The organism is Paraburkholderia sp. GAS41, from assembly GCF_050436545.1.
Classification (GTDB): domain Bacteria; phylum Pseudomonadota; class Gammaproteobacteria; order Burkholderiales; family Burkholderiaceae; genus Paraburkholderia.
In genome coordinates, this window is sequence record NZ_JBNDMK010000025.1 from 1 (window position 1) to 57067 (window position 57067).

General features: G+C 61.3%; 59 protein-coding genes (1 of these 59 cut by a window edge). 32 read left to right on the top strand and 27 right to left on the bottom strand.

Features of this window, described 5'->3' with window-relative positions; all coding sequences use genetic code 11:
- The 5 genes from P3T43_RS27620 to P3T43_RS27640 form a co-directional block, all read right to left on the bottom strand.
- The coding region (locus P3T43_RS27620; protein WP_429284182.1) for a helix-turn-helix domain-containing protein at positions 1-450 on the bottom strand (450 nt) is incomplete at its 3' end.
- A gap of 176 nt (positions 451-626) precedes the next feature.
- A complete protein-coding gene (locus P3T43_RS27625) occupies positions 627-1283 on the bottom strand; it encodes a response regulator transcription factor (protein WP_429284183.1) in 657 nt (218 codons plus the stop codon).
- 264 nt (positions 1284-1547) lie between these two features.
- A complete protein-coding gene (locus P3T43_RS27630) occupies positions 1548-3044 on the bottom strand; it encodes a DUF4387 family protein (protein WP_429284184.1) in 1497 nt (498 codons plus the stop codon).
- A gap of 182 nt (positions 3045-3226) precedes the next feature.
- A complete protein-coding gene (locus P3T43_RS27635; protein ID WP_429284185.1) occupies positions 3227-4447 on the bottom strand; it encodes a phthiocerol/phthiodiolone dimycocerosyl transferase family protein in 1221 nt (406 codons plus the stop codon).
- Between the two features lie 211 nt (positions 4448-4658).
- On the bottom strand, positions 4659-5600 hold the full coding sequence (locus P3T43_RS27640) for a LysR family transcriptional regulator (RefSeq protein WP_429284186.1): 942 nt from the start codon (positions 5598-5600) through the stop codon (positions 4659-4661).
- Between the two features lie 219 nt (positions 5601-5819).
- Here P3T43_RS27640 and P3T43_RS27645 point away from each other — a divergent pair, with 219 nt between their 5' ends.
- A complete protein-coding gene (locus P3T43_RS27645; RefSeq protein WP_429284187.1) occupies positions 5820-6029 on the top strand; it encodes a hypothetical protein in 210 nt (69 codons plus the stop codon).
- A gap of 64 nt (positions 6030-6093) precedes the next feature.
- Here P3T43_RS27645 and P3T43_RS27650 read toward each other — a convergent pair whose 3' ends face one another.
- On the bottom strand, positions 6094-6846 hold the full coding sequence (locus P3T43_RS27650) for an SDR family oxidoreductase (RefSeq protein WP_429284188.1): 753 nt from the start codon (positions 6844-6846) through the stop codon (positions 6094-6096).
- A 121-nt stretch (positions 6847-6967) separates the two neighbouring features.
- Here P3T43_RS27650 and P3T43_RS27655 point away from each other — a divergent pair, with 121 nt between their 5' ends.
- From P3T43_RS27655 to P3T43_RS27690, 8 genes are all read left to right on the top strand, one after another.
- Positions 6968-7924: a LysR family transcriptional regulator gene (locus tag P3T43_RS27655; protein ID WP_429284189.1), complete on the top strand. Its 957-nt coding sequence runs from the start codon at positions 6968-6970 to the stop codon at positions 7922-7924.
- A gap of 113 nt (positions 7925-8037) precedes the next feature.
- Positions 8038-8325 (top strand): GCG_CRPN prefix-to-repeats domain-containing protein, encoded by a 288-nt coding sequence (locus P3T43_RS27660; RefSeq protein WP_429284190.1) that lies wholly within the window; start codon positions 8038-8040, stop codon positions 8323-8325.
- Between the two features lie 236 nt (positions 8326-8561).
- Positions 8562-9110: a septal ring lytic transglycosylase RlpA family protein gene (locus tag P3T43_RS27665; protein ID WP_429284191.1), complete on the top strand. Its 549-nt coding sequence runs from the start codon at positions 8562-8564 to the stop codon at positions 9108-9110.
- Between the two features lie 130 nt (positions 9111-9240).
- A complete protein-coding gene (locus tag P3T43_RS27670; RefSeq protein ID WP_429284192.1) occupies positions 9241-10248 on the top strand; it encodes a ferritin-like domain-containing protein in 1008 nt (335 codons plus the stop codon).
- A 205-nt stretch (positions 10249-10453) separates the two neighbouring features.
- Positions 10454-11194: an ATP-binding cassette domain-containing protein gene (locus tag P3T43_RS27675; protein ID WP_429284193.1), complete on the top strand. Its 741-nt coding sequence runs from the start codon at positions 10454-10456 to the stop codon at positions 11192-11194.
- Between the two features lie 24 nt (positions 11195-11218).
- Complete coding sequence (locus tag P3T43_RS27680; RefSeq protein WP_429284194.1) at positions 11219-12244, top strand: ABC transporter permease; 1026 nt, start codon at positions 11219-11221, stop codon at positions 12242-12244.
- Between the two features lie 257 nt (positions 12245-12501).
- Positions 12502-13494 (top strand): sugar-binding protein, encoded by a 993-nt coding sequence (locus P3T43_RS27685; RefSeq protein WP_429284195.1) that lies wholly within the window; start codon positions 12502-12504, stop codon positions 13492-13494.
- Between the two features lie 231 nt (positions 13495-13725).
- Positions 13726-14646 carry a hypothetical protein gene (locus P3T43_RS27690; protein ID WP_429284196.1) on the top strand — a complete coding sequence of 307 codons (921 nt, stop codon included), beginning with the start codon at positions 13726-13728 and terminating at the stop codon, positions 14644-14646.
- Between the two features lie 42 nt (positions 14647-14688).
- Here P3T43_RS27690 and P3T43_RS27695 read toward each other — a convergent pair whose 3' ends face one another.
- From P3T43_RS27695 to P3T43_RS27710, 4 genes are all read right to left on the bottom strand, one after another.
- The gene (locus P3T43_RS27695; RefSeq protein ID WP_429284197.1) at positions 14689-15117 is read right to left on the bottom strand and encodes a TOBE domain-containing protein; all 429 of its coding nucleotides are present in this window, start codon (positions 15115-15117) and stop codon (positions 14689-14691) included.
- Positions 15118-15320: 203 nt separating this feature from the next.
- Positions 15321-16382 carry a glycosyltransferase gene (locus tag P3T43_RS27700; protein WP_429284198.1) on the bottom strand — a complete coding sequence of 354 codons (1062 nt, stop codon included), beginning with the start codon at positions 16380-16382 and terminating at the stop codon, positions 15321-15323.
- Between the two features lie 34 nt (positions 16383-16416).
- Positions 16417-17736, bottom strand: a complete 1320-nt coding sequence (locus P3T43_RS27705; protein ID WP_429284199.1) for a glycosyltransferase family 87 protein — start codon at positions 17734-17736, stop codon at positions 16417-16419.
- On the bottom strand, positions 17733-18974 hold the full coding sequence (locus P3T43_RS27710; RefSeq protein ID WP_429284295.1) for a glycosyltransferase family 87 protein: 1242 nt from the start codon (positions 18972-18974) through the stop codon (positions 17733-17735). Before P3T43_RS27710 ends, P3T43_RS27705 begins: the two co-directional genes overlap by 4 nt.
- Before the next feature lie 619 nt (positions 18975-19593).
- On the opposite strand from P3T43_RS27710, the gene P3T43_RS27715 reads away from it, so the two are divergent.
- The 14 genes from P3T43_RS27715 to P3T43_RS27780 all read left to right on the top strand — a co-directional run bounded on the left by P3T43_RS27715 (position 19594) and on the right by P3T43_RS27780 (position 31197).
- A complete protein-coding gene (locus tag P3T43_RS27715; RefSeq protein WP_429284200.1) occupies positions 19594-19833 on the top strand; it encodes a hypothetical protein in 240 nt (79 codons plus the stop codon).
- Positions 19834-19926: 93 nt separating this feature from the next.
- The gene (locus tag P3T43_RS27720) at positions 19927-20097 is read left to right on the top strand and encodes a Flp family type IVb pilin (RefSeq protein ID WP_429284201.1); all 171 of its coding nucleotides are present in this window, start codon (positions 19927-19929) and stop codon (positions 20095-20097) included.
- Between the two features lie 135 nt (positions 20098-20232).
- Positions 20233-20424: a Flp family type IVb pilin gene (locus P3T43_RS27725; RefSeq protein ID WP_429284296.1), complete on the top strand. Its 192-nt coding sequence runs from the start codon at positions 20233-20235 to the stop codon at positions 20422-20424.
- A gap of 31 nt (positions 20425-20455) precedes the next feature.
- A complete protein-coding gene (locus P3T43_RS27730) occupies positions 20456-20995 on the top strand; it encodes an A24 family peptidase (RefSeq protein WP_429284202.1) in 540 nt (179 codons plus the stop codon).
- Positions 20996-21140: 145 nt separating this feature from the next.
- Positions 21141-21980: a Flp pilus assembly protein CpaB gene (cpaB, locus tag P3T43_RS27735; protein WP_429284203.1), complete on the top strand. Its 840-nt coding sequence runs from the start codon at positions 21141-21143 to the stop codon at positions 21978-21980.
- A 78-nt stretch (positions 21981-22058) separates the two neighbouring features.
- The gene (locus tag P3T43_RS27740; RefSeq protein WP_429284204.1) at positions 22059-23798 is read left to right on the top strand and encodes a type II and III secretion system protein family protein; all 1740 of its coding nucleotides are present in this window, start codon (positions 22059-22061) and stop codon (positions 23796-23798) included.
- A gap of 21 nt (positions 23799-23819) precedes the next feature.
- A complete protein-coding gene (locus P3T43_RS27745; protein WP_429284205.1) occupies positions 23820-24131 on the top strand; it encodes a hypothetical protein in 312 nt (103 codons plus the stop codon).
- Positions 24132-24157: 26 nt separating this feature from the next.
- Positions 24158-25366, top strand: a complete 1209-nt coding sequence (locus tag P3T43_RS27750; RefSeq protein WP_429284206.1) for an AAA family ATPase — start codon at positions 24158-24160, stop codon at positions 25364-25366.
- A gap of 19 nt (positions 25367-25385) precedes the next feature.
- Entirely contained in the window at positions 25386-26753 is a 1368-nt protein-coding gene (locus tag P3T43_RS27755; RefSeq protein WP_429284207.1) for a CpaF family protein, read from the top strand.
- A 49-nt stretch (positions 26754-26802) separates the two neighbouring features.
- A complete protein-coding gene (locus P3T43_RS27760) occupies positions 26803-27780 on the top strand; it encodes a type II secretion system F family protein (RefSeq protein WP_429284208.1) in 978 nt (325 codons plus the stop codon).
- Positions 27781-27828: 48 nt separating this feature from the next.
- Positions 27829-28800, top strand: a complete 972-nt coding sequence (locus P3T43_RS27765; RefSeq protein ID WP_429284209.1) for a type II secretion system F family protein — start codon at positions 27829-27831, stop codon at positions 28798-28800.
- A 56-nt stretch (positions 28801-28856) separates the two neighbouring features.
- Positions 28857-29309 carry a TadE/TadG family type IV pilus assembly protein gene (locus P3T43_RS27770; RefSeq protein ID WP_429284210.1) on the top strand — a complete coding sequence of 151 codons (453 nt, stop codon included), beginning with the start codon at positions 28857-28859 and terminating at the stop codon, positions 29307-29309.
- Positions 29306-29824, top strand: a complete 519-nt coding sequence (locus P3T43_RS27775) for a TadE/TadG family type IV pilus assembly protein (protein ID WP_429284211.1) — start codon at positions 29306-29308, stop codon at positions 29822-29824. Before P3T43_RS27770 ends, P3T43_RS27775 begins: the two co-directional genes overlap by 4 nt.
- A 35-nt stretch (positions 29825-29859) precedes the next feature.
- Entirely contained in the window at positions 29860-31197 is a 1338-nt protein-coding gene (locus tag P3T43_RS27780; RefSeq protein WP_429284212.1) for a pilus assembly protein TadG-related protein, read from the top strand.
- A 127-nt stretch (positions 31198-31324) separates the two neighbouring features.
- Here P3T43_RS27780 and P3T43_RS27785 read toward each other — a convergent pair whose 3' ends face one another.
- The 3 genes from P3T43_RS27785 to P3T43_RS27795 are packed head-to-tail and all read right to left on the bottom strand — an operon-like array spanning position 31325 to position 33761.
- Complete coding sequence (locus P3T43_RS27785) at positions 31325-31660, bottom strand: YbjQ family protein (protein WP_429284213.1); 336 nt, start codon at positions 31658-31660, stop codon at positions 31325-31327.
- 44 nt (positions 31661-31704) lie between these two features.
- Positions 31705-32349: a response regulator gene (locus P3T43_RS27790; protein WP_429284214.1), complete on the bottom strand. Its 645-nt coding sequence runs from the start codon at positions 32347-32349 to the stop codon at positions 31705-31707.
- Between the two features lie 11 nt (positions 32350-32360).
- Positions 32361-33761 (bottom strand): cache domain-containing protein, encoded by a 1401-nt coding sequence (locus P3T43_RS27795; protein WP_429284215.1) that lies wholly within the window; start codon positions 33759-33761, stop codon positions 32361-32363.
- A gap of 312 nt (positions 33762-34073) precedes the next feature.
- Here P3T43_RS27795 and P3T43_RS27800 point away from each other — a divergent pair, with 312 nt between their 5' ends.
- Together P3T43_RS27800 and mctP are read left to right on the top strand one after the other, a co-directional pair.
- The gene (locus P3T43_RS27800; RefSeq protein ID WP_429284216.1) at positions 34074-34271 is read left to right on the top strand and encodes a DUF3311 domain-containing protein; all 198 of its coding nucleotides are present in this window, start codon (positions 34074-34076) and stop codon (positions 34269-34271) included.
- Positions 34268-35749 carry a monocarboxylate uptake permease MctP gene (gene mctP, locus P3T43_RS27805; protein WP_429284217.1) on the top strand — a complete coding sequence of 494 codons (1482 nt, stop codon included), beginning with the start codon at positions 34268-34270 and terminating at the stop codon, positions 35747-35749. Before P3T43_RS27800 ends, mctP begins: the two co-directional genes overlap by 4 nt.
- A 110-nt stretch (positions 35750-35859) precedes the next feature.
- Here mctP and P3T43_RS27810 read toward each other — a convergent pair whose 3' ends face one another.
- Positions 35860-36798 carry a DMT family transporter gene (locus P3T43_RS27810; RefSeq protein WP_429284218.1) on the bottom strand — a complete coding sequence of 313 codons (939 nt, stop codon included), beginning with the start codon at positions 36796-36798 and terminating at the stop codon, positions 35860-35862.
- 101 nt (positions 36799-36899) lie between these two features.
- On the opposite strand from P3T43_RS27810, the gene P3T43_RS27815 reads away from it, so the two are divergent.
- Both P3T43_RS27815 and P3T43_RS27820 read left to right on the top strand, forming a co-directional pair.
- On the top strand, positions 36900-37808 hold the full coding sequence (locus P3T43_RS27815) for a LysR substrate-binding domain-containing protein (protein ID WP_429284219.1): 909 nt from the start codon (positions 36900-36902) through the stop codon (positions 37806-37808).
- A gap of 351 nt (positions 37809-38159) precedes the next feature.
- Complete coding sequence (locus P3T43_RS27820) at positions 38160-38387, top strand: hypothetical protein (RefSeq protein ID WP_429284220.1); 228 nt, start codon at positions 38160-38162, stop codon at positions 38385-38387.
- Between the two features lie 109 nt (positions 38388-38496).
- Here the strand turns inward: P3T43_RS27820 and P3T43_RS27825 are convergent, their stop codons facing one another.
- The 3 genes from P3T43_RS27825 to P3T43_RS27835 form a co-directional block, all read right to left on the bottom strand.
- Positions 38497-40725, bottom strand: coding sequence for an NADP-dependent isocitrate dehydrogenase (locus P3T43_RS27825; RefSeq protein ID WP_429284221.1), 2229 nt, complete (start codon positions 40723-40725; stop codon positions 38497-38499).
- A gap of 284 nt (positions 40726-41009) precedes the next feature.
- On the bottom strand, positions 41010-43073 hold the full coding sequence (locus P3T43_RS27830; protein ID WP_429284222.1) for a M3 family metallopeptidase: 2064 nt from the start codon (positions 43071-43073) through the stop codon (positions 41010-41012).
- A gap of 164 nt (positions 43074-43237) precedes the next feature.
- A complete protein-coding gene (locus P3T43_RS27835; RefSeq protein WP_429284223.1) occupies positions 43238-43708 on the bottom strand; it encodes an N-acetyltransferase family protein in 471 nt (156 codons plus the stop codon).
- A 444-nt stretch (positions 43709-44152) separates the two neighbouring features.
- Here P3T43_RS27835 and P3T43_RS27840 point away from each other — a divergent pair, with 444 nt between their 5' ends.
- The 3 genes from P3T43_RS27840 (at position 44153) to P3T43_RS27850 (ending at position 45451) form a co-directional block, all read left to right on the top strand.
- Positions 44153-44467, top strand: a complete 315-nt coding sequence (locus tag P3T43_RS27840) for a hypothetical protein (protein WP_429284297.1) — start codon at positions 44153-44155, stop codon at positions 44465-44467.
- A 13-nt stretch (positions 44468-44480) separates the two neighbouring features.
- Positions 44481-44828 (top strand): hypothetical protein, encoded by a 348-nt coding sequence (locus P3T43_RS27845; RefSeq protein ID WP_429284224.1) that lies wholly within the window; start codon positions 44481-44483, stop codon positions 44826-44828.
- Between the two features lie 134 nt (positions 44829-44962).
- A complete protein-coding gene (locus P3T43_RS27850) occupies positions 44963-45451 on the top strand; it encodes a lytic transglycosylase domain-containing protein (RefSeq protein ID WP_429284298.1) in 489 nt (162 codons plus the stop codon).
- Positions 45452-45842: 391 nt separating this feature from the next.
- Here the strand turns inward: P3T43_RS27850 and P3T43_RS27855 are convergent, their stop codons facing one another.
- From P3T43_RS27855 to P3T43_RS27895, 9 genes are all read right to left on the bottom strand, one after another.
- Positions 45843-46946, bottom strand: a complete 1104-nt coding sequence (locus P3T43_RS27855) for a hypothetical protein (protein WP_429284225.1) — start codon at positions 46944-46946, stop codon at positions 45843-45845.
- Positions 46947-47674: 728 nt separating this feature from the next.
- Positions 47675-48136, bottom strand: coding sequence for a DUF3331 domain-containing protein (locus P3T43_RS27860; RefSeq protein WP_429284226.1), 462 nt, complete (start codon positions 48134-48136; stop codon positions 47675-47677).
- A 28-nt stretch (positions 48137-48164) separates the two neighbouring features.
- The gene (locus tag P3T43_RS27865; RefSeq protein ID WP_429284227.1) at positions 48165-49496 is read right to left on the bottom strand and encodes a thiamine pyrophosphate-dependent enzyme; all 1332 of its coding nucleotides are present in this window, start codon (positions 49494-49496) and stop codon (positions 48165-48167) included.
- Positions 49451-49873 (bottom strand): thiamine pyrophosphate-binding protein, encoded by a 423-nt coding sequence (locus tag P3T43_RS27870; protein ID WP_429284228.1) that lies wholly within the window; start codon positions 49871-49873, stop codon positions 49451-49453. The genes P3T43_RS27865 and P3T43_RS27870 overlap by 46 nt, the downstream gene beginning before the upstream one ends.
- 526 nt (positions 49874-50399) lie before the next feature.
- Positions 50400-50906, bottom strand: a complete 507-nt coding sequence (locus P3T43_RS27875; protein WP_429284229.1) for a hypothetical protein — start codon at positions 50904-50906, stop codon at positions 50400-50402.
- A 183-nt stretch (positions 50907-51089) separates the two neighbouring features.
- Complete coding sequence (locus tag P3T43_RS27880) at positions 51090-51317, bottom strand: hypothetical protein (protein WP_429284230.1); 228 nt, start codon at positions 51315-51317, stop codon at positions 51090-51092.
- A gap of 35 nt (positions 51318-51352) precedes the next feature.
- Positions 51353-52237, bottom strand: a complete 885-nt coding sequence (locus P3T43_RS27885; RefSeq protein ID WP_429284231.1) for a lipid A biosynthesis lauroyl acyltransferase — start codon at positions 52235-52237, stop codon at positions 51353-51355.
- Between the two features lie 518 nt (positions 52238-52755).
- The gene (locus tag P3T43_RS27890) at positions 52756-53517 is read right to left on the bottom strand and encodes a hypothetical protein (RefSeq protein WP_429284232.1); all 762 of its coding nucleotides are present in this window, start codon (positions 53515-53517) and stop codon (positions 52756-52758) included.
- Positions 53518-53747: 230 nt separating this feature from the next.
- The gene (locus tag P3T43_RS27895) at positions 53748-54536 is read right to left on the bottom strand and encodes a hypothetical protein (protein ID WP_429284233.1); all 789 of its coding nucleotides are present in this window, start codon (positions 54534-54536) and stop codon (positions 53748-53750) included.
- A 136-nt stretch (positions 54537-54672) separates the two neighbouring features.
- Between P3T43_RS27895 and P3T43_RS27900 the strand changes: the two genes are divergently transcribed.
- Entirely contained in the window at positions 54673-55056 is a 384-nt protein-coding gene (locus P3T43_RS27900) for a hypothetical protein (protein WP_429284234.1), read from the top strand.
- Between the two features lie 216 nt (positions 55057-55272).
- On the opposite strand, the gene P3T43_RS27905 is transcribed toward P3T43_RS27900, so the two are convergent.
- Positions 55273-56214, bottom strand: coding sequence for a phosphatase PAP2 family protein (locus tag P3T43_RS27905; protein WP_429284235.1), 942 nt, complete (start codon positions 56212-56214; stop codon positions 55273-55275).
- 410 nt (positions 56215-56624) lie between these two features.
- On the opposite strand from P3T43_RS27905, the gene P3T43_RS27910 reads away from it, so the two are divergent.
- Positions 56625-57067 carry the 5' portion of a methyltransferase family protein gene (locus P3T43_RS27910; protein WP_429284236.1) on the top strand. It continues 271 nt past the right edge of the window, so the window shows 443 of its 714 coding nt (coding positions 1-443); it begins with the start codon at positions 56625-56627; its stop codon lies off the right edge, out of view.

Sequence of the window (57067 nt, forward strand, 5' to 3'; positions counted from 1 at the left end):
CGACAGGTTCGCCGACGCGAGCGCGAGTTCCACATAGCGCGAGCAGATGGCATGAACCCGGTGCCACGACAGATTGACGATGCGTGCTACGGCGGCAAACGGCATCTGCTGCGCCAGCATCAGCACCAGCGCTTCGAACAGCAGCGTGAAGCCGTCGAGTTGGCCGACCCAGTCGGGTTCCACCAGCCGTACCGAGCCGTCCGGCAAGCGCACGCGCGGCACCCGGACCTCCAGATAGCACTCGTGCTGAAAGAAGTTCAGGTGGCGCAGCCGCTTGATTTGCGTGTCATGCACCGGGTGCTCGCCGGCAACCCCGGGGTAGGCGAAGCGGCTGCCAGCGACAAAGTCCACGGCAATCGTGAGCTGCCGTTTGGCCGTGTCGAAGTCGACGCCTTGCACGTACCACGGGGCCTTGATTCCCAAGGCGGCTTCAAAGAGTTGATTCGTCATGTTCGCTTCGTCTCGCATGGCTGGTTGCCGCATTCTGCCGCAACCAGCCATACACAAGCTTATCGATTCAGGGCGCCTCAAGGGTTCGCTGCGCCGGGCTCACGCCCGCCCTTGCCCCGCCAAACCACCCACTCAAAATTCAAAAGAGGCCAAAGAACTGAATGAGCCTAAAGAACTTAATGAGCCACGGTCCAGCCAAGCCCGCGCACGTTGCGGATCAAGGATTGTCCGAACTTCTTGCGCATCGTATGGATGAGCACGTCCACCGCATTGCTTTCCACCTCTTTACCCCATCCATACAGGCGGTCTTCGAGCTGGCCGCGCGAGAGGATCATGCCGGGCCTTTCGAGGAACGCGTGCATCAGTGCGAATTCGCGCGCGGAGAGCGACGACGCGACCCCGTTGCAACACAACATGCGTTTGTCGAGATCGAGATTGAGCGACTCGCCGCCTATGCGTGAGGTCGCATAGCCCGCCTTGCGCCGCAATACTGCGCGGATACGCGCAAGCAGTTCGCGAACTTCGAATGGCTTGCGGACACAATCGTCGGCGCCGTTGTCGAGACTGTCCACACGCGCATCGAGATCGTCCAGTGCGGTGAGAATCAATATGGGAACGTCGTTGCCTGCGGTACGCAAGGCACGTACAAAATCGATGCCGTCTGCGCCCGACGGACCGAGATCAAGCAATACCACCGCGTAATAGGCCGTCTTGATCGCGAGACTACCGGCTTTGCCGTCGCGCACCCAGTCGACACTGCAATCCGCGTCCTTCAATGCGCGAAGCAGGCTTTGGCCAATCTGCAAATCTTCTTCAACCAGTAAAACTCGCATGATGTCCTTCGTTTTGGATAGCGCGCGCTCAACATGAGCCGTGCGCTATTGAAGATGTGAATCCCCCTGTTGATTCGCGTGATGTAGTGCCGTGGGCATGAATAGCCTGCAGTTCAGGCTCGTGAAAAGCGTTGCGCATTTCTGCGCCTGGTTTGCCCTGGATCGAATCGTGACAAGTGGTCGTCTTGATGCTACGGACGCAGTGTGCGCGAATTTCTGGAACGGCGAAAATACTGGCTCGCGATGCCGGTATAAGCTGCGCCTCTAGCTCGCCTGAGCAGCACGGTCGTTCGCATGCAGCGGTACGACGAGGCGCTCGATGGCCGCTTGCTGAAGGGCGCCAAACGCGTCGTGACCGTCGGCCGGGGTGAGATTCCTCGGCCGTTCGATAGCAATCCTGATCGCGCGGCAACTGTCCACAAAGTAACTGCCGACAATCGACCTGCGCTTGAGATCAAGCGCATCCGCCAGGCTGCGCGGGCAAAAGACATTGGAAACAAGCCCCATTTCATAGGCTTCTTCCGATACAAAGAACACGTCAATCGTCAGCCAGCCCATCCCCTTGCTTCGCACCACGCGAGCCATGTCGAGCAGGCAGCGGGTTCCATACGGCTTGCCGCGCGGCGGCGCATCCTCGATGACGCAAAGCGTCCTTGCGTCGAGATCCTCGGTGCCGGGCGGCTCACCAACTTCGAAATAGTCCGCGCGCGCCTGACCCGCGCAAAGCCATTCGCGACCGTCCGCGTGGTAGTAGGAGATCGGGAACAGCCGGTTGCGAATGACGTCCTCGTTCTGCAACAGGTGATGCATCGTCCACTCGTAGACCAGCCCGCGGCGCCGTGCGCCCTCCAGCTTGATACGGGATGGCGCCGTTCGCCTTGAACGGTAGAACCGGCTCGCACGGACACCGGCGGTGTGTGCGTCGACGGCAAAAAATTCGCTCTTGTCGGTGGCCAGCACGCCTTCTGGATAGAACTGCAATTGCGGATGCGCTTCCTTGTGAAGCGAATGGGCTGCAATGGAATACGGCGTGCAGCGACGGGTCTCGTCGGGCGCGATGAACACCGCGCTGCCGTCGTCATAAATTTCCGCGACGAGGCAGTCGCATGACGAGCCGGGCTCGCAAGCCCGTGCGCCGCCTTCGAGCACGAGGCCCGCGTGATAGGCAAGTCCGGGCGAGATACCGTGGCGGATCATGTCGGCGGCAAACAGAGCCGCATCGCACGAACGGCCCGCGAACACGTACTTCGCGCCGCTCGCAAGGGCCGCAAAGAGCGGATGGATGCCCATCTGGGCGACGATCGTGCTTGCGCGCAGCGCGGCTTCGTCGAGTGCCGGCGCGCTACCGAGCGGACGCAACGCGTGGACGCGCAATGCGTCGATCGCAATCGCCGGATCGACTTCGGAGCGGATCACGGCCACCTTTGCGTCACGCACGTGCTGCTCTTCAAATATCTCGCGGGCAATGTCGAGCATCCAGTCGAGATTGCGTTCGCCACCCGCCGTCCCACAGCTACCGAGAATCACGGGGCCGCGAATGCGCTCGCCAGCCTCGACCATCTTGCGAAAATCGTTCTTGACGGCCTCCCGCTCGAAGTGCTGGGTACCGCTGCCAAGGTAATGCGGACCCATGGTCGCTGCGCCGGCATCGGCAACCACCGCATCGATACCGCCGTTCAACGCCTTTTGCAGCGATTCGCGCGGGAACCCGCAGCCCAGAGCCCCGCATGCGGATACGACCCGATACACCAGCTTTACCATGCATCACTCCCGCTTTACACCGGACAGCACCACATCGCCCTCTTGATGCCGAGAGGCGAAGTCTGCGGGTTTTGACGCGCGGGGGGAAATACCCGCTTGCGATGCCGCTATAAGCAGCGCATATGGGTCGGCGTCTACGTGCCCACGCCGCAACGGAGGGCGTAATAGGGGGCGCAATGCTGCTATCCGGCCTGGCAAGCCGAAACCAGTCGTTGCACGACCCGTTCCGAAAGGGTCCGCATGATTGCGGGGTCAATCAGTTCCGCCGTGTACGCAGTGTTCGCGATGAGCCTGCCGTCGAAAACCGCTACCGAAACGTTGGGAAAGTTTTTCAGCCCACACGCATAGTCGAAGCCGGTTACTTTCAGTGCCTGGGTCGGCCAGCTGAATTTGACCGCCTGCATGTCGGAGATATTGAGCGCAACGGGTGGTTGTTCTGTCCCACCAAACAGTTTTGGGTAGTTCAGATAGGTATGAAACAGGGAGCCGTTGCTCACGCCCTCATGGATATCGCGGAACACAAGTTTCGCGATGTCGAAGAGCGGCCGGTCGAGATCGGGGATGGGCGTAATGTGGCCTGTGATGGCCGTAAAGACCAGCTCCCCGGAAACGTGTGGCTCAAGCCTGCGGCGCATATCCACGTTCGAGCGCATCAGGATCTGTCGCGGCTGATCCGCGGCCGCGTCGCCGATGGCGAGCGCAAACGCAGCAACCAGCAGCGAGTGCACCGAGGAACCGTGCGCATGGGCTGCGGCGCTGATCCGATGCAGGTCGGCCGCTTCGATCACCGTCCGCTCGAGGCCATGCCTCAGCGGCCGGCCATCGCGCTGCGCCCGCCGCGGGATTTCCGCGCAGGCTCCGGACCACGCAGCGGCATGACCGACACGGTCGGCTGGAAGCGCAGCCAGGCTCTGACTGACTGCCGCATCGAGTGGGCGCGGAAAGGGCTGCGGCTCCAACGCCGGCGCGACCTCGCGCACCATGCAATCGCACAGGTACGCAAAACAGGAATGCAGTTCGACCAGCGCGGTGGCGTCCGCAATTGCATGGGCGCTAAGCATGAAGACGTCGAGCGTATCGACGCCCGCAATAACGTGGACACGGTAGAGCTGCCGCTGCGTAGCCAGTTCGGCATTGAGCAGTTCTGTATAGAGCGCATCGACGGAACAGGTATCGGGAGACAACCAGGCTTCAACCGACGGCAAGTCATCCGTCCGTGCCACGAATTCGCCATTCTCTATGACTGCACGGAGAATGCCGTAGCGCCCCTCCAGCCATGCGAGCGCTGCGTCGAATTGCGCCCTGCTGACCGTGCCGGCAATGCGGCTGTGGCTCACCACATTCGTATGCGTCTGAATGTAGATCATCTCTGTCGGCGAGGCGGCACGATAGATTCGTCTCATGGCGGGAAGCTGGCCATGTGACCTTGGTTCGCAGCTAAGACTCTGCATTGTCGGCTCCTGAACACCATGGAAATGAGGCAGTGTTGCGGCTGATCGGGCGGTTTCGGCGCGCGCTGACGGCAGCAACGCCGGGCACATCACCGGTATTGCGTCGCATCGTAAAGCCGCAGAATTAGGCCAGTCTTAGCTGAAGAAGATCGCCGCGGGCCGCTCAGGGACCGACGCGAATGCCACCCACGATCTTTTGTTCGTCGAGGTGTCGGCTGATGAGGTTGTTGATGACCGACATGGTTGCGTCGGCAGCCGGCGTCAACGGTTTTTCGGCGGACTTTATCTGGCTGACGGTCATATAGACCGGCGGGTCGAGCGGCACCGCTTTCATTTCCGCCCCACCCTTCACGGGCGATAAATCGCCCATCGCCAGAAGCGCATTGCCAAGACCCGCCTGGACCGCTGAAATCTGCGCCCAGACATCGTTTTCCACCAGGGCTGGCGAGGCGCCCGATCCATCGTCGAACAGCGCATCGACGATTCGCGCAATATCCGCATGCGGATGGGCGGGCAAGATCAGCGGCAAGTTTCGCAGTCCGTCCCAACTCATGGGATTCTGCTCGACTTGTGTCGTGCTCTGCAGGACAAGAAAAACCTGTTGTTTAAATAGCGGTTGGCGCGCAACGCCTGATGCGAAGTCGCCGTCGAAAATCATGGCGATATCGAGGCTGTCTTCGCGCACGCGGCTAGTGACGTGCTCGCTCGTCCCCGTGACGAGATGCAGCGTGACATTGGGCAACGCCACGTTGCAGGCGCCGGTGATGGCTTTGGCCATGGACGCCGCCAACACCTGCGACATGCCAACGCGAACCACGCCTTTTACATCTTCGCCGCAGGCCCGCACGAAATCCGGCAAATGCTCAATGCGATGGATGATCGCCTGGGCCTCGGCATACAGCAGCTTTCCTGCCGCAGTGGGCTGGACGCCGCGCGCGCTGCGGTGCAAGAGCGACACGCCGAGACTCTCTTCCAGTTCGCCGATCTGCTGGCTCAGTGCGGGCTGTGCGACGTGAATCTGGGTCGCCGCACGGGAAAAGCTGCCCGCGTCAACGATCTTGACGAAGTAAAGCAGATGCCGGACTTGTATCCGCGACCGCGCCATGGGCTCTCCACGAATCTCAGCAGGTGTTTAATCGCGACGCAGCTTTCAACACTAGCTTAGCTTGCCGACAATTGCCATACAAAAAGGGCGTAATTCCTTGTTAACTCTCTGCGCCTATTCTTCGATCCTTGAAAGCAGAAACCTGTAGTCAAATTCCGCCAGAAATTCGCATCGGCACGCCGTAGTTTCAACGTGTCGAACGCAAGAGAGGAGAACAGAATGAGTGCGCTGACTGAAGAACGCGTAAGCGTGTTGAGCGAGATCGCGACCGATTGCTTCGACGTCGATACCTTCTTTCTCGACGCCCAGCAACCTGATATGCGCGTCACGGTAAGACCGGTCGATATCGTCCGCGCCCTCGAAAGCGCCTACGACATGGGGCTGATCGCCGGCTATCACCTGACACGCTCTGGCCACAGGCGCGCGTGACGAGGGCGTACCATGCCGACCGCGGGCCCGCTTTCAGCGCGGGCTACCGCGCTCTTGCATCGACTCAGACTTGAGCCATGCCGCCGTCGACGAAGAATTCCGCGCCCGCAATGAAGCTCGCTTCGTCAGAGGCGAGGAAGACGACCGCATTGGCGATTTCTTTAGGATTCCCAACTCGACCGAGCGGCACCTGCGCGGCCAGAACATCGAGCAGACCTTGTTGCTGGGCCGGGTCATCACCCGCGAGTTCGACCAGCCCCGGCGTCTTGACCGGACCCGGGCTGACCACGTTGACGCGGATGCCCCGGTCCTTGAGATCCAGCGTCCAGCTACGCGCCAGATTGCGTACAGCGGCCTTCGAGGCGCTGTAAATGCTGAAGGCTGCGGTGCCGGATGCGCCCGCGGTAGAGCCGGCCAACACGATGGACGCACCGTTGCGAAGCAGCGGCAGCGCCTTTTGCACGGTGAAGATCACGGCCTTTACGTTGCGACCGAAGGTATCTTCGTAGTGCTCTTCGGTGATCGAGCCAAGCGGCAGCATCGACCCTCCGCCCGCGTTAGTGAAAAGTACATCGATGTGCGAATGTTTTTGCTGAACCGCGTCGTACAGGCGATCGATGTCGGCGAGCTTCGACATGTCGGCGCGTACGCCCGTTACCCGGCCCCCCATCTTTTTGACTGCGGCATCCAGTTCCTGCTGGCGTCGACCGGTGATGAAAACCGACGCGCCTTCGGCTGCGAAGCGGCTCGCGGTTGCGAAGCCAATCCCACTGGTACCGCCGGTGACAACGACGACCTTGTTATCGAACTTGCTCATTTCATCTCTCCTTGAGTTTCAGCGAACCGTTTCGCTGCGTTGAAGACATCATGCCGATGGAACAAACATCGCGCTAGACGGCTAAAATGAGCATCATTGTTCCAAAAATGGGTCAATCAACATGCAGGACGTCAACGATTACGTGCTCTTTGCCGAAGTGGTGACAAATGGCGGATTCGCTGCGACGAGCCGTGTGCTGCGCACGCCCAAGTCGACCATCAGCCGGCGCATTGCTGCCCTGGAACAGCGGTTAGGGGTGCGATTGATCGAGCGTTCAACCCGGCGTTTCAGGGTAACGGACGTCGGTCAGGCGTTCTTTGAACGCTGCCGCACCATCATGCTCGACGTGCAGCAGGCCGACGCCGTCGCTTCGGAGGCGTTGGGCGAGCCGCAAGGCGTCGTGCGATGCAGTTGTCCGCCAGGACTCGTGGAAGTACTATCGGGGGAGTTTGGATCGTTTCTGGCGCGCTTCCCCAAGGCCACGCTGCAAGTGGTTGCAGCCGATCGTGCCGTCGATCTGATTGAAGAACGGATCGACGTCGCGATCCGTGTGCGCACGAGGCTCGATTCGGACGCCTCATTGATCATGCGAACGCTGGGCTACTCGTCCCGTATCCTTGTTGCCGCACCCAAACTCGCCTCCCAGTGCGCGATCGGGAACATTGCGATCCTGAGCGAAATGACCACGCTCGCGACAACCGATGAGATGGGCGAAATCCTCTGGACGTTCAGCGGCCCGAACGACGAGGAATATTCAGTCCGCCATCAACCGAGAATGACCTGTGTGGATTTCGCCGCACTTCGCGATGCCGCGGTGGCTGGACTGGGCGTGGCGTTATTGCCTGACCATGCCTGCCATGAAGAACTCGCAGCCGGAAGACTCGTCCACGTGTTCCCGCAGTGGACCACGCCCGCCGGCATCATTCACCTCGTGTTTACGACGCGCCGGGGCTTGCCGCCCGTCGTGCGTGCGTTTATCGATCACCTGGCTGCGGTCTTTAGCGATGCTAACTCTCACGCACAACATGCTAGCGGTGCTGGGCCCCGGCCAGCGAATCCGGCTCACGGCACGCCTTGATTGCGCCGACGATGAGCGGATGCCGAAGGCGCTCATTCGATGCTAATTGTCGCCACGCACAATGGCTCCTGTCAGCAAAAACATCTCTCACACCCATCCGACAGGAGCGAATCATGAGTTGCAAACACGCTGCATTAATCGTACTGGCCACCACAGCGTTCGCATTTTCCACCGGCAACGCACAAGCCGCGCAAGGCTGCGGGCCCGGAGGCTGGCGCAATGCATGGGGCCAATGCCGCTATGCGGGTCCCGTCGTCATTCAAACGGCTCCGGTGGTCTATGCCGCGCCGGCCGCTCCGGTTTCGAACTATGCCTGCCCGCCCGGATACTGGCTGGGTCCGTGGGGACATTGCCGCAACACGCCCTACCATGGTCGCCTGCCGAACGGGATGTATCAGTGAAGGGACTGCGGCGATGGCGAATCGCAACCGCAACCGCAACCGCAACCGCAATCCATAGACGAATCCGTGTAGCCCGGATGTCCCTCAACTTTAGCGGTGGCCTCCTCTTTTGCTTCAGTGGCCGCTTGTGCGCGATCCGATACGCACATCGGCCACGGCTCACCATTCACCTATACTGCAAGATCACCACTCGATCTGGTGCCCACCGCTCAAGGCACGGTGAAGAGGAGTACCAAATGGAAGGTGATCTTCATCTCACGAAGCATCGACGACTGCGACTCTCCAGTCGAAGACGCACGCTCGCGATGTTTCTGTTTATACTGATCTCGTGCGGCCTTAGCACAGCGCATCCAGCGCAAAAACAGGCTTCTGCCGATGCCCCTGCGGCAAGCTCGACCCCGGTACCCCCCCACCATCTCGACCGCTCCGGCAAGATCCGCAAGGGCAAAATCTCGTACTACGGCCGGGAGTTCTACTCAAAAAAGATGGCCGACGGTACGCCCATGGATCCGCAATCCAACTCCGCCGCCAGCAAGACGCTCCCGCTCGGCACCAAGGCCCGCGTCACGAATCTGAAGAACGGCAGCAGCGCGGAAGTTGAAATCCGCGATCGCGGCCCCTACGTCCAGAACCGGATTGTCGATGTGTCGCCCAAGACCGCCGATCAGCTTGGCCTGAAAAAGGACGGCACCGCCCCGGTCGAAGTCAAGCCGTTGGCCGTTCCCCAGGCCGACGGCAGCGTCAAGCCAGGCGCAGGCGCAACGGATACTCACAACGGCCAGTAGCAGGCTGCGTGTGTTGCCACGCCGTCCGCGGCTCGCAGCGTCCCACTCGAAGCCGAAGTACCGCTCCGAGGCAAACCATCGCAAGAAATGTCAGAATCCGTGGTGACGCATTCACCCTGGAGCTTCCAGAATGAGTGACCCGACCTTTGACAGCTTCGCCGTTGAACGGCTGATTCAAGACTTCACCGCGCCGGCGCTACCACAACACCTACCCGACCCGGCGACGCTCGACGTCGCGGACCGCAACGCCAGGTACTGGACGAGCAGCGTCGCGGGCCCGCTCAAGCCGGGCTCCGATGTGCATCGCCGCGAGATGTGCCGGATGTTTCGCGAGACCTTCAATCCCTATCGTCCATCGGTGCTCGAATGGCCCGAACTCGAACCCGATGCACTCGAACGGATCGTTTCCCTGTCGATCTGGGACCTCGCCGTGCAGACCGAAGGCAAGGCACGCTTGCGTATGGCCGCGTATGCCGCAAGCGTCGACGAGCCTGACGTGCGCGAGGCGATCGCCCTCAACGCATGGGAGGAGAACCGCCATAAGGAGGTGCTCTCGCGGATGGTGGCCGCGTACGGCATTCCGCTCCTGAGCGAAGCGCCCTACGTCTTCCCGCGCAACACCGAGTGGGCTTTCATCGTCACAGGTTACAGCGAATGCATCGACAGCTTCTTCGCCTTCGGACTGTTCGAGGTCGCGCATCGCTCGGGACTGTTTCCGCCTGAATTGATCGACACGTTCGAGCCGGTCATGCAGGAAGAATGCCGCCACATCCTGCTGTTCGCCAACTGGGTGGCGTGGCATCGCGCGCAGTTGCCCTGGTGGCAGCGTATTGGCTTCACGCTTAAAGTCGCCGCCGCGTGGGTGTATCTCGCCTGGGAGCGGATGAACCTTGTGCGCACGCTCGACGCTGACGGCAACGAGCACACGCACGCTAACAACTTCACGGTGAACGGCGCGCAAACGGTGTCCGCGGTCGATATCAGCGTGCGCGAACTGATGACGCTGTGCCTCGCGGAGAACGAGCGGCGCTTCTCCGGGTACGACCATCGTCTGCTGCGTCCCGTAATGATGCCGAGACTCGTGCGCTTCGCGCGGTGCTTCATGCGTGCGGGCAAGAACAAGAGCCAGGCAAAGTAGCAGTCTGACGCGCACCGCACCAGGCGTATCACTCATGCCCTCACAACACATACTGAGTACCTTGGGCCGCAGGTAAACCCGGTAACGCGGGAAGCCTGCTTGCCAAAAGGTAAGTATGTGCTATAAAAAATAGCTGGCTATAGTATGACTACCGGTCGCCCGGCCGAAGAAATGGGCGCCTCCATTGGAGCGAGCGCGACAATCCATGAGTCTTCTGGAGCTCAGAGACGTTTCCAAACACTTCGGGGCCATTCGCGCCCTGAACGATGTCAGCTTAAGTCTGGAGCCGGGTCAGGTGGTCGGACTGATGGGCGACAACGGCGCCGGTAAATCCACGCTGGTCAAAGTCATCGCGGGTAATTTCCCACCGTCGCACGGCGAGATCCTCATCGACGGTAAGGCGGTGCATTTCAGCAAACCGGTCGACGCCCGTGCTCGCGGGATCGAAGTCGTCTATCAGGACCTCGCGCTTTGCGACAACCTGACGGCGGCCGCCAACGTGTTCCTCGGCCGTGAACCACGGCTCGGTTTCTGGCCGATCCGCATTCTCGATCACGCGACCATGTACCGGCGCGCCGGCGAGCTCTTCAAGGAACTCAAATCGGAAACGCGCCCGCTCGATCTCGTCAGGCAGATGTCAGGCGGTCAGCGGCAAGCGGTGGCGATCGCGCGCACGCGCCTTTCCGAAGCGCGGCTCGTCATCATGGACGAGCCGACCGCAGCCATCAGCGTGCGCCAGGTGGCCGAGGTGCTCGACCTCATCAAACGCCTCTCGGAACATGGCATCGCGGTCATTCTCATCAGCCACCGCATGCCGGACGTGTTCACCGTCGCCGACCGCGTGGTCGTGATGCGGCGTGGACACAAGGTCGCGGACAAGAAGACCGAAGCGTCGTCTCCGGAAGAAGTCACCGCCCTCATTACCGGAGCCATTGCCACCGCCTGAAACCGACTCGCATGGGAGTCCGAATTGAACGATCCGCAGGAAAGGCCTACGCCGATGTCGGCGTTGCTGGATAATCCGCAAGCCGCGAAGACCCACACGCGCTGGACCGGCCTTCTCGCCAGTCAGGTGTTCTGGGTGGTGGCCGCGACGATCGTCGCCTGCATCGTGCTCTCGTTCGTCACCTCCACCTTCGCGACGCCGCAGAATCTCTTCAACGTCACGCGTAATTTCGCGTTCGTGGCCATCGTCGCGCTCGGCATGATGGCCGTGATCGTCACGGGCGGTATCGACATTTCGGTCGGCTCGACAATCGGCCTGAGCGGGATCGTCCTCTCGGTCGTCATGAATGCCGGCTACCCGCTCTGGGCGGGCATCGGCATGGGACTGCTGACCGCGGGCATCGTCGGCCTCGTGAACGGTCTGCTCATCGCCTATCTCGACATGCAGCCGTTCGTCGTGACGCTCGGCATGCTGAGCGTCGGGCGCAGCCTCGCGCTGGTGTTCTCCGGCAGCCGGACCATTTTCGATTTCGGTCCCGACGGCAGCAAGCTGCTGGCGCTCGGCGGCGGCAAGACCTTCGGCCTCGCCAATCCGGTGTGGTTCCTGATCGTGCTCGCCGTGCTGTTCTGGTTCGCTTTTGCCTGGACGCGCTGGGGCCGCTACGTCTTCGCGGTCGGTGGCAACCGTCATGCGGCGAGACTCACCGGCGTTCCGGTGCGTCGCATCGTCTGCTCCGTCTATGTGCTAGCGGGCCTCATGGCAGGCGTCGCGGCCATCCTCGAAGTGGGCTGGCTCGGTGCGGTGACGACTGGCCTCGGCACCGGCGACGAATTGCGTGTGATCGCCGCGACCGTGATCGGTGGAACCAGCCTCATGGGCGGCATCGGCAGCGCCTTTGGGACCGTCGTCGGCGCCGCGCTCATCGAAGTGATCCGCAACAGCCTGATCCTGCTCGGCGTCGACTCGTTCTGGCAGGGGACGGTCGTGGGTGCTTTCATCATCGTCGCCGTGCTCTTCAACCGGCTCGGCGGGGAACGGCAAGGAGATTGACTGGGCTTCGGAGGCACCGGCTGCACGGCAGCGGGTGCCTTGGAGGACGACCGGACGGAACGCGGAACTGCCGGACGTCGAGGTTCAAACGCAACGCGAGATTCCGCGAGAAGGCCCAAGCCCGGACCCGGCCTTTCTTCGCGAGTGTGACGAAAATGGTGTGAGCAGACATAGGCGCTGCAGAACCGGCGCCGATCACTTTGTATAGACCGGGCGAGGCGCCAGAACGCCCACTCCGGTCGACCCAGGAGACGACAATGAAGAAGCTGTTGATGTGTCTTGCTGCGCTTGGAGGGCTGGCCACGCTGACCTCGCCCGCCTTCGCAGCCGATAAGACCCTGGCGCTGGTGGTGAAGGGGCTCGACAACCCCTACTTCGACCTGATGCATCAGGGATGCGACCGCGCCAACAAGGAGCTCAACAAGCAAGGCTATACCTGCTATTACACCGGCCCCGCCACGGCCGCCGACGAAAGCGCAGAAGTACAGATCATCGACGACCTCTTGACCAAGGGCGTGGCAAGTATGGCGATTTCGCCCGCGAACGCCCCGGCGGTCGCCGAAGAATTGAAGCGCCGCAACGTAACGATTCCGGTCATCACCGCGGATGCCGACCTGCTGCCGAAGGATGCCTCGCTGCGCAAGACCTACGTCGGCACCGACAACTACGAACTGGGCGTGAAGCTCGGCGAACAGTTGAAGTTGCTGATGCCGAAGGGCGGCAATATCTGCCTCGTGATGGGTAATCCCGCGGCCGAGAATATCAACCAGCGCGCGGCAGGAACGCGCGACACGCTCGCCGGCAAGAAGGGCGTGCAGAAGCTCGCGGGAGAAAACGGCTGGAAGGAAATCAGCGCCTGCCCGCTCTATGTGAACGATGACGCCGCCAAGGCCAACCAGATGATGCAGGACACGCTGACCGCCAACGCCACCGGACTCGACGCGTTCGTGCTCGAGGGCGGCTGGCCGCTGTTTGCGCCGCAGGCCTATTCGCAGGTCGTCGCGCCGATCATGGACAAGATCAACAGCGGCAAGTTCGTCATCGTTTCGGCCGATACCTTAGGACCGGAACTGCAGGCGCTTAAAGATCACAAGGTCAATGTTCTCGTCGGTCAGCGGCCGGAAGAGATGGGCTACCGGGCGGCGATGATCATGCGTGACCTCGCGGAAGGCAAGACCGTGCCGCCGGTTATTCATACCGGGCTCGATACCTGCACCTGGAAGAACGCTGACACTTGTCTTAAACATTGAGGTGCGGGAGGTTTTGTTGCAAGAAGGGATGCGGTTTGAGGGAGTGCCGCATCCCGTCCCTTCCCGTCAATCGCACGTTAGAAAACGCGCGGCCCCTTGCAGTGACCGTCTCAAACCGCTTATGTGTATATTAGGCATCCATGACGTCGCGAGGCCCGCTGGCCTTGCGACCGTCCGCAATACGACCCGCTAGTCCCTGTTCATTCAGCCTGAATTCCGTCTGGAGCACACATGCTCGTGTCGCACGTTGTTTTGCGCAGGGCCGCCGCGGCTTTTGCAACCTTGAGCGTGGTTGCAGTGCTGGTTGGCTGCAGCACGCCCGCAGCAACCCTACAACCGCAAAAAGCCGCAGTCGATGCCTTACCGAACGGGATCGCGGTACGACCGTCAGACAACCTAGTCTTCATCACAGATGACCGCACCAGCAGCGTGCTCGCCTCAACCGGCAGCGCCTTTACGCCGTATGCGTCGATTCCAGTCGAAGCGGGGCAAGGCAAGAGCCTCAGCCAGTTGACCTTCGCGCGCTCGGGCGCGCTGCTCGTCGAACGCTTCGGCTTCGGCACGGCCAGCGCGATCTTCGAAATCACCAGCAACGGCACGGCAGTTGCGCTGACCGGTCCCAATCCGGCACGACGCAGGCTCGGACTGGTTGAACTCGCACCTGGCCAGCTTCTGTCCACCTGGTTCATCAAGACCGGCAGCAATCCCCCGCAAGGCGGCCTGAGTCTCGTGACGTACGACGCAGCGACTCACACCGCTACCGAGCGCGATCTGCTGACGGGACTCGGCAAACCGGTTGGCGTTGCGGTATCGGGCGGTAGCGTGTTTGTCTCGGATCAGGCCAACAATAACGTCGTGAAGGCCAGCCTGAACGAGCTTTTGAATTCGGCCGGAGCGGTGACGCCCACGGTGTTTGTGCAAATCGAAAGTCCCGATCTGATGGCCGTGGACGCGCAGGGGCGGCTCTATACGAAGTGCAATAAAACGGGCCTCTGCGAGATCGCGCCGGATGGCACGATCACCGTGCTCGCCAATGACTTCCAGGATGCCCGGGGCGTGGCGATCGACGCCATACACCACGTGCTGTACGCGGTGGACCGCGCGAGCCCGGCAAGCGGGACCAGCTACGTGCGTACCTTTGCCATCAAGTGACGGCAAAGGTGTGTTGCGATCGCGGCCGCTGGAAAAATCCGCTTATTGATCTACGCCCACGATCACGCTCGATGCCTTGAAAATCGCGGTGGCCGCTTTGCCGCTGGCGAGGCCGAGACGGTCTGCGCTTTCATTGGTGATGATCGCCGCGATCTGCGCACCGCTGGCGCCGGCAATCGTGACCTCCGCATTCACCGCGCCTTTGGTCACGGCCGTCACCTTCCCGGCGATGCAGTTGCGCGCCGACACCTGGCTGCTCGCGACGTCCACCATCACGATGACCGAGGACGCCTTGACGAGCGCAAAGGCTGACTTCCCGGCGGCCAGCCCAAGCGATGTCGCACTGCCATGCGTGACGATCGCGACGATGTCGAGACCGTCTTGGGTTCGCAACGTGATCTCGTCGTTCACCGCCCCGTGTTTGACTTCGACGACTTCACCTTCAAAGTGATTCCTGGCACTGGTTCGCATGTTGATCTCCCGATATCGACCGCTCACGTGATGAATGGCGCGCGCTGTGTTTAAGGTCAGCGAATTAGTGTATCGAGAAGTGTGATGCGAAGCGAGAGATAAGGACACTTAATGGTCAATTAGATTGCGTTGGATGCGGCGCTATATAGCCGAACTCATACCGCTTAAGACGATGGTGTATAGCGCGCATCGCACCCTCCCTGTTACCGCCCAGCCACACGCATCCGCGGAGCAAACCGCTTGCGCGGGTGCTCAAAGCGCAGCGATGTCACTGCATCCACCGCGCCTTGACGAACCGGCAGCGCGCTCACCTTGCTGCGCGTCTGATAACGACGTCGCACCAGATATACCGGCCGCTCTTTCGACTCGTAATAGATGCGCCCAATGTATTCGCCGATAACGCCAATCCCGATCAACTCGATACCACCCATGAAGAGCAGCACACACAACAGCGACGCATAACCGGGTACCGGATTGCCGAACAGCAAGGTGCGGCCAATCATGAAGCCACCATAGACGAACGACAGCGCGGCGATCGCGAGGCCGATATATGTCCAGCACCGCAACGGCACCGTGCTGAAACTCGTGATGCCTTCGAGCGCGAAATTCCACAGCCGCCACCCCGAGAATTTCGAATGACCGGCGCTACGTGCGTCACGCTGATACTCGACAATCACCGTGCGATAGCCGACCCACGCGAAAAGCCCCTTCATGAAGCGGCGGCGCTCCGGCAAGCGCTTCAACGCGTTGACCACCTGCCGGTCCATCAGCCTGAAGTCGCCGACGTTCTCCGGCACCTTCAGATCGGACACCGCATTGTGGACGCGGTAATACAGCGCCGCCGCCGTGCGCTTGGCAAACGAATCACATGCGCGGTTGGTCCGTTTGGCCGCGACCACTTCGGCGCCCGCTCGCCAGTGTTCGATCATCACTGGAATCAGGCTGGGCGGATCCTGCAGGTCCGCGTCAATCGGGATCACAGCGTCGCCAAGCGCTTCGTCGAGTCCCGCCGTCAACGCGGCTTCCTTGCCGAAGTTCCGCGTGAGATCGACCACCCGCACCCGTGCGTCTTTCGCGCTGACTGCGATCAGTTGTTCCAGCGTCGTGTCCTTGCTGCCGTCGTTCACGCAGACAATTTCGAAGCGGATCCCGTCGATCGCTTCCATCACCGGAACGATCTGGGCAAAAAAATGTCCGACGGCTTCGCCCTCGTTATAAAACGGCACAACCAGCGAAATCAGATTTCTTGTGTTATGTGTGGACATGATGCCCCCCTTCCCCGTTAAATCCATCTTTTGACTAGTGCGTGATACCGATAACCCTGAAGCCGTGCGACCGACGACCTTCGTCGCCCGTGCCGCTATCCAGCACCACTGGGTCCCGCCGCTCTTGCGCGATTCGCCGCATCAACATCCACAGCGTCGTCGCGACCACGAGCGGCATGAACTGAAACTTCAGTTGCATGACCACGAAGACGCCCGCAATGGGAAGCAGCCACAACCCCACCAGCCACTCGCGTTCATAACGCTTCCAGCCGCGTGCGAGCCCGTGCTGCACGCACCATGCGATTAACACGCCCAACCAGGTGAGGTCGTAGTCGAACAGGTAGGGGCTGACAAGCAGACTGGCACAAAGCAGAACGGCCGCGCGCAATGCGAAAGAGCATTCGCGTCCCCATGCATTGCACACCGAGGCCGCAGCCGCCAACGCAACCACGGCCTGTGCGGCATAAGCCCACGCAGATGGAACATGCATGAGTGTGGCAAGCGCAAATACGGTGGGTATCCTCGCGAGCGTCGCACGGCCCGACTCGACGAGACCGGTGATCAAACCCGTGTTAGCCAGAAATGCCGCTAGCGTTCCGGTGCCGAACGCCAGCACCGACACCACCAAAATTACCGCAGCCGTTACCCCCATTGCGGCAAGCGCGCGCCATGAACGCGAACACAGCAGCGCAAGGGGAAACAGCATAGCCAGATGCGGTTTGATGCAGAGCAATCCTAAGCAGACTCCAGCGATCAGGGGTTGGCGACGCAACAACACCAGACCGAGGCCTGCGATGCCCGCGGTCAGCAAACCATTTTGTCCACACACCAGCACCAGCGCTGCGCCCGGAAACGCCAACGCTACAAGGACTGTTTGCCGGCCCGGAACGATCGCGCACATAACCCTGACAAACAGTGCGAGCGTCGCGCCAAGGAAAGCCATCGCAGCAAATTTGAACGACAGCAGCGCCAGCGGATACACCATCAGCAAGAACGTCGGCGGATAGAGCCACGGCAGAATGCCGGGCTCACGTGAAATCGCCTGCGTTTCGACGGCGGTCAGCGCGACGAGGTTGTATGCATCGATTGCGTGACGATGCAGCGCGAGGAACGACGCGCTCCAGAAGGGAAGAAAGTCCATTGCCAGCGGACCGAAGTCCGGGCGGTGCTGCCACTCGGTCCGATACAGGTACACCATCAGAAACAACCCATAGCAGGCCAGCGCAACCAACGAATAGGTCCGCAGACGCGCGCCGGTGAGCCAATGTTGCCCGCGCATTGCGGCGGCATTCTGCGACGCGCTCAGTGACGAGCGGCGCCACGAATTCAAAGGGTTCGACGAACTCGGATTCATTGCACGCTCCCAGCGTCGGCACGCACGCGCTGCAAGATCATCAGAAGCACCAGCAGCAAAACGATCGGGCCAATCTGCGGCCATTCAGCGACGCGGTTGAAAAATTCGTACAGCGGCAAGATCCACGCGATGGCGAGAACCGTCTGCTCACCGCGCGCCCATCCGCGCTTCAATCCCATCGCGACCATCCATGCCAGCGCGATCCCCAGCCATGCCAGTTCGTAGTGCCACACATAGGGATTGGCGATCAATGTCGCCACGGCCAGAACCGCCGCTCGCGCACCGATCTCGCGGGTACGCCGCCACACATCGCAGGCGCATGCCGCAGCGACGAGGGCAACACCGCCTTGCGCGATATAGGCGACCGGCAGATCCATGTTGGCAAGCCGGAAGGCGGCGAATGGCGTGGGCGAAGCGAGCCAGAAACGCTGGCCATGTTCAAGCGTGATATCGCGCGCGAGATCGGCACTGGCGAGAAACAGATGCAGTGACTGCGGACCGCACACCAGCAGACTCAGCGCCGTGAAAAGAACCGCCGTCACCGCAGCGACCGCCATCACGCGCCATGCCCGCGCCGCAATCAGTACCAACGGGAACAACATGGCCATCTGCGGCTTCGCGGCCAGCAAGCCAATGCAAATACCCGCGAGAATCGGCCTGGGTTCGATCCAGGCCACCGCGAACGCCACCAGCGCGGCCGTCAACAGTGAATTCTGTCCAAAGGTCGCGCACACGAACACGCACGGACATGCCGCGACTACGATGCGGGCCAGCTCCGCACTACCGATTGCGGCACTCAGACCCGACACGCGCAATACACCCGCTACGAAGATCGCCACACTCGCGCTCACGAAGGCAAAGAACGCAGGCCAGAACGGCAACAGCGCCAATGGCGTGACAAGCAGGAGAAACATGGGCGGATAGAGCCACGGCAGAAAGCCACCGTGCTGATACCCACCTAACAGGAGTTGCTCGAGCTTGCCGAACGCGACGTAGTCGTAGACGTGCGCCGGGGCGCCGTGCTGCATCACGTGGGAGGCGACCCAGAATACAGAGAAGTCCGTACCGGGCCGATAACCGTTGCTCAAAGTGAAGCCATTGCTACTCCATGCCCACAGACCCAGAATCGATGCATGAACGATGACCGCCACCAGGCTGTACACGACGATCCGGTCGAGCTTCAGCCAGTCGCGAATGCGTCGCTCTGTGGTGCTCGATCTCCGCAAAAGAATGTCCATCATCCCCGCCTCATCTATGCGTCGGATTGCTATCCGACGTATCCGGTCAATTTTTATTTCGTTTCCATTCCTAAGCATGCGATGCGTATAGCGCGCGCCTGCGTTGGGTTCATTGTTGTAGGAAAACAATCGAACTTTCAAGGCCTGCAATTTTCATCGTGGACGATAGCTGGTACCTGCACAGCTCTGCGCAGGTGAAATCCCTCTTTTCGCGGGCTCGCGGTCTACGATCTGAATCAAACGTGAGACACCTCGTCCAGGCGGCCCATTTGAAATCCCGCCTTTTTTCGCGAAATTTTCGTCCTGACGAACTCATGGAAAATCCCTAGAAAAAAGCCGCAATTCAGACGGCACGGGCACTTCCTCGACGCACAGGCTTTTGCTCACCGGCTTGATTCGTCTCAAAGTTGCGACACACACGGCACGAACTTCGCACCGCAGGCCCTTGGCCGCGGCTGGGCCCCGAAGTTTCAAGGCTTCCCGCGAGCTGGCCCACTGCTTGCTCAGGAAGGAGCGCGGCAGTCGAACAGGTCCAGTCCAGAAACAGACCGCGCTCCGCAGACAGGGGATCTGACCACCTCTGATGTCATACCTAAGCAACCGACCACGGGGAAGCAAAATGACCAACGATGCATTCACGCGGAAGACCCACCGCCTGCAACGCGAGCCGTTGAACTGGAAGCCTGTCGCAGCCACCTCGAAGCACCACGGCGAGCAAGCCGCTAGCCATGCGTTTGCTTCGTTGCCCACGTGGCCCGGCTATCGCGATGCGCGCACCACCACTCATCCTGATAGCCAGGCTGCCTGCGAGGCGTTGTCCGCATCCGACGATACGGATCCAAGCCACCGCATAAGCTGAGCCGACCCAGATTCTTTCGCTGTACCAGCAGTGCCTTCCCCATGCCAATTCCGGTACGGGGTTATATATGTAGTAGTCCTTCAGGAGATTGTCATGCAAAACATCATCGCCCACGCAAAGCGTTTCCTCCGCGACGAAGACGGCGTCACCGCCATCGAGTACGGCCTGATCGCAGCGCTGATCGCCATCGTCATCATCGGTTCGGTAAAGACGCTCGGCACCAACCTGAACACGGTGTTCAGCGACATCGCCGCTTCGGTTTGAGCCTGCCGGCGGCGGACGACCTCACGCCTCGCGTCGTCCGTCCCGCCTGTTTCCACTGTTTGGGGTCCGCGCCGGCCCACCGACCAGGAGTCAATCGTGAACACAGCTTGCTTCGTTTTCCGAATCGTCCAGTCGATGCCGGTCGCGCCCATTCGTCGGCTCCACGCCAGCATAACCGTGCGAGCGTTGATCCACGATGAAGACGGCATCACCTCCATCGAATATGCGTTGATCGCCACGCTGATCGCCATGGTGATTATCGGTACCGTCCGCACGCTCGGTACCAATCTGAATACGTTATTCAGCGACGTTGCGGCGTCAGTCTGAATCCGAACCTGATCCATTGACGAGGCTCACGATGCACCCCTTTCCGCTTCTCCCTTACCCGATCCCGGCATGTGTCGCGCTGCTGGTCATCGTCACGGCGAGCACGGATATCGTGAGCCGCCGCATCCCCAACCTCATCATCCTGGGGGGACTCGTCGCCGCCCTGCTGGTGCAAGTCTGGTCACGTGGCCCGCTGGCGGGCAGCGTCACCTGGCTCGCAGGCGCCCTCACGGGCTTTGCGCTCCTGTTGCCGTTCTACCTGTTGCGCGGCATGGCCGCAGGAGACGTCAAGTTGCTGATGATGGTCGGCGCCTGGGTGGGGGCGTTGATGACCCTCCAGATCGCACTCGCCACGTTCGTCATTGGCGGTATCTGGTCGCTGGCGGTGGTTGCCCGGCGCAGGCGGGTCGGTCATCTGTTCGCCAATCTGCACTACCTGATGGCAAGCCCGCCACGACGAAGCCGGGGATCCGCAGTCGACGCGGCACCGCTCGAATCGGTCGGCTCCCTGCCCTACGGTGTGGCGATTGCGGCAGGCACCTTGGGCGTGTTGTACGCGACCATCGCATGAACAAGTCGTACTCAGAAGGCAGCGTTGCTGGCCGTTTTTTCGCCGCCATCGTTGTCACCACAACCGTCACGCTAGCCGGACGTCACACAGGCGCTACGACGCCGGACGACCGTCGAGTTTCATCCGCTTTACGAGGAGTCATGTCATGAAGAACAGTCGCGCATTCATCATGCTGGCGGTCGCCATGCTGGCGGGATTGGCCGCCGTGGTGTTCGCTTCCCGCTGGCTGGTGCAGACCTCATCGGGCGCGGTGACCCAGGTGGCCGTGGCAAACGACGACCTCAATCTCGGCGAGCCGATCAGCGGCACCATGATCCACACCGTCAGCTGGCCGACCAACAGCATCCCGCCCGGCGCCTTCACCGATCCCAAGGCGCTCGACGGCCGCGTGCTGCGCGCCAGTCTGCAGCGCGGCGAGCCGGTGCTCGAGTCGAAGCTCGCGCCGGTCGGCACGAAAGGCGGTCTGTCCGCGGTTATCGGTGAAGGGCATCGGGCCATTACGGTGCGCGTGAACGACGTGGTCGGCGTGGCCGGCTTCGCACTGCCAGGCAATTATGTCGACGTGATCGTCAACACCCAGCAGGAACAGCCCAGCAAGACCGACACGCAGCAAAGCATTTCGAAGACGGTCCTGGAAAAGATCCTCGTGCTGGCGGTTGCCCAACAGGTCAATCGCGACGACACGGCACCCAAGGTCGTCAACGCCGTGACGCTCGAAGTCACGCCCGACCAGGCCGAGAAACTGGATCTGGCCCGTAGCGTGGGCACCCTTTCGCTGGTACTGCGAAACCAGGTCGACGCCGACACGCTCGCAACGGCTGGCGCAACCAAGCTGACCCTGCTCGGCGCTTCCGCTCCCGTCGTGGCTTCCGCTCCTGTCGCGGCGCCGCAACCGACCCGCGTGAAGTATGTCAGCCGCGCGCCGGTCAAACGTGACTGCATCGGCGTGCTCTCCGGCGTGAGCGGCAGTCAGGAATGCTTTTAACGGGCGTGCAGGCACACCAGACGTCTACACCAGACAACGACTGAGATCTACAGAATCTAGCATCGGGGGCACGACAAAATGAATACGAAACCAGATTTCCCGTCCGGCCAGATGCCGCGACGCACGCGAGCCAGCCGCGCGGTATGCGTTGCGTGGCTGAGCACGGGACTGTTGCTCGGACAGGCCGCAGCCGCCGGGTCCCCGGATAACAATGCACCTGCCAAGGCCAGCGCGACCGCCCCGATGCCGACGCCCCGCCAGCCGATGCAAATGACCATCAGCATGGCACCCGTTCCCGCCAGCGCCGCAGGCGCGGCCACGGCAACCGCGCCCTTGCACGGACCCAACTGTACCGGCTCGATTCGTGGCGAAAACACGGTGTTCGTGTCGGTCGGCAAATCCGCGCTGGTGCCTGTCGACGAACCCGTGCGCAATCGCACTCTCGGCAATCCCGCGGTGGCCCAGGCCACCATGGTTTCGCCGCAAACGCTCTACGTGCTCGGCGAATCGGTCGGCACGACCAATATGATCGTGCAGGGACGCAGCGGCGCATGCCAGATCATCGACGTGGTCGTCAATGTGGACTCGGGCGGCCTGCAAGCCTCGCTCACGCAACTGATGCCGGAGGAGCACGGTATTCGCGTCTCCACCGCAGCGGACAATCTCGTGCTGTCAGGCCATGTGTCGAGCGCGCAGGCCGCGCAGCAAGCGGTGGAAATTGCCACCGTCTACAGCAACCACACAGGCGCAGACGGCACAGGTGCCACCGTCGGCACGGGCAAGTCCGGCGGCGTGCTCAATATGCTCTCGGTCGATTCGCCGCAGCAGGTGATGCTCGAAGTGAAAGTCGCCGAAGTGGACAAGACGCTGATCAACCAGTTGGGCTCCGCGCTCAACATTCAGGGCGGCTTCGGATCGTGGACCGGCGCGCTCGTGAGCAGCCTGCTCGCAGGTGTGTCGAGCGGCCTTGCGGTGAGCAAGAACAACAAGCTGCCGTTCCAGGTGGCGGTGGATGCGCAGAAGACCGACAACCTCGTGAAGATTCTCGCGGAACCGAATCTCGTGACCATCAGTGGTCAGGAAGCCACCTTCCTCGCCGGCGGCGAAGTGTTCATCCCCGTGCCGCAGAGCAGCAGCACTGGCGCGACGTCGATCGTGCTGCAACAGGAGGACTTCGGTGTCGGCCTCAAATTCACGCCGACGGTCCTCGGCAACGGCCGCATCAACCTGCGGGTCGCGCCTGAAGTGTCGGAACTCTCGCCTACCGGCGTGACACTCTCCGCCACCAATGTGAGCGGCGCGTCGATCCTGCCGCTCATCACCACACGCCGCGCGTCGACCACCGTGCAGATGAGCGACGGCGAGACCTTCGCGATTGGCGGGCTGATCAGCAACAACATCAGCGGCGCGCTGAAGGCACTGCCCGGTATCGGCGAAGTGCCTGTGCTTGGCGCGTTGTTTCGCAGTACGTCGTTTCAGCAGGACCGCACCGAACTGGTATTCATCATCACGCCGCATCTCGTGAGACCGCAGCGTACCGCGAACGTGCCGTTGCCGACCGACAGCTTCACGCAGCCCAAAGATGTCGATATCTATGCGACCGGCAATATGGAAGGCCGCGCAGCAGCGCACCCGGACGGCGCACCCGCGGCTGGCGGCGCACCGGTGCCAACGCCCGCGACGACTCCCGCCAACGTGACGCCTGTCGCCCCGGCGCCACGCGCACCGGTCAACACGAGTGCCGCGCCGCTGCCCGTGCCGACGGTGCCGCAGGACCTTGCCAACGCGGGCAGCAGCAACGCCGCGCTTGCTCACTGATGTGACGTAAAGGGGAATTCCATGAAACTCGCCACCATCCTCGTTGCTGCGCGGGCCGCGCTTATCGTGCCGGCGTTCGCCGCGCTCAGCGGCTGCATGACCAGTACGCCGATCTGGGACGCTCACTTCGGCGAGGCCGAAAAGGCCGCCACCCAGGCCCAGATCATCGATCCGCACGCAGCCGAACACAGCGCGTCGGTCGACGGTATCGACGGAAAATCGGCTGCTTCCGCGATGAACCAGTACGACAAGTCGTTTGCACAACCCATCACTACCGCCAGTCCGTTTGCAATCGGCGTAAGCAGCGGCAGTAGCGGCAGCAGCGGTCAATAACCCCAGACAGCGTGGCGCAGACGATCATGATCGACATCCTCATCACCTCGAAAGACGCGGCGCACCTGTCCCAGGTCGTGCACGTGCTTGGCGAATGCGGCGACTACCGCACCACTCGCGCCGCCGACAGTCCTTCGCTGCTGGTTGAGCGCGGCGACACGCTCGACGCCTTCGACGTGCTGATCATGGATGCGACCTCGATCCACGACGCCGAGTTGCCCGTGGTCGCGCAGTTGTGTCAGAAGCACAAGCACCTTTCGTGCATTTTGCTCACGCCTGATGCGTTGCCTGAAACCCTGATCGCCGCGATGCGCGCCGGATTCCGCGACGTGCTCAACTGGCCGCTGGAACGTCGCGCACTCGGCGATGCGCTCGCGCGCCTCGAAACTCACCGTTTGAAGACCGGCACGCACACCACCGAGATCGTCTCGTTCATGTCCTGCAAGGGCGGTGTGGGCACCAGTTTCATCGCCGCGAATGTCGCCGAGACGATCGCCCGTGCGCGGCAAAAGCGCGTGCTGATGGTCGACCTCAACCAGCTGTTCGCCGACGCCGCGTTCCTCGTGACAGGCGAGACGCCACCTTCGACGCTGCCGCAACTGTGTTCGCATATCGACCGGATGGACGTGGCGTTCTTCGACGCCAGCGTGCTGCAAGTCAGCAACACGTTTCATATCCTCGCCGGCGCGGGCGATCCGGTGAAGGCCGCCGAGATCAAGGAAGACCGGCTCGAATGGATTCTGGGCGTCGTCGCGCCCCGCTACGACTTCGTGATCTTCGACCTCGGCCAGACCATCAATCCGATTTCGATGCTGGCGCTCGACCGCAGCGATCAGATTCACATCGTGCTGCAGGCCACCATGCCGCACGTGCGCGCCGGACGCCGCCTGCAGGAGATTCTCGGCTCGCTCGGCTATGCGGCCGACCGCACCCGTCTGCTCCTGAACCGCTATACGCGACACGAGGAGCGGGCCCGCGCTGCGCTGGAGCAGGTGCTTGGCATGCGTCCGTATCAGGTAATACCAGACGACGTCGCGGCCGTGTCCGAAGCGATCAACCAGGGCGTGCCGATCTCGCAGACCGGTCACAAAAGCGGCGTCTCGCGCAGCTTGCAGACGCTCGCGGAAAACATCGCCGGCCGCACGACGACCGCCGGATCCGAGCGGCCGAAGCGTGCTTCTCTGATCGCGCGAATGCTCGGCCGTCATCCGGCGCCGAAGCTTGGAATGCAATAGGACTAACAGGGGAATCATCATGTCGCTTCGTGAGCAGATCACCGCCCAGCGTGTCCAACCGTTCATCGAGCGCTCCGAGATCAGTGGCGCTCAAGGCAGCATGATGCGGGCTGCCTACCAGAAGTTGAAACGCGAGATCCATCTGGCGGTGCTGGAGCGCGTCGAACTGGAACGTCTTTCGCGCTTGCCGGCCGACCAGGTGCGCCAGGAGATCGCCGCGTTGATTGGCCGTATCCTCGACGACCAGAAGGCGCCCGCCAACGATCTCGAACGCAAGCAGCTCGTGGTTGATGTGCATGACGAAATGTTCGGCTTCGGTCCCCTCGAAATTCTGCTGCGCGACCCGACCATCTCCGACATTCTGGTCAACACGTATCGTCACACCTACGTCGAACGCCGCGGTCGCCTCGAGCAGACCGACGTGACGTTTTACGACGATGCCCACCTGATGAAGGTGATCGAGAAGATCGTCTCGCGGGTCGGACGGCGCATCGACGAATCGTGCCCGATGGTCGACGCGCGCCTGCCCGACGGCTCGCGGGTCAACGCGATCATCCCGCCATCCGCGGTGGATGGGCCGCTACTGTCGATCCGGCGTTTCGCCGTCACGCCACTGCAGGTGTCCGACCTGATCGAACTGAAGACGCTGACTCCGCCAATGGCCGAAGTGCTCGACGGGCTGGCACGTGCCAAAGTCAATATTCTGGTTTCCGGCGGCACCGGCAGCGGCAAGACCACGCTGCTGAACATCCTGTCCGGTTTCATTCCTGCCGATGAGCGCATCGTCACGATCGAAGATGCCGCGGAACTGCAGTTACGCCAGGAGCATGTGCTGCGCCTCGAAACACGGCCGCCGAACATCGAAGGCCGCGGCGAAATCACGCAACGCACGCTCGTGCGCAATGCCCTGCGTATGCGGCCCGACCGGATCATTCTCGGCGAAGTTCGCGGCGACGAAGCCCTCGACATGCTCAACGCCATGAATACCGGTCACGAAGGCTCGCTCGCCACGATCCACGCGAACACGCCGCGGGACGCGCTCACGCGCCTCGAAAACATGATCAGCATGGGCGGCCTGTCGTTGCCGACCAAGACCATGCGCCAGCAGATCGCCTCGGCGATTTCGGTGGTGGTGCAAGCCACCCGGCTAACCGACGGCCGCCGCAAGATCGTGAGCATTACTGAGCTGACCGGTATGGAAGGCGACATGATCAATATGCAGGAGATCTTTACATTCCGGCGCTCCGGTGTCGATTCGAAGGGCAATGTGCAGGGGCATTTCTGCGCCACCGGGGTGCGGCCGAAATTCTCCGAGCGCTTGCACGCGTTCGGCGTGGTCCTCCCGGAGCGCATTTACGACCCGCAACGGCAATTCGAAACCGCCTGAACCGCGCGGGCAACCTGTGCGCCCGCACCCTTGATGTCTGGAGACTGGCATGGCCCCGATTTTCTATGCATCCATCGTCCTGCTGTTCGCCGCCATCGTGCTGTCGATCGAAGGCGTGTACGAGTGGTGGAGCAGCCGTCACGGGCCCGCAGCCCGGCGGATCGAATCGCGTATCCGCGCCGTATCGGCAGGCGGGCAGCTCGACGGCGAGCGCCTCACCATCCTGAAGAAGCGTCTGCTGAGCGAGTCGTCGCTGTTCGACAAGGGCTTGATGTACCTGCCGCGCGTGCACGCCATCGATCTTCTGCTGCAACAGTCCGGCGTATCGTGGACGGTTGGACGCCTGCTCGGCACCTGCGCCACCTTGCCACCGCTCGCCTGCGCGATTTTGCTGTTTGCGGGTGTACCGCTCGTGTTCGCGCTTACCGCCGCGTTGGTGAGCGTCGTGCTGCCGCTGCTCTATGTGCGCTACCGGCGTGGCAGAAGGCTGCGCAAGCTCGACCGTCAGTTCCCCGATGTAACCGACATGCTGGCCCGCGCGTTGCGCTCCGGGCATGCGTTTACCGGCGCGATCGGCATGGTCGGCACGGAGTTCGCAGAGCCCATGAGCAGCGAATTCCGCATTACCTTCGATGAAATCAACTACGGCATTGCCCTGAACGACGCGTTGCTGAATCTCGCCACCCGCGTACCGATTCGCGATTTGCGATACCTGGTGATTGCCGTGCTGGTGCAGCGCGAAACCGGCGGCAATCTCGCTGAACTGCTCGACGGCATCACCGCCCTGATTCGCGAACGCTTCAAGCTGTTCGACAAGGTTCGCGTGCTGTCGGCGGAAGGCAAGATGTCGGCATGGATTCTGGGCGTGCTGCCGTTCGGCACCGCGGCCCTTATGGCGCTCATCAACCCGGGCTTCCTCGACGTGCTGTGGCAAGACCCCGCCGGGTTGAAACTGCTCTACACCGTGTTCGGCTCGATGTTGTTCGGTCTGATCTGGATGCGCCGCATCGTCAAGATGCGCATCTAGAGACACACTCTTTGTATCGCTGTACTTATCATCAATAGCGGGGACATTATGGAAACGCCAGATTCGATGCACATGCTGATGCTGTTCGGTGTGTTCGCCGTCGTGTGCGGCGCGGCGTTCTTTGCGATGCATGCCTTTGCGCCGCGCGACATGCGTCAACGGATCGAGCAGGCAGGCGGCGTCAATTCGTCGCCCGCAGGCGCCACACCCGGAAATGACGAGACGTTGGGTAGCGACTGGCTCGCAAAACTCGCGGATATCTCCCGGCCCATTTCCAGGCTCGCAATTCCCAAGGACGGCTGGGAACGCTCGTCGCTACGCGTGCGATTGATGAACGCAGGATGGAGATCGCCAGGTGCCGCACCCATCTTTTTTGCAGCCAAAACCGCCCTCGTGATCTTCTTGCCGCTTTCGGCCATGCTGGGGCTGATTCACACGCCGATTGGGCAAGACACCTACGAATTTTCGACCGTGCTGTTTGTGCTGGGAAGCGTGGGTTACTACCTGCCGACCCTCGTGCTGGCACGCCGGATTGCGTGGCGCAAACGCAAGCTGTTCGAAGATTTCCCCGACGCGGTCGACCTGCTCACGGTCTGCGTCGAAGCCGGCCTGAGCCTCGACGCCGCGCTGATGAAGGTGTCCAATGAAATCCGCATCAGCAGCCCGGTGGTGGCAAGCGAACTCGATCTGATGCTGCTCGAAATGCGCTCGGGTTTTACCAAGGACAAGGCGCTGCGCAACTTCGCGCTACGCACCGGCGTGGACGATATCGATTCCTTCTGCACGCTGCTGATCCAGTCTGAACGCTTCGGCACCAGTATCGGCGCATCGCTGCGGGTGCTGTCCGATACGCTGCGCACGCGTCGCCGCATGCGCGCCGAAGAACAGGCCGCGAAGATCGGACTGAAGCTGCTGTTGCCGCTCATCTTCTGCATCTTTCCCGCTCTGCTGGTGGTGCTGCTCGGGCCGGCCTTCATTCATATCTATCGGACCCTGTTGCCCGGTATGGCCGGCTCCTGACGCGCCAGAATCATTCGCATACCTGATCAGCCAACACGAAGAGACACGGAGGAACCATGAAACGCGAACGTCAAAGCGGCGCTGCATTGGTCGAGTTCGCGCTCGTCTTGCCGGTCCTGTTCCTCGTGCTGTTCGGCGCGGTCCAGTTCGGCTGGTTGATCAACAACTACCTGATGCTGACGAACGCCGCTTCGGTAGGTACGCATTTGCTCGCCTCGGAGCGCGGCTATAGCAGCCCGTATAGCGATACCCAGGCTGCCGTGCTTGCGGCGACCTCGACGCTGAAGAACACCCTGGCGATCACCGTGAAGGTAGGCGGCACCACCTGCACGAGCGATTCCGCCTGCGCCACCGCCCTCGGAACCCAGACCCAGCCACCCGCTACGGGAACGCAAGCGAGCGTGTCGCTCAGCTACACGTTCACGCCACCGTACAAGGGTGCCTTATACAGCCTCAAGTCGATGATGCCTTCGTCACTGAGCGCAACCATGTCGGAGCTCGTGCAATGAACACCCGCACCGTGCGCCTCAGGAAATGGAATCTGTCCAGCCTGGCAGTGGCTGGGCTGGGCCGCTCACGCCAAGCCACATCGCGGCGGCGCCAACGCGGCATCGCCGCCGTCGAATTCGCGCTGCTCGCGCCGCCGCTGCTCGTCATCGTGCTCGGCATCGCGCAATTCGGCTGGCTGCTGGGGAACTACGTGATGGTGGCGAACGCCGCCTCGTCGGGCGCGCGCTACTTTGCAGGGCAACGCGGCTCCGCCACGCCTTATACCGCCACGCAGGCGCAGGTCGCGACGTCCGCGGCTTACCTGACAGGCACACTCACGCTCACCACCTACGTCAACGGCACTCAATGCACGAGCGACACGGATTGCGCGACCGACCTGGCCAGTGCCGCGAACGCGCCGACCACGGTCACCGTCACCTACAGCTCGTTTTCCCCGCTTTTCAAGGGCAAGCTGGCGGGGCTCGTGGGCATGCCCACCTCGTTGAGTGCCACGATGATAGAGCGTGTGCAATGAATACAACCCGCCATCCGCCCGGCCGGAGGAGCATCATGAACAACATTCTTGCACGGCGCCGCGCGCGCGCCGCACAGCGGGGCTCCGTCTCCGTCGTCGTCGCCCTGTCCCTGATCGCGCTGCTGGCGTTCACGGCCATTGCCGTGGATGTCGGCTATCTGATGTTCAGCCAGCGCCGCCTGCAGGCCGCAACCGACGCTGCCGCGCTGGCGGGCGCGACGGATCTTTGGACTCAGAGCTGGGCCACCGCATCGAGCGACGCACAAAGCTATGCCGCCGGACAGACCACCAGCACCAGCAATACGCTCCCCGGCAGTGTCACCGTCACCAGCACGTCGATTCAGGGGCTCAAGCTGGCGAGCGTGACACTGCCCTATGCGCAGGCGGTCTCGGGCTACAACGGGATTCAGGTGACGCAGCAGGCGAGCGTACCGACGTTCTTCGCCCGGGCGATCGGCATCAAATCGGCGACGGTCTCGGCGACCTCCAAGGCGGGTGCCGGCGGCGGCACGCAGGCGGCCCAGTACAACGTGATGATCATTCTCGACACGACTGCCTCGATGAATTCGACGGACAGCAACTGCAAGAACGCCAAAGGTGTCGCCCAGACCCGTGAAACGTGTGCAAAAGCCGGCGCGCTGCAACTGCTCACAGGCCTGACCAATGCTGGGGACAATGTCGGCCTGATGGTTTTCCCGCCCATGACGTCCACCTACAATTTCTCCTGCTCGAAGACGCAGCCCGGTACAGCCGGAAGTTATTCGGCGATCCCCTCGGGCGCCAGCTCGACGCTGGGCGCTTACCAGATATCGTCGCCGGCTTCGGGCTATCTGACCAGCAGCGGCGCGGCCAATACCAGCTCTGGCCTGGTACAGGCACTGGGCGGCGGCAGTTGCAGCGGCCTTGCCGCGAACGGCGGTCTCGGCACCTTCTACGGCGACGCGATCACCCAGGCGCAAAGCGCCTTGAGCACCCTGTCCGCCTCGCAGAGCCCCCCGGGGCAGAATGTCATCGTGCTGCTGAGCGACGGCGACGCCAGTTCGAGCACCAAACAGTTGGGCAGTACCTTCAGCAGTACCTACAACCAGGAATGCCAGACGGCGATCAACGATTCGGCCGCCGCCAAGAATGCGGGAACCCTCGTCTACACCGTGGCCTACATCGGCGGCGAGTCGGCATCTGCGACATGCAGTGACGGTTCGGACAGTCTTTCTCCGTGTGCCACCATGGCGTCGATCGCAACCGGTTCAGCCTACTTCTTTTCGGACACCTGCTCGAATGCTGCGGGAGGCACCGCCAGCCTCAACTCGATCTTCAAACAGATTACGTACACGCTGACCAAGCCCCGCCTGATCCCTGGGAGTGCGGCCTGAATGCGGGCGTGATGCCGGGCCGCGCGTGGCGAGGCTTGCTACAGCATGTGAGGATCGTCCAGGCACGCTTTCCAGTTGTGGACCGCCGCTGCGACCCGTCAGTCGCTGCGGCATCCACGGATATTTTTCAGCCACGCGCGCTCACATAAACCGCCGTCCCGTAGCACAGCACTTCTGTCACGCCTGGCGCAATTTCGGTGGCGTCGTAGCGCATCCCCACAATGCCGTTGGCGCCGAACCCGGCTGCCTGCGCCACCATCCGCTCATACGCGTCTTCTCGCGCGCGCTCGCACAGGGCGGTATAGAGCGAGATATTGCCGCCGAAGATCGTCTGCAGCGACGCGCCGATCGAGCCCACCACCGAACGCGAGCGGACAATGATCCCGCGCGCGATCCCCAGCGACTGCTCCACCGTGTACCCGGTAATCTCGAATGCGGTCGACACCATGTGACGTTCTATCATTACGTGCTCTCTCAAGTTGGATGGCCGGTGCTTCCGGGCCGCTTTTAACGCTTGCGCCGATTCTCGACCGCGAACTTGATCAGTTCCGCCTGGCCTTCGATATCGAGCTTACGTTTCATATTGAGCCGGTGCGTCTCCACGGTTCGCACGGACAGGCCATTACGCTGCGCGATCTGCTTGCTGGACAGCCCTTCCGCAAGCGCATCGAGAATATCCCGCTCGCGTGGCGTCAGTTGTTCAACCGGCGCTCGCATGGCGGAGGCCTGAATCATCCTCGCGCCGAGCCCGGCGCTGAAAAACGTGCCGCCGTCGAGTACCGCGCCGATCGCCTGGACAATTTCCGTCGCGGGCGAGTCCTTCAGTACATAGCCACTCGCTCCGGCCCGCACCGCCTGGGTCAGATACTCGATGTTGTCGTGCATCGACAGCATCAGCACCCGGATCGCCGGAAACCGTTCATGAAACACCCCGGCGAGCGCGATGCCATTCATGCCACTCATCCCGACATCCATCAACGCAAGATCCGGATTTTGTTCGGCGGCGAGCGCCAGTGCCTGATCCGCGTCGCCCGCTTCACCGACCACCTCGAGGTTCGGCACCGCTTCGAGCCGGGCGCGCAAGCCGTCGCGCACCAACGGATGATCGTCGACCAGAATCAGACGGGCCATCGAGGATGGGACATCGCTCATGTTCAGTTTTCCTACAGAGTTTCCGTAACGGACGACCGCACGCCGACCGGCACATGCGCGGTCACATTCGTATGCCCTGGCTGCGAGGTGAGCGACAAGCTGCCGCCCAACGAATCGACGCGCTCGCGCATGTTGCGCAGGCCTATTCCGACCAGCGGATCGGTAAGCGCCCGTTCTACGTCGAAACCGCGGCCGTTATCGGCGATCGACAACGTAACGGCATGCGCCGATACCTCGAGCGAAAGCGACGCGCGCGAGGCCTGCGCATGCCGCACGATATTCGTCAGCGCTTCCTGCGCGATCCGGAACACAACCGTATTGACGGCATCGGGCAACGTAGCGGCATGGCTATGGGCGACCTGCGTAAAACCAATTTCGATGCCGGCCTGCTCGCTCAATTCGCGCGTCAGTTGCTGCAACGCGGCCGCGAGCCCCAGGTCGTCGAGCATGGCGGGACGCAGCGCATGCGAGATGCGCCGCACTTCGCGCAGCGTGTCGGACAGACGCGCGAGGCTCGTCGACAACGCAGCCTCCGCCGCGGGAAGGCGCGCCTCGCTGCGCTCGAAGCGCATCAAGGCCGACTCGAGCAGCAGTTTCACCGACACCATCATCTGACTGATGCCATCGTGCAGTTCGCGCGACAGCCGCGCGCGCTCCTTCTCCTGCGACTCCACCACCTGCTGCGCGAGGCGCTTTAATTTCAGGTCGGCACTGCGCGATTCGCTGACGTTCAGCACCAGCGCGCACAGCGCGATCACGCCGAGTCCGGTCAACGCAATCGCATCGATCCACATCATCGTGCGCTCGATGTTGGCCGACGCGCGCTGATCGATCTGCGCCAGCGTCGTATCGACGTCGTCCAGATAGATTCCGGTGCCGACCAGCCAGCCCCAGCGTTCGAGCGGCACGACATAACCGAGCTTCGGCGCGAGCTTGCCGGTCGACGGACGATGCCACACATAACGCACATAGCCGCCACCGTGCGATGCCGCGGCGATCAGTTGCTGGATCACCAGCGCACCTTGCGGGTCTCGCATCGTCCACAGATCGCGGCCGACCAGATCCGGCTCGCGCGGATGCATCAGCGAGCGGCCATGCATGTCGTAGACGAAAAAATAGCCGTCGGCGCCAAAATCCATTTTTTCCAGCGCGGCGAGGGCACGTTCGCGTAGCATCGCGTCGTCTCTTGCGTTGTCGCGGGAAGCGTCGTAGAGCGGCTCGATGGCGCTCGTCGCCAGTTCGACGTAGTGCTTGAGTTCGATCTCCTTGCTCGCCAGATACGCTGCCTGCATCGTCGCGTGCTGCGTGCCCGCGAGCGCCGTCGCCTCCTGGCGTACGCCGATTTCGATGCCGGCAATTGCCGCCAGAAACGGCACGATCGCGAGCAGGAAGATCTTCGCTTTGAGTTTCATCGATGAAGGGACCGACGCATCGGCTACGTAGTTTCACGTAGCATGCTTACGTAGTTGTGCGCTTGTAAGGGTGGAGACGAAAGCGAATACTACACGCCCAAGGCGCGACCCGTATCCGGTCGCCGCCGCGCCGCGACGTGCGTTGCGCGGCATCCGGCACGACCGTATATTCATATAAATAAGCAGGAGACGTCATGAACAATCCATTCAGGCTGCGGCCCGCGTCACGCCTGCGGTGTCCATTACCCGCTCGCCCTGCGTCCGCCATCCGTCGACACATCCAGTTTCAGCACACCACCTAAGGAGAAATTCGTGGAGACCACTCATCGGGCCGGCCGCTCCTGGCTATGGCTGCTCTTGCTGCTTCCTTATATCGCGCTGTTGTGGCTGCCGTTCTATAACGACACGCATCCTTCGTTCGCCGGGTTTCCGTTCTTCTACTGGTATCAGTTCCTGTGGGTGCCGCTCACGTCGCTGTTGATCTACGTCGTGTACAGGGGTCTCAAATGAGCGGATCGATTCCAGTCAACCCGGTGGCGATGGCCGTCTTCATTTTCTTCTTCCTGCTGGTCACGGTGGTGGGCTTCTTCGCCGCGCGCTGGAAAGCAGGCGACCTCACGCAGTTGCATGAATGGGGCCTGGGCGGCCGGCAATTCGGCGTGGTCATTTCATGGTTCCTCGTAGGCGGCGATTTCTACACCGCCTACACCGTGATCGCCGTGCCCGCGCTGGTGTATTCGGTGGGCGCGTATGGCTTCTTCGCGCTGCCCTATACGATCATCGTGTATCCGTTCGTCTTCGCGGTGATGCCGAAGCTGTGGAAGATCGCCCATGCGAAGAACCACATCACGGCGGCAGACTATGTGCACGGCGAATACGGCGGCAAGTGGTTCCCGGCCGCCGTGGCGCTGACCGGTATCGTCGCGACGATGCCGTATATCGCGCTGCAGCTGGTGGGTATGCAGGTGGTGATCAAAGGCCTTGGCGTCGACGGCGAACTGCCGCTGATCATCGCCTTCGTGATCCTCGCGCTCTACACGTACACCAGCGGCCTGCGGGCGCCGGCGATGATCGCCTTCGTCAAGGACATCATGATCTACATCGTCGTGATCGCGGCAGTGTGGCTGATTCCGTCGAAACTCGGCGGCTACGGTCAGGTGTTCGATGCGGCCGATCACTTCTTCAAGGCGAAAGGCGGCGCAACCGGCATCATCCTGAAGCCCACGCAGTTCACGGCCTACGCCTCGCTCGCGCTCGGCTCGGCGCTGGCGGCGTTCATGTATCCGCATACGATGACGGCCGTGCTGTCGTCCTCATCCGCGGCGACGGTGCGCAAGAACGCGATTTTCCTGCCCGCCTACACGCTGCTGCTCGGCCTGATCGCCTTGCTCGGTTATATGGCGATTGCCGCGGGCGTGCATGTGAAATCGGCTTCGGACGTGGTGCCGGCGCTGTTCGGTACGCTGTTCCCGTCATGGTTCGTCGGCTTTGCGGCGGCGGCGATTGCGATCAGCGCGCTGGTGCCGGCGGCCATCATGTCGATTGGCGCGGCCAATCTGTTCACGCGTAATCTGTGGCGTCCGATCGTGGCCCCGAACATGGGCGCGGCACAAGAAGCCTCGACGGCCAAGATCGTCTCGCTGGTGGTGAAGTTCGGCGCGCTGCTGTTCATCGTGTTCCTGCCCACGCAGTATGCAATCGATCTGCAACTGCTCGGCGGCGTGTGGATCCTGCAGATCTTCCCGGCCATCGTGTTCTCGCTGTATACGCGCCGCCTGAATACCTCGGGCCTGTTCCTCGGCTGGCTGGTGGGGATCGTGCTGGGCACCTCGCTCGCGATTTCCCAGGGCCTGAAGCCGGTGTTCGCGCTGCATCTGGGCGATGCGACGTATCCGCTGTATATCGGCCTGATTGCGCTGGCAGCGAATATCGTGGTGACGTTCGCCGTGTCGGTGGTGACGCCGAAACGCGCAACCGTGAGCGCTTAAGACGCCATGATGCGCGCCGTGTCACGGCGTGTCGTCCCGGGACGACACGTCGGGCATGCGCACCCTGCCGCGCAGTCGCATCACTGTCATTTCCGTGCTGCTGAGTCGAGTCAGGGTCGCGCGGCTGTCTGAACAGACGGAGCGGAGCGCCTCGCAAGCGTTGGCGCCGGCTTGACCTGCCGCCCGCTTTGCAGCAGATAAACACCACCGAGGATGCATGCCATGGCTGCCAGATGAAGCGGCCTAAGCGACTCACCGGCAAACTCCAGCCCCATCAGCAACGCAACGACCGGCGGAATATAGGTCACACTCGACGCCACAAGCGCGCCCAGCCGCTCCACGATGAAGTAATACAGCATGTAGGCGACACCCGTCCCCAACAGCCCCAGTCCCAACACCAGGCCGGTGAACGCACCCGCGTGCGCAGCGACCCGCGTCATGCCGTGAAAATCTTTCACGCACCCGATCGTCAACAACGCGAAGCCGATCTGCCAGGTGGAAAGCGCCAACGACGACAGACCCAGACCCGTGAGAAAGCGACGCGCATAAGCGAACGAACCGCCCACACTCAACGATCCCCCCACCATGTACAGAACGCCTTGTACGTTGACGCCGGAAGCGGCACCGGTCCACGGATGCGCGATCAACAACACCCCAAGAAAGCCGCATAACACGCCGGCAATCATGCGGCCGCTGGGACGCTCGTCGTGCAGCAGCGCCCAGGCACAAATGAATGAGAAGAGCGGAATCGCCCCACTCAACATGCCCGCCACGCTCGACGGAAGTAGCGTCGCGCCCTTGGCGAACGCGTAGTAATAGACCGTGGTCGCCAGCAAGGACATCACGATGAAATGATGCGCATGCCGCAGATCACGCCACTTGAGGACCCGCGTGGCGAGTGCAAACACGAGTAAGGGGACGAAGCCGAACAGCACGCGCAGAAACACGATCTGGGCTGGCGAAATCCAGACACTGGCCTGTTTCATGAACAGAAAGTTGCTGCCCCATATGAGGCCCAGCAAGGCGAAGGTGAGATAGGCGGGATTCATGGCGAAGAGCCTCGGAGAGCGTTTCAATGCCCCGATTGTCGCGATGCCGCCGATGCGGTACAAATGATTAAATTTCGCCAACAGGATAGAAAAACTCTTCCATGCGCGCCATTCCTCCCCTAAAAGCCTTGGTGGCGCTAGAGTCTGCCATGCGCCTTGGTAGTTTTACGTTAGCAGCCGAAGAACTGAGCGTGACGCCTGGCGCCGTCGGGCAGCAGATCCAGAAGCTGGAGGAATGGCTGGGCGTTGCGCTATTCGTGCGGCAGATCCGCCAGGTGACGCCCACGACCGAGGGCCGCGCCTACTTCGCGCAGATCCAGCCGGCCATTGCGCAGATCGTCGAGGCGAGCCGGCGTGTGCGTGAAGGACGGTCCAAAGGGGTCCGGCTGTCGATGCCGCCCAGTCTCGCCGCCAAATGGTTTGCGCCGCGCATGGCGGAGTTCCTGATCGCTCATCCGGGGATCGCGCTGAATCTAAGCACATCGACCGCGTTCGTCGACTTCGAACTGGAAGCGGTCGATCTCGCCGTCCGCTATTTCAGCGGTGTCGATCCGGCGCTCTCGGTCCACCTGCTGTATGCCGACGCGGCGCATCTCTATTGCAGCCCTGACTATGCCAGCGAACTCAAACTTAAACGCCCAGCCGATTTGCAACGCGCCACGCTGCTGCACAACACCTTGCATCCGCACTGGACCGCGTGGCTCAAGCAGTTCGGCGCGCTCACCGACGCGCAGATCGAGTGCATCGACAGCGTCCATGTGGATCAGTCGTTGATCGCCATCGAGGCAGCCGCGCGCGGACAAGGCGCCGTGCTGACCAGTGCGCTGCTGACACAAGCCGAGATCGCAAGTGGCGCGTTGATCGAGCCGTTTGACCTGGCGCTTCCGCTGACCAGCGGTTATTACCTCGTGCATCCACAGACGGCCGAACTTCAGGCAGGAGCCACCACGCTAAAAGCGTGGCTTATCGAGCAGGCGGAGGCGTCCGCTACCGGCGCCACACCGGCGTAACCCGCCAAATACCGGGAAATTTCACGATATGGAAAGAACCCTTGCACTACAAAAAATCGTGGTGCATGGCACAAACGGGCCGTTTCGCAATGCCGTCCCACATTCCACAATCCGGAACAAACTGTGTAACGCATTGTTTTATAACATTATTTATTATTTGATTGATCCCACTTCCAATGCTTTCGCCAAGGCTTGCTGACGTAGACTCCTTCACATGAGCTGGCGTTCTGAGCAGCTGGATCGAACGGCCTACCGCAACCGACCCGCAAAGACTGCTTTTGAACCGGCCCGCGTCCCATACGCAGGTCAGCCAGGTAAGCGCATTTTTTTACGATGATCGGGAGAAAGAAAATGGAAGGCTTTCGCTTTGGCTCGACGGAAGGATCGTTCTACATTTTGCCCGGCAAGGACGGCTGGGAAGCGTCCTTCGGCAACGAGACGCTCGGTGCGTTCTCCAGCCCCCAGCAGGCCGCTGACGACCTCGCACGGGGTGTGTGCTGCCCGCATCTGTCCGAATCCGATACTTCGACGCTCGAAATACCGGAAAAGATCGCCGATTGGGAAATCGTGCATATCTGACGCGTGCAAAAACGCCGCGGGCGGGTTGCACGGCGCGTCCTGAAGACGCGCCGTGCAGCCCGCCCGCGGCGGCGTGTACTGCTGAACAACTGAGCCCTGCTACCGCAACTTACGCAACTGCGTCCACGATCTGGTTGAGCGTGGCGCTCGGGCGCATGGCTTTGCTCGTCAGCACGACATCCGGACGATAGTAACCGCCGATTGCCACTGGCTTGCCTTGCGCTGCAGCCAGTTCTTCGATGATCTTCGCTTCGTTGTCGGCCATGGCCTTGGCCACACCGGCGAACTGCGCCTGCAATGCAGCGTCATCGGTTTGCGCGGCCAGCGCTTCGGCCCAGTACATCGCCAGGTAGAAGTGGCTGCCGCGATTGTCGATGCCGCCAATCTTGCGTGCCGGCGACTTGTCGTTGTCGAGGAACTTGCCGGTTGCCTGATCCAGCGTCTTGGCCAGCACTTGCGCCTTCGGGTTGTGATACGTGTTGCTCAGGTGTTCGAGCGAAGCGGCCAGCGCGAGGAATTCACCCAGCGAATCCCAACGCAGGAAGCCCTCTTCCACCAGTTGCTGGACGTGCTTCGGTGCCGAACCGCCTGCACCCGTTTCGAACAGGCCACCGCCTTCCATCAACGGAACGATCGACAGCATCTTCGCGCTCGTGCCCAGTTCCATGATCGGGAACAGGTCGGTCAGGTAGTCCCGCAGCACGTTGCCGGTCACCGAAATCGTGTCCTTGCCGGCACGAATGCGTTCGATCGAGAACTTCGTCGCCTCGACCGGCGTCATCACGCGGATATCCAGACCGTTCGTGTCGTGGTCCTTCAGGTACTGCTCGACCTTCTTGATGATCTGCGCATCGTGCGCACGCGCTGCGTCCAGCCAGAACACGGCCGGCGTGCCGGTTGCGCGGGCGCGGTTCACGGCCAGCTTGACCCAGTCCTGCACCGGCGCGTCCTTGGTCTGGCACATGCGCCAGATGTCGCCCTGCTCGACGTTCTGCTCGAGCAGCACGTTGCCGGCTTCATCCGTCACGCGCACCACGCCGTTCGCCTTGATCTGGAACGTCTTGTCGTGTGAACCGTATTCTTCCGCGGCTTGCGCCATCAGGCCGACGTTAGGCACGCTGCCCATCGTGACCGGATCGTACGCGCCGTGCTGCTTGCAGTCTTCAATCACCGCCTGGTAGACGCCGGCATAGCAACGATCCGGAATCACCGCCTTGGCGTCGTGCAGCGCGCCATCGGCGCCCCACATCTTGCCGGACTCGCGGATCATCGCGGGCATCGATGCGTCGACGATCACATCGCTCGGCACGTGCAGGCTCGTGATGCCCTTGTCCGAGTTGACCATCGCCAGATGCGGGCGCTGTTCGTATTGGGCCTTGATGTCCGCTTCGATCGCCGCGCGCGTTTGCTCCGGCAGATCCTTCAGGCGTGCGTACAGATCGCCGATGCCGTTGTTCGGATTGAAGCCGACCTTCGCCAGCGCATCCGCATGCTTCGTCAGCACGTCCTTGTAGAACACCGAGACCACGATACCAAAGATGATCGGGTCCGAGACCTTCATCATGGTGGCCTTCAGGTGCACCGAGAACAGCACGTTGTTGGCCTTCGCATCGGCGATCTGCGCTTCGATGAAGCTGCTCAGCGCCTTCTTGCTCAGCACCGACGCGTCGATGATTTCACCGGCCTTCACCGCGGTCTTTTCTTTCAGAACCGTCTTGCTGCCGTCGGCAGCCGTCAGTTCGATCTTCACGTTGCCGGCTGCGCCGATCAACGCGGATTTTTCGCTGCCGTAGAAATCGCCGCCGCTCATATGCGCCACGTGCGACTTCGAATCTGCCTTCCACGCACCCATTTTGTGCGGATGCTTGCGTGCGTAGTTCTTGACCGACAACGGCGCGCGGCGATCCGAATTGCCTTCGCGCAGCACCGGGTTCACTGCGCTGCCCTTGATCTTGTCGTAGCGTGCCTTGACGTCTTTTTCTTCGTCAGTCGTGGCGACGTCCGGATAGGACGGCAGCTTGTAGCCCTGATCGCGCAGTTCGGCAATCGCGGCCTTCAGTTGCGGCACCGATGCGCTGATGTTCGGCAGTTTGATGATGTTCGCTTCCGGACGCGTGGTCAGCCCACCGAGTTCGGCAAGATCGTCAGACCCTTTTTGCTCCGCAGTCAGATAATCGGGGAACGCGGCGATGATGCGGCCGGCCAGCGAGATGTCGCGCGTTTCGACGGCGACGTCCGATGAGCGCGTGAAAGCCTTCACAATCGGGAGCAGCGAGTAGGTCGCCAGAGCCGGCGCTTCGTCGGTAAGGGTGTAGATGATCTTCGGCGTTGTAGACATATCTGATGCGTTGCTTGATGAAATGAAAGACAGAGCGTGGGTCGCGCTGAGCCAACCTTTTAGGCCGCGACCGTGAGTATAGGCGTGTTTACCAGAATACGCCTCCAGACCTTGACATAACGGCCGGGATTCGGGTGAGGTCGGGCATGCCGATCCGGCGCGTTTCTGGCCGCCGAATTGGCTACGCGTGGGGACGAAAACCACCGTGTGGTGCGGCTTTCGGCGGAACTGGCGGGCCAGGAGTCTACGCGCCCGGCAGTCCCGACTTCACTCCGCGCGCTGGATCAGTCCTGGGCAGACGTTTCCAGCAAGCCGCGTTTTTTCAGCATCGGCTCGACCGACGGCGCACGCCCACGGAACGTTTCGAACGCCGTGGCCGGATCGATGGAATTGCCTACGCTGTAGATCCACTTCAGCAAGCGCTCGGCGGTGGCGCGGTCGAACGGATCGCCGGCCTCCTTGAAGGTGGCGTAGCCATCCGCCTCCAGCACCTCGGCCCACATATAGACGTAGTAACCCGCCGCGTAGCTGTCGCCCGAGAACAGATGCTGGAAATGCGCCAGATAGTGACGCATGCCGATGTCGTCAGGGACGCCGAGCCGCGCAGTCTGCTCCGCCTCGAACTGCGCGATATCGACCGGTACGCCGTCGCTGCGCGCATGCAAGGCCATATCGATCAGCGCCGGACCTACATACTGCACGGTCGTAAAGGCCTGATTGAAGCGGCTCGCCGCCTGCAGCCGCTCGAGCAATTCGGCCGGAAGCGGCTCGCCGGTTTCGGCGTGGCGCGCATGACGCAACAGCACCTCACGCTCCTGTGCCCAGTTCTCGAACAACTGCGAGGGCAGCTCCACGAAGTCGGCGAGCACATTGGTGCCTGCCAGCCGTTCATAACGCACGTTCGACATCAGGCCGTGCAGCCCATGGCCGAACTCATGAAACAGCGTGCGGATGTCTTCGAAGCTCAGGAGCGTCGGCGAGCCCTTTGCGAAGTTGTTGTTGTTCAGCACGAGCGGCAGCGTGCCGCCGTTGCGTCCCGACTGCGAGCGCAAGATGCTCATCCACGCACCACTGCGCTTGGTCTGCCGCGCGAAGTTGTCGCCGATGAACACGCCGATCAATTTTCCTTCGGAGTCCGTGACTTCCCACAGACGCGCATCAGGATGATAGAGCGCAACGCCTTGACGTTCCTTGAACCGCACACCGAAGAGCCGCGAAGCGCAATCGAACATTGCGGCCTGCATGGCGTCGAGCGAGAAATACGGCTTGACCTGTGCATCGTCGATGGCAAAGCTCTTCTGCCGTACCTTCTCCGACAGATAACGCCAGTCCCATGCCGCGATGGGCGTCGGCTGGCCGAGTTCGGCGGCCAGCGCATTCAGGCGCTCGCGGTCATGTTGCGCCTTCTCGATGGCCGGTTTCCAGGCGCGCTGCAGCAGTTCATCGACCGCCGCCACGGAAGGTGCCATGCGATCGGCCAGCTTGTAGTCGGCGTAGGTCGCGTAGCCCAGCAAGGCCGCCTGCTCCTGGCGCAGCGCCACGCTGCGTGCCGCCAGCGGCCGGTTGTCATGCTCTCCGGCATGGCCGCCGCGTGCGCGGCGCGCGCGCCAGACCTGTTCGCGCAGATCGCGCCGCTCGGAAAACGTCAGGAACGGCTCCGCCAGCGACGGCGACAGCGTAATCACGTAGCTGCCTTCCGCTAACCCACGTTCACGCGCTGCCTGCAACGCCGCATCCAGAACGAACGACGGCAGTCCGGCACGCTCGTCAGGCGTCGCGAGCGTCAAGGCGAACGACGACTCATCGGCGAGCACGTTCTGCGCGAACTGCGTGGCGAGCGTAGCCAGCTCCTCGACAATCACGGCGAAGCGCGCTTTGTCGTGCTTCGCGAGCGTGGCACCGGCGCGCTCGAAGTCCAGATGAAAGCGTTCCAGCAAACGCAGTTGCTCCGTCGACAAGCCGAGACGCTCGCGCGTTTCGTAGAGCGCGTGCAGTCGCGCGAACAAGCCTTCGTTCTGGTAGATCGCGCTCGAATGCGCCGCAAGACGCGGCGACAGTTCGCGCTCGATCGCCTGCAACGCGGGCGAGGTTTCGCTCGATGACAGGTTGCTGAACACGAGGTCAAGACGACTCAGCAACTGGCCGGCCGCATCGAGCGCCGCGACGCAATTGTCGAAGCTTGGCGCTTCCGTGACCGCGGCGATGGCTTCGATCTCGCGCTTATGCTCGCGCATCGCGACTTCGAAGGCCGGGGAAAAATGCTCGGGGAGAATACGATCGAACGGCGGTAAGCCGTAAGGTGTTTGCCATTCCTCGAGTAGAGGATTAGCTTCGTGCGAGAGGGACATGGATGGTTTCCTTAACGCGGGGTGCCCATTTTAGTCCTCCCCGATACGCGTATGCACAAATCTCATAGAGGTCGGGTTCAGCGCGCCTGCTGAATGACCAGGCGCACTGCCTCGTGCAAAAACGCCTCGCTGCCTACGGTGTCTTACGATGCCCTTATGGCGTCTTACGGTGCAGCGTGAGTCGGCGCGACATCCGGATAGTGGTAGTCGCGGTATTCCGCCCCTTCCCTTACGCATTGAAAACCCGCCGACTCGTAGAGAAACTGCGCCGGGTTGCCATGGAACACGCTCAACGTCAGTTTCGCAAAGCCTCGTGCACGTGCATCCGCGATGTACTGGTCGAGTAGCACGCGGCCCAGGCCACGTTGACGCAGTTCGTTGACCACGAAAATCGAGGCGAGGCAGGCCGCGCCGTCGATCACTTCCCAGAAGCAATAGCCCGCCGGCACACCGTCGTGCTCGACGATGAACATGCGCTCGAGCGCACCGGTCCACTGCCGTAGATGCGCATGCATTGCATCCTTCCAGCGCGCTTCGTGCTCCGGCTCGATGCTCTGGATGTAGTTGAGTTCGCCTTTGTAGACCATCGGCAGATCGGTCGGCTGCGCCTTTCTAACTGTATGCTTCAGATTCAAGCCACACTCCTTTGACGGAAGACCACGTTCCCGCCTGGCTTGCGCGGACGGCGCATTCTATAGGCGATCCTCACCGCGCGTTCGCGCGATCAAAATTCCCGGGCTCTGGAACTCGCTCGCCGCGCGCTGGTTGCGCGTGCAACCAGGTGCGGCGAGCGATCACGCGGCGCCCCATCGTGCCCCAAGACAAAACACCCGAACGAACGCTCGCCCACGCAGGGCAACTTTACTTCTGAACGATCGCTGGCAAGCCGTTGACCCACGCCTTGCGACCCATCTTGAGAGACGTTTTCTTTTTTGCCAAACGTTTGCGCGTTGCATATCAAGTTCTCCCGCTGGTCTGCCGAAAACGCGTTCATAGCGTCGACGACACTTAAGGGAGCCTTTTTTGTGAAGCAGCTATGGTTTTACGCGGCCCTCCTCGTGTTGGCCGGATGCGCCCAGATGCCGGCGGTCACCGCCACGCAACCGCCAAAGCCGTTAGCCACCAACGAGATCATGAGCTTCACGATCCCGCCGGATGCGCTCGGCGCACGCGATCCGCAACTGACCGCCGTGCTGGGTAAGGTCGGCGCGCTTGCTGCAACCCAAAAACAGCCCACGACGATTCTGGTGACCGCGCTCGGGCAGGATTTCCCGTACCTCAACCAGGCCATCTGGAGAGGCGTGCCGGCGCAACATGCCGTGAAGTTGAGCCTCGATAACCTGACTGTCGGTGCGAACCAGCCGTACAGCGTATCGATCAAGCCAACGCAATGAGGACGCCGAGTTTATGTATCGCCTAACCCTACTCGCAACGAGCCTGCTGCTGGCGACGTCCGCGTTGGCGGGCCAGCCGGGCAGCGCGGCGCAAGCTGGCGGCACCCTGACCGTGGCGGCCGTCGCTCCTGCGCCGGCGGCGGCCGACAAGGTCTATCCGCCGTTGCCGACCCTTGCCATGCTGCCGCCGGCAACCGATGACGACGACGAACCGCCGGTGAAGCCCTCGGTGAAGAAAAAGAAGATGCGCGCGCCGAGCCAGAAATGGACGCCGCCGACCGCCCGGCTCGTCGTATCGGATGAATCGCACGCGTACCTCGGCGACATCGAAAAGCAACTCGATCTCGCCCTCGCGAAGTAACGGCAGCACGATGGCTATTGCCCGCATCAGCCGTCATTTCGAATGACCTGCCAAGCGCCCACGCTACATCGGGCTTCATGACTCATCGCCAGCACGCGGAGGCTCACGCCGTGTCGACCGAAAACATCCTTCCAGTGACGGCTGTACGTCGCCACGCCAGCCTCGCCAGCCGTGCCGTCCGGCATGGGTACGCGGCCCTCGCCCTCGCGCTTTTCTGCGGCGCCGCGCATGCCGACGATTGCTTCAATCAGGCCGCCGCCTATCAGGGCGTCAATCCTTCTGTGCTGCGCGCGGTGGCATGGTTCGAATCGAAGGGCGATGCGAGCGCCATCAACCGGAATGCGAATGGCTCGATCGATGTCGGCCAGTTGCAGATCAACTCCATCCATTTCGGCGATCTGGCCCGTCAGGGCGTGCCGCATCGCGCCCTCACCGATCCCTGCGTGAACGTGTACGTGGCGGCATGGCTTCTCAAGCAGAAAATGGTGAAATACGGCAACACGTGGCGCGCGATCGGCGCGTACCACTCGGAATCGCCAAGATTGCGCGACGCCTATGCGCACAGCATCCAGAAGATCCTCGTGATGTGGGGCGAATTGCAACTCGCGCAGAAAGAGGAATAGCCGACGGCCCGGTGGATGCGTCTGGCCTGTATCTGTCACATGATTGAAGGCGGTGGAACGCGGATTGCTAGCTATTCTGCACCCCCACTTCTGTTATGGAGGTCATTGTGACAAGCGCAACCCACGACGCTGACCCGGCCTTGAATCGGCCCCCTGATGAACCCATGCCACCGGTTTCAGTACCGATTGGCGATGCCATTCCCACGCCTGTCGAACCCGGTCTCGATCAACCCCTGCCCGAAAAGCCCGCGGATGAAGCGGAACAACAGAAACCCTGAAGCTCTGAACGGAAATCACCGTGGTGCAAGGCAGGTGCAGGGCTGAACGCGAACCGTAGGGTTGTCGTTCGCGCTTCACTTCGCTTACATCAATGGGGGCTTAGGACCCGCCTTCAATGATGAGGCGCCGGCTCATGTGACGAATCGGCGACGGGCGCGGCGGACGGCGCCCTCGCCAGTTGCGCCTCGTGCATCGCCAGTGCAACGATTCGTTTTGCCTCCGCGCTGCCCGAATCGATCACCAATGCGTTCCCGGCCTGCTGCCAGGCACAAGTCCAGCGCCCCATGTATTCGCAGCCGCGCGCCACGTCGAGCGCTGCGTCGCGTTGCTGATGGCGCGCGCTCAGGTCCTCGCGCATGCTGAGTGCATCGCGATTGTTCGGTTGCACGACGAGGACCGCAGCCACCCGAGATTCCGCTGCGGACAGGTTATTTCTTTGCAACATTGCGTGGGCGATCTGCAGATTTCTCGCGACATCCGTCCGCGCCATATCCTGGTTTTCCATGAGAGCCCGCGTGGCTTCGGGCACGGGCGCGATTGCGGGACGAGGCGCGGCCGCAAGATTTGCGACGGGCTTGGGAGCGGGCGCGACCGCGACTTGCGCGACTCGCGCGGCTGGTGTGGCTGGTGTTTGCGCGACCGGATGCTGCACGAGCGTGCCCGACGCAATCGGGGGATGGGTGGCGGCGACCTGAGCCGCGGAGCTTCGCGGCGCGATCGCCGGCCTAGCTGAATTCTGGGCGGTGGCAGCCGGAGTGGGAGTTGGAGTTGGAACAACGGTCTTCGGTGTGCTGACCGCAGGCACAGCCTGTTTCGTCATCAACGGCGCCGACCTCGAGGGATTCACCGCGACAGGACCCGCGATCCTCGGCGTCGGAACAGGAACAGGAACCGCAGCCTGCGGCGGAGCCGGAACCGCGGCAACCTGCCCCGCCTGTTGACCAGTGACCGAACCGAATACCGCTTTTGGGACGACGTGGCGCACCTCGTTACCGCGCCGCAAGACCAGGTACCCCGCGACAGCAAGCGCCAGCAACACCAGCAGCAGCGCCACCACAACCGGCATCCGCCGAGACCGACTCGGCACGTTCCACGGATCGTATTTCGCGTAAAAGCGGTCGTCCTCGCCACCCGCCGGCGTGTTCCATGCAGCGGGGGCGGCGAGTTGCGGTGCAATCAGGGAAGGCGACGGGGGAAAGCAGGCTTTCCCCGACACGGAAGATGGTGGAAACCAGCTGAGCGGGTCAAGCGTGTCTGCCCGGCTGGCCTGATGGGTCTGGTTGGCACCGCAAGAAGGACAGAACAGCAGACGCGCAGCTAAGGTCGAGCCGCAGTGCCGGCACTGTATTGAATCGGACTGATCGGAAGTGATATCGCTAAGCATTGGCCGAACCGCCACTTACGTTGCGAGATTAGATAGCGGGTTAAGCGCAATATGACGTGCCTGAATACAAAGATCAATCGGCGAATTCGGCCAATTGGCTGATGAGAGATATTCCCGCGCGTTAATCGTTAATTGCAGTGCAATAACGCAAGATGAACTACCGGCTCCATCGCCCCTCCCGAATCGCGCTGGACGACACCGACAAAGTCCCTGCCGATGGCGCAAATGTTGCGAGACAGCGCCGCCAATTCAGCGCACACTGAGTGGAGGCTCGGACATTTCGCCGGGCACACATGCAAAAGGGAGTTCTGTCATGGCAAAAGGTCAAATGCGCAGCAATCGCGAAGTAAAGAAACCGAAGCAGGACAAAAAGTCCGCTCCGGCCACTTCTCCCTCGGGTTCGCCGCCCATCCGAGTGGCGCCTTCTTCATCGAGCACCACCAAAAAGCATTGAGCCAAGGTCGCCAAAGACCTAGGCGAATCGGTGTTTGATTCGGTAACGCGTGTGGCTGATATGTCAGCCGCACGCAATCCACAGCATTCTCTTCGTTCATTCGCTCTTAACGGCACCGCCCAGCACTGAGTGCATCTCCCATCGGGCGAGCAGGTTCTCCGCTTTCCAGCCGTGCAATCGCCGCCGCCGAAATGATCTGGCCGGTGTTGGTGGCGCTACGTTGCCGCGCACGCGGGCGATAGATCGCGCTACCCGCCGCGTACGGTTCTCCACTCGACGAACACACACCCTTGCGGCGCGCTATGCGTAGCGTCCACGTCTGCTCGCCATACCGGCCTGATGTTGCATCGGCCCACGAAACCACGATGCACGTGAGAGAAAGTCGCTCCAGTATTTCGACGCAAACGGAGTTTCGTACGGAGTCCCGATGTTTTTCATCTGACACCCTTGGTGACTGACAGGCTTCGGCATGCCCGCTGCCCAGAAGCGATGACATCGGCGCAAGAGATGCCAGCATCTGCTGCCACCGTCGATAGTCCGCACTGCCGCGCGTGACTCGCACGTCCATGGTCTGGTCTCCTCATTGCGGGCTAGTGCTACAAATTTTCGCGGATCATGGCGAACACATCGGCGGACTGCCCCTGCAACATGGCCTTGGCCGAATACAGGACCATCCCGTATGCGGAACCCCACTCGATCTTCGGCGGCATCACGAGTGTCATGGGGTCCACCTTGACGTTCAGCAGCGCGGGGCCGGGTTGCTTTAACCATGCGACGATGGCATCTTCGAGCTCATCGGATTTCGACACCGTACGCCCCCACAAGCCGATTACCTCGGCAACCTTGCCGAAGTCCGGGTTTTGCAGACTTGTATAAAGCGGAAGCATGCCTTCGGACTTCTGCTCGATGTCGATGAAGCCAAGCTTGCCGTTGTCGAACACAACGATCTTGATGGGCAGTTTTTCCTGCACGGCCGTCATGAGTTCGCCGAACAGCATGGCGATGCCGCCATCGCCAGACATGGAAATCACCTGCCGTCCTAGCTGGCATTTCTGCAGTCCCAGCGACATGGGCAACGCCGCCGCCATCGTGCCGTGTAGCAGGCTGGAAAATACGCGGCGCTGTCCGTTTGTCTGGATGTGCCGATAAAGCCAGACCGTGGGCGTCCCATCGTCGGCGCAGAAGATGGCATCGCGGGCGGCGTGCCGGTTGATCAGCTCGGTCAGATAGATGGGAGGAATCGTGCCGCGATCGGACGCAACGGCTTTGGAGCGGTGGCTTTCCAGCGCGTCGGCATGGCGTGCGACGAGCTTGTCGCGGAACTCGCTTGACGTGCGCGGCTTGAGAAGTGGCAGCAACGCCTCCATGGTGGATTTGATATCGCCAACCAGCCCCAGCATGACCGGATGCCGGCGGCCGAGATGGTCGGCTGCGAGGTCGATCTGAACGATCCTGGCTTTCTCCGGGTAGAACTGTCGCCACGCGAAGTCAGCGCCTAGCAGCAGCAAGGTCTCGCATTCAGATACCGCCAGATACCCTGCTTCGCCGCCGATAATGCCCGTCATGCCGACGTTGTAGGGATTGTCGTGCTCGAGGACGTCCTTGGCGCGCGACGTGTGGGCAATCGGCGCCTTGAGCCGCTCGGCTACCGCGAGGATCTCGGCGTGGGCGCCACGACATCCCGAACCGCCGTAGATGGCGATCTTCTCGCCGGAATTGAGAATTTCGGCGACGCGGTCGAGGTCTGCGTCATTCGGTCGGACCATCGGTACATTCGTATGGACCGAATACGGAACGTCATCGCGGGCACTGGCGTGAGCAATGTCGACGGGAACAATCAGCACCGCGACGCCGCCCTGTGCAATCGCGGTCTGGCAGGCAATCACCGTCTTGCGCCGCGCCTGTTCGGCGTAATGATCATGTCGCAAAACACGCTGCACGATCCGTAGATCGCCTTGAAGTCGACCTCTTGCGGGAAATTGAAGCCGATTTCCTCGCTCGCCACCTGGGTTGCGATCAGGATCACCGGCACCCGGTTGCGGTTGGCATCCACGAGTCCGTTGATGAAGTGAAGACTGCCGGGTCCGCAGCTTCCTGCCACGGCCGTCAGGTTGCCGGTCAACATGGCTTCGCCTTCGGCGGCGAATGCTCCCGCTTCCTCATGGCGCACATGGACCCACTCGATGTCGCTCTCGTTGAGGTGATGAGCGATGAGATTCAGCGTGTCGCCGACGATCCCGTAGCAATGCTTGACGCCCGCCGCCGCGAGTGTCTCCACAATAATCTCGGCAACTTTCTTGCTCATGACCGCGCTCCTGAAGGGGGTCCATGCATGAAGTGATCGACCACTGTGGTGAGCTGCGGGCCGGGACGCTAACGCTGCCGGTCGCGCTCATCCCATGGCTGAACGATTTTTCATTTTGCATGGCCCCCGGGTGATGAGATATCACCCCGATGGGGGATCGGCGCCAGGTTGGCCAGGCCATGCACGCATCGGATAGACAGCCGCCCCACGCCCACTGGACGGCCTTTGCATGTTGGCGGGAGGTCGCGTTTCAGCTATGCGAGGTGCTTGAAGGACAGCGCGATACGCGACGCGATTGTCGCTGTCTGGTTAGACTTCGCCCGATCAAAGACGGACTCGGGGAAGCCGTGAATCACCGCTCGACTCTGAGAAGCACGCGTGGTAGCGCTTCTAAAGTGCAACAGTCTTTCCTGCGGAAACCTCGGCAGGAAAGCAATAAATACAATCGGCCGCTTCCGTTGGCGTTACGCTATCACGCGTGGAACGGTCGCAATCGTGCCCAGGACAGCGCACTCGCTGGTTACGATCAGTCTTTAATCGGCATACCCGCCACCAGCGCGATACCGTTGGCGACCTGTTCGCCGACCGCGTTTGAAACATCGCTGATCGATCGATATCCGGTGACAGGCCAATACAGCCACGTATCCTCCTTGACTGCGAAACTGGCGCCCCCGACGCTGACCGTTCCTTCAAGCCACTCCGCACCGTCGAAGAAGTTGAACAGGATGCGGGCAGTTTCGGATCTCGACCTCACACCTGTAATGTGAATCGTCACCGGAACGCCGTTCGGATCGATGCGAAGTCCCAAATGAGCGGCGCGCATGGCGAATGCGGACATCATCGCGTCACGAACCCAAGGCGTAACCAGGAACCCATTGGTATCGATTTTCGGGTTTTGAATGCCATTCGCTATAGATTGCCTCGCCTCGGTGCTGACCGAACGATTTTCAGCGACATTCGGAACGGTCGCCAGACATCCGGTAAGGAGCGACGATGCTAATAACAAAGGAAGCGCCCATGATTTTATTATCATCGCAGTCCTGTTTTCCGGCGATCCTGGATTGAATCGCCCAATGGTAGAGAACTGGTTTAACGGCGATCCATGCGTTTTCTTTAGACACCGATTCGTGTGCTGGCCCTCACGACGAGCGCAGTAATGTGTCTCAGCGAACCGCAAGCGTCCCCCAACAAACCTTCTACCGACGAACCGCCGCGATCAATAACCGTTTTCGTTGATCCACCGAATCGCCCACGCTTCGCCCCGGCTCGCCGCCTCGCCTTGTGTGGCGTAGTGTCCGAGGTCGGAGAAAAGATAGTTTTCGCCCTGGGTCTCGCCTTCGCCCGCTTCGCGCTGAACCCACGCACTAGCCGAAAAACCGTCGGCGAGCGTATCCGGCGTCATATCGACGATCCAGTCCCGATGTACCGATGTCAATTTGATCAAGTGTGCTCCAGACTCACTGTGTGATTGCCGCGCTGTCAATAGAACGACGCTTCGCCAGCCGGCCGGGTTTTAAAGCGCTTATGGACCCAGTAATACTGTTCAGGCATCTGGCGGATCTGCTCTTCCAGATAAGCGTTCATCCTGCGCGCGTCGATCTCGTCATTGCCGCTTGGATAATCCTGCCAAGGCTTGAATACCTTCAACCGATAACCGCGATAATTCGGCAGCACCTCGCCAATAAACGGCAGCACTTGCGCCTGACCGGTTTTAGCAAGCCGCCCGACTGAAGTCAGCGTACAAGTCTGAATGCCGAAGAAGGGCACGAAAGTTGAATTGCGAAGTCCGTAATCCATATCCGCGCCGAGCATCACCGGCTTTTTATCGCGAAGCCATCGCAGCACGATGCGGGCGCTGTCGGCGCGGCTGGCCATTTCGGAACCGAAGCGGCCACGCTGGGTCCGGGCAACTGCATCCAGAGTCTTGTTGGACATGGGCTGATACAACGCGCCGCAGGTCCTGCCCAGCGCGTAATTGATGAATACCGAGCCCGCTTCGATGCCGACAAAATGTGCCCCAAGCAGCACCGTGGGAGGCATGTTCGGGTCCGTCAAATCGACTTCGCTGTCGACGATCACTAGTTTCTTCAGCTTTTCCGCCGAGCCGAACCATTGGACGCTGCGCTCGACATAGCTGCGGATGACGTGACGGAAATGCAATTGCGCCACGCTTCCGACGCGCTCGGCATTCCAGTCGGGAAAGCAGAGCCGCAGATTCACATGGACGATGCGCTTACGCCGGCTAGGCAATTGATAGAGCAGCCAGCCAAGACCGTCGCCGAAACGGGCCGTGATGCCATAGGGAAGAATTGCGAGGAATTTCAGCAATGCCAGAGCGGCCGCAACGCCGATGCGGCCTAGCAACAGGCCCCCTGAAAGAGGTGCTTTTTATTTGGGGCGGGGGCTGGAGAAAGTGGGGACAAGTGTTGCGCACCTTGGTTGTGTGGTACCGGATGGTACGGTGCTTTGGATGACTTGGCACTTAGCGCAAACATCAATAGAGGAGTTGCAGGCGGTCCGTTGGAAGCGATGTTGCAATGTTGGGCTCACCTCTCCGGGCGCACCCACTGGCGCATACCGACTCTGACCGCAGGTTCGGAGCTGCCGACAACGGCCATTCAGCAACTGTAACAGTAACTGTGAGGCGACTTCAATTCCGTTGAACTTCGAATGCTTTACGGGCGTTAAACCACGCCTGACAGACGCGTTTCGCCCGAAGCTACCGAGCAACCCTTTGCGCAGCAATCACGATGAAACGCTGCGCCAGGCAGGGATTCCAGCCCGTCGAATGATCTTCACAGACAAGACGACGGGCAGTCCCACGCACACAGAATCCAGAAAGCACCGCCCTTCCGCCAATCAGTGCCCTACCAGACCGCCCGTCACTGAGCCGACATATAGAACGCCTGGTTCCGCTGCGGCGTCACGCCGACCACAGTGAGCAAACCGTTCACGACCGTCGCTTCGACGGACATCGCCTCGTTGTTCAGAGCGCACGAAGCGCCCGTGAAGTTCAGCGTACCGTCGAGCAGATGCTTACCTGTCGAGCGCGGTTTGAAGCTGCCGGTATACGAACACCCGCCCTGCGTGCCACTTGCCGTTCCGTCAGCAGCGATGGTGAGCGTCGAGGTCGGCGCGACGCCCGTGGCGCTGTTCCACGTTCGCGCGACGTCGCTGATTGCGATTGCCGTGTCGTACGTCGCGTTGTAGTTGCCGTTGAAGGCCGTGGCTGCCGTATCCGGGCTGAGGAACAGGCTGGTCGTCGCGCTGAGCGCAGACTTGGTGGTGAAGCTGCCGGACATCGTTCCGGCGCGAATTTCGCCCGCGGAGTCGAAACCAACCGTCGCCGGATCGGTGAACTGACCGTTGATCGACGTCATGATGCCCTCGATCATCCACGAGAATGAGCCGTTCTGCGTGTAGATGCTGAAATACTGTCCGGTCTCGAGGACGATGGTTTGCGCTGCGAACGATTGCGCCGAATTCGCCGAGCCGTACCAGAATCCCTCCGGCAATGCGTTTGAGGGGTTGGCGACACACGACTTGGTTAGAGAGCCGAGGTCGGTCGTGCAGGTCTGGCCCCCGCCACCGCAGGCGGCGAGTACGGGCAAGGTCAGCAGGATGAGCTTTGAGAGCAGTTTCATGAGAGCGTGTTTTCGTTTTTTTGGTCTTCAGAGTGAGCACAGCTCACCGTTCTTTTACGGCGACCCGACAACCAGATAACGGAACATTGCCGGAAAACTTTAGCCTCGAAAAACGAGGCTCGACTCCGCCGGAGCAAACCGCCCCATGTCGAGCGGTCTTCCAGCGATTAATGCGTCCGAAGACCGCCCCTGGCCCGGTCGTGCGGAGGACCTGATGCCCATGGAGAGCCTTATTCAAAGCCAAGGTTGTGTCGGTACTCGCTCCCCATGTTGTCGTCCGTGACGGGCAGTTTGTCCGCGGTTCTCGGAGGATCTGCACGCAGGATTCGATAGGGTGACCAGGTCCGGACCGCTGCTGGAACCGTCAGACCGGTCTTGAATGACATCAAATATTCGAGGCGCTGGCGTCCGGCGGCGCTGGTCAGATCGAGTACTGTCCGGCCATCGATCTTGTAGGACACGAGCGTATTGCGCCAGTTATCGAAGTCCCACGCCAGTGGTTCAAGCGACACGCTCATATGATTCGTAAAACGCGCGCCGTACGGAAAGCTTAGGCAAGCGGTTCGCTGGACGCGCTCGGAATCCGTCGATCCGCCGAGCGCCCAGCCCACATGTCGCCATTTAGCCTTACGCGAGAGCGGCAATGACGCCGAAAGCAGGGCCGCGCAGGTAAGTCCGGCAACCGTCAAAAGGATGGCGATGTTGACGAGACTCAGGTGGTCCATCAACACGAAGCCTGTAACGATGCCACCCGTTGCCGACCCCACGATATTCAGAAAATACAGACGCGCAGTCCGCGTACCTGCACGACTGTCCGGGGCCACACCGAAATGGGCGAGCGATGGCAGCAACGCTCCCCAGTATCGGGCGAGCAGGTACACCATGGTCAACGCGATAGCCTCGATCGCTGGCCCTAACCGTGCGAGGTGCGCGAGCACCGGGAGAAACAGCAGGCCGATAAGGTTGGCCTTGATCACGCTGACGGTGATGCGCTTGAACCCTTGCTCGCCTGCGGCCAAAAACCAGTCAACAGCGTTCCGGGAGCCCGACGCAAGCCCGATCAGAAAAGCGCCCAAGGTCAGGGAGAACGCGAGCGCAGAGCCTCCTTGACTGTAGAAGATGGTTCGGACGAAGAAAATCTCGTAGGACAGCGAGATGAATCCACCGCCAAATGCCAGGGCTGCCTACGTTTCCCGACCGATTAACCAGATGCTCGACCAGGATTGGCAGCGTAGCGCCCATCAGGAGCGTTGGCACCGCTACAAGCGCCAGAGTGACGAGCGCGGTTACGGGAAGCGGCATACCGAGCGCGACGGATCCAACTTTATCGAATATGTCGAGCGAGACGACGCCGAAGGTTCCGGTCAGCAATTCGATCAGGGCAAGCAGAGGCAAGAGCGGAATGCCGCGACGCTTCGACAGCCAGCCACCAGCGAGGCTACCGAGCCAAGGCCGAGCATGAAGGCCGTCACTACGATCGTGACAGATTCGATGTTGACACCGAAAATGCGAAACAGAGCGCGCTGCCAGACAAGTTGATAGATGAGTGCGGGGAAACCCGAGAAGAAGAACAGTACACACAGGATGCGCGTTCCCTGTAGGAATGAGTCGTCACGGTGAACGGGTTGTGTAAGACCCGCGCTGGCATTTAAACCCATGCGCGCCTCCGATGATGCCCCTGACTTCATACCTCTCCCTGTTGTATTGAATTCGCGTCGCGCGCGCGTTTGTTACCGCTTTTCATCAAGGGTAGCGTCACAGGGCCACACTTTCGATCGTTGGAACGGCAGCGGTCCGCGCAGTTCGGCGGCGGTAAAACATTTGCAGGATCTGGATAGTCAAGGCAGCGAGGACCACTCCTCCAAACACATCGGCCAGATAATGCCCTCCTTGGGTCGGCGTAGAAATGATCATCGCCAGATTGAGAGCACCAGCAAAACCGAACACCCAGGGAATGCGCCGAAGCGAGTACGTGAATAGAACAGCCAGCGCAGTATGAAAGGACGGCATGGAGACGAGACCTTGCGAATGAGTCAGGTCGATGCTCCGCAATGTTCCATTGCGCAATGGCGCGAAATCCGACACGGTCGCCATCAGGTTTGGATCACCAACATTGAAATGGACAAAAGCGCTTGTGGCCGGGAAAGGCGTTGACGAGACAAGAAGCAACACGCTCGCAATGACCAGGAGAAAGAAAAAATCGGGTAAAGCTTCGCGTCTTCCGGATAGCCCGAGAACGAAGGGGACAGCGAGCAGTTGCCAGCGCCCACTCGCATAGGCAAGCGCCAGGATTCGCTGAACATGAGGATGAGATTGCACAAAGTGATACGCGGCAACCCAATTGAAGCCCACTGCGAGATCGAAGCGAATCAAACTGCCTTCCACGAGCGGCGTGTTGATTGACACGCAAAGGTAAGACAGGACGCAGATCGACGACACAAAGCATACGAGCAACGCGCACCAGGCGGCAACATCGGATGTTTCTGCATAACGAAATCTTACTGTTACCGACTCATAGCGCGGGATCGCCCGCAGCATTCGCAATAGTAAAGAGGTACTAACCAATATCCCAGCCACTTTGCCGGCAACAACGAGGCCACCCATTTGCACGCTGTAACCGGCGAGGCGCAGCCAGATCGTGTCGACAAGAATAACTGCGACGACGATTAACCATCCGCATAGATAGCGCGTCCTCATGGAGGATCGCGGCTGTAGGAAGCGCACATCGAGTTTCTTGCATTGCGGCATACTGTCAACCCCGGGAAAATCCGGCTTATTGATTTTATTTGCTCTGACTGCCGAACGATAAGATACGGGGCCGGCATACAATCTGTAACGGCGCAAACGGCACAAACTTTAGGGCTTCTCCACCGAAGCGCCGAGTCACCGCTTGCGGCGGCCCAGATTCGGTGGTGCTTCGATGCGGTTACCAGGTGCAGCTAAAGAAAATGCGCTGGCAGCCGTTAAGACATCAAGAGACCAAACTTATTCGAAAATAGCATCGGACGGTAATAAATACCTCGAAGGTATAGATTTCCAAGCACTAGCCAAGTGCGCCAGACGACAGCCGTTCCCAACATCGACATGCATCGTCAAGGCGACTCAACGTGAAAGCAGAAATCCTCGCACCAACAGGCGCACCTGATAACACGGGCAGTATCGATGGCCTGACGCCTGTCCCACCTGCGCCCGCCCCCTTGCGGCTGACCCGCAAACAACTTGAAATTGAAATTGCCTTGCGTTTTTTCAGCGTGACGGCCCTTTCCCTCTTTCTCGCTTCCGCGCTCATCCAGTTCAAGAAGAACCCTGCGCGGATTACGTTGTTACTTCTGGCAGCCACTGCGTTGCTGGACATCGGCCTGATCGTGTCTACCCGCATTGCGCGTCAGCGCGACTGGGCTCCGCTCAGCATCGCGATGACATTGATCGGGACGTTCTACTATCTCGCCTTTCGAATCGAACCCGGCATCCACCTCATCCCGGAGGCGGTAGCCGTCGGATTGCAATGCACCGGCATCCTCATCCAGATTGGCGCAAAACTCACGCTGCG

Coding starts and splice junctions, on each gene's coding strand:
- P3T43_RS27625 (WP_429284183.1), bottom strand. CDS start 1,283: ATGCGAGTTTTACTGGTTGAAGAAGATTTGCAGATTGGCCAAAGCCTG.
- P3T43_RS27630 (WP_429284184.1), bottom strand. CDS start 3,044: ATGGTAAAGCTGGTGTATCGGGTCGTATCCGCATGCGGGGCTCTGGGC.
- P3T43_RS27635 (WP_429284185.1), bottom strand. CDS start 4,447: ATGAGACGAATCTATCGTGCCGCCTCGCCGACAGAGATGATCTACATT.
- P3T43_RS27640 (WP_429284186.1), bottom strand. CDS start 5,600: ATGGCGCGGTCGCGGATACAAGTCCGGCATCTGCTTTACTTCGTCAAG.
- P3T43_RS27645 (WP_429284187.1), top strand. CDS start 5,820: ATGAGTGCGCTGACTGAAGAACGCGTAAGCGTGTTGAGCGAGATCGCG.
- P3T43_RS27650 (WP_429284188.1), bottom strand. CDS start 6,846: ATGAGCAAGTTCGATAACAAGGTCGTCGTTGTCACCGGCGGTACCAGT.
- P3T43_RS27655 (WP_429284189.1), top strand. CDS start 6,968: ATGCAGGACGTCAACGATTACGTGCTCTTTGCCGAAGTGGTGACAAAT.
- P3T43_RS27660 (WP_429284190.1), top strand. CDS start 8,038: ATGAGTTGCAAACACGCTGCATTAATCGTACTGGCCACCACAGCGTTC.
- P3T43_RS27665 (WP_429284191.1), top strand. CDS start 8,562: ATGGAAGGTGATCTTCATCTCACGAAGCATCGACGACTGCGACTCTCC.
- P3T43_RS27670 (WP_429284192.1), top strand. CDS start 9,241: ATGAGTGACCCGACCTTTGACAGCTTCGCCGTTGAACGGCTGATTCAA.
- P3T43_RS27675 (WP_429284193.1), top strand. CDS start 10,454: ATGAGTCTTCTGGAGCTCAGAGACGTTTCCAAACACTTCGGGGCCATT.
- P3T43_RS27685 (WP_429284195.1), top strand. CDS start 12,502: ATGAAGAAGCTGTTGATGTGTCTTGCTGCGCTTGGAGGGCTGGCCACG.
- P3T43_RS27690 (WP_429284196.1), top strand. CDS start 13,726: ATGCTCGTGTCGCACGTTGTTTTGCGCAGGGCCGCCGCGGCTTTTGCA.
- P3T43_RS27695 (WP_429284197.1), bottom strand. CDS start 15,117: ATGCGAACCAGTGCCAGGAATCACTTTGAAGGTGAAGTCGTCGAAGTC.
- P3T43_RS27700 (WP_429284198.1), bottom strand. CDS start 16,382: ATGTCCACACATAACACAAGAAATCTGATTTCGCTGGTTGTGCCGTTT.
- P3T43_RS27705 (WP_429284199.1), bottom strand. CDS start 17,736: ATGAATCCGAGTTCGTCGAACCCTTTGAATTCGTGGCGCCGCTCGTCA.
- P3T43_RS27710 (WP_429284295.1), bottom strand. CDS start 18,974: ATGGACATTCTTTTGCGGAGATCGAGCACCACAGAGCGACGCATTCGC.
- P3T43_RS27715 (WP_429284200.1), top strand. CDS start 19,594: ATGACCAACGATGCATTCACGCGGAAGACCCACCGCCTGCAACGCGAG.
- P3T43_RS27720 (WP_429284201.1), top strand. CDS start 19,927: ATGCAAAACATCATCGCCCACGCAAAGCGTTTCCTCCGCGACGAAGAC.
- P3T43_RS27725 (WP_429284296.1), top strand. CDS start 20,233: ATGCCGGTCGCGCCCATTCGTCGGCTCCACGCCAGCATAACCGTGCGA.
- P3T43_RS27730 (WP_429284202.1), top strand. CDS start 20,456: ATGCACCCCTTTCCGCTTCTCCCTTACCCGATCCCGGCATGTGTCGCG.
- cpaB (WP_429284203.1), top strand. CDS start 21,141: ATGAAGAACAGTCGCGCATTCATCATGCTGGCGGTCGCCATGCTGGCG.
- P3T43_RS27740 (WP_429284204.1), top strand. CDS start 22,059: ATGAATACGAAACCAGATTTCCCGTCCGGCCAGATGCCGCGACGCACG.
- P3T43_RS27745 (WP_429284205.1), top strand. CDS start 23,820: ATGAAACTCGCCACCATCCTCGTTGCTGCGCGGGCCGCGCTTATCGTG.
- P3T43_RS27750 (WP_429284206.1), top strand. CDS start 24,158: ATGATCGACATCCTCATCACCTCGAAAGACGCGGCGCACCTGTCCCAG.
- P3T43_RS27755 (WP_429284207.1), top strand. CDS start 25,386: ATGTCGCTTCGTGAGCAGATCACCGCCCAGCGTGTCCAACCGTTCATC.
- P3T43_RS27760 (WP_429284208.1), top strand. CDS start 26,803: ATGGCCCCGATTTTCTATGCATCCATCGTCCTGCTGTTCGCCGCCATC.
- P3T43_RS27765 (WP_429284209.1), top strand. CDS start 27,829: ATGGAAACGCCAGATTCGATGCACATGCTGATGCTGTTCGGTGTGTTC.
- P3T43_RS27770 (WP_429284210.1), top strand. CDS start 28,857: ATGAAACGCGAACGTCAAAGCGGCGCTGCATTGGTCGAGTTCGCGCTC.
- P3T43_RS27775 (WP_429284211.1), top strand. CDS start 29,306: ATGAACACCCGCACCGTGCGCCTCAGGAAATGGAATCTGTCCAGCCTG.
- P3T43_RS27780 (WP_429284212.1), top strand. CDS start 29,860: ATGAACAACATTCTTGCACGGCGCCGCGCGCGCGCCGCACAGCGGGGC.
- P3T43_RS27785 (WP_429284213.1), bottom strand. CDS start 31,660: ATGATAGAACGTCACATGGTGTCGACCGCATTCGAGATTACCGGGTAC.
- P3T43_RS27790 (WP_429284214.1), bottom strand. CDS start 32,349: ATGAGCGATGTCCCATCCTCGATGGCCCGTCTGATTCTGGTCGACGAT.
- P3T43_RS27795 (WP_429284215.1), bottom strand. CDS start 33,761: ATGAAACTCAAAGCGAAGATCTTCCTGCTCGCGATCGTGCCGTTTCTG.
- mctP (WP_429284217.1), top strand. CDS start 34,268: ATGAGCGGATCGATTCCAGTCAACCCGGTGGCGATGGCCGTCTTCATT.
- P3T43_RS27810 (WP_429284218.1), bottom strand. CDS start 36,798: ATGAATCCCGCCTATCTCACCTTCGCCTTGCTGGGCCTCATATGGGGC.
- P3T43_RS27815 (WP_429284219.1), top strand. CDS start 36,900: ATGCGCGCCATTCCTCCCCTAAAAGCCTTGGTGGCGCTAGAGTCTGCC.
- P3T43_RS27820 (WP_429284220.1), top strand. CDS start 38,160: ATGGAAGGCTTTCGCTTTGGCTCGACGGAAGGATCGTTCTACATTTTG.
- P3T43_RS27825 (WP_429284221.1), bottom strand. CDS start 40,725: ATGTCTACAACGCCGAAGATCATCTACACCCTTACCGACGAAGCGCCG.
- P3T43_RS27830 (WP_429284222.1), bottom strand. CDS start 43,073: ATGTCCCTCTCGCACGAAGCTAATCCTCTACTCGAGGAATGGCAAACA.
- P3T43_RS27840 (WP_429284297.1), top strand. CDS start 44,153: ATGCCGGCGGTCACCGCCACGCAACCGCCAAAGCCGTTAGCCACCAAC.
- P3T43_RS27845 (WP_429284224.1), top strand. CDS start 44,481: ATGTATCGCCTAACCCTACTCGCAACGAGCCTGCTGCTGGCGACGTCC.
- P3T43_RS27860 (WP_429284226.1), bottom strand. CDS start 48,136: ATGGACGTGCGAGTCACGCGCGGCAGTGCGGACTATCGACGGTGGCAG.
- P3T43_RS27870 (WP_429284228.1), bottom strand. CDS start 49,873: ATGAGCAAGAAAGTTGCCGAGATTATTGTGGAGACACTCGCGGCGGCG.
- P3T43_RS27875 (WP_429284229.1), bottom strand. CDS start 50,906: ATGATAATAAAATCATGGGCGCTTCCTTTGTTATTAGCATCGTCGCTC.
- P3T43_RS27890 (WP_429284232.1), bottom strand. CDS start 53,517: ATGAAACTGCTCTCAAAGCTCATCCTGCTGACCTTGCCCGTACTCGCC.
- P3T43_RS27900 (WP_429284234.1), top strand. CDS start 54,673: ATGAATCCACCGCCAAATGCCAGGGCTGCCTACGTTTCCCGACCGATT.
- P3T43_RS27905 (WP_429284235.1), bottom strand. CDS start 56,214: ATGAGGACGCGCTATCTATGCGGATGGTTAATCGTCGTCGCAGTTATT.